The following is a 56,790-nucleotide window of genomic DNA, read 5'->3' on the forward strand; positions in this document are numbered from 1 at the left end:
AAAAAAGCAGAGTTGATCTCTGCTTTTTTTCATGTGTAAAGACATATGATATGATGATTCAAACGTTTGAACGAAGGTGAATCATGAAGAAAATTGACATTGCAGCAGAGCTTTATCAAAAAAACGCTGGACTTTTCCGTTGTCCAATTTGTCTTGAAGCCGTTGAGGTTATTGAAAGAAGCTTAGTGTGTTCTAAGCAACATTCCTTTGATCTTGCCAAGAAAGGCTATGTTCATTTGCTAAAAAAAGCCAATGGATAGTGACTATACGAAAGAGATGTTTCAATCAAGGCGTGCCATCTATAACTTAGGGTTATTCCAGCAAGTGTTAGCTGAGATGGAGCGCTCATCACTACACATGTAGGAGATGAAGAGCTAAGTATTCTTGATATTGGATGTGGAGAAGGAAGCCATTTAAGAAGGATTGTTGAGAAATTCCATACGAGCGTCGGGGTAGGCCTTGATTCTTCAAAAGAGGGAATCGCACTCGCAACAAGTCAAATGGACCGTCTGTTATGGACGGTTGCGAATGTAGAAGAATTACCAATCGCAACCGATTCCATCGACGTCGTTCTTAATATATTTTCACCGCTTAATAGTCGGGAATTTACAAGAGTACTAAAGCCTGGCGGGGTAATTATTAAGGCAATTCCTGGTAAGCGGTATTTACAAGAACTTCGAGATGAACTGTACGGTGAAAAAGGGCGTTCCCTTGATACGACGGATGCGATTGCAAATTATGCGAAACGCTTTGAAGTGTTGGAGCAACGCTCCGTTTATCAACAGCTTGAAGTGAAACGTGAGCATATTCCCGCTTTAATTGATATGACACCTGCATCCTGGGATGCGACCGCTGAACAAAAACAAGTGTTACAAAGCTTTGAACAATTAAACGTAACGGTAGATGTGGAACTATTCATCGCGAAAATAAATTGACATTGAGAATCATTTTCAATATGATAAGTGTACGGGGTGAATACTTAATTGTATTGATATGATTGCCTAAACGTTTAGCATGGTTTTGGAGCTCATATGCTTCAAATAATGGCTATTCATAACGTGCAATGTGATGACTTGAATGAACACAGTACATCTTTGTGTGATGACTGTATACGTAATGAAAGTTCCTGCCGATCATCGGTTGGGGCTTTCTTTTTTTTGTAAATGTTGTTAAGAACAACTAAACATTGAATCATTTAATATATCTGTTAAAGAAGATCAGATACAATAGAAGGTGACGGAGGGTGATAAAGATGAAACAAAGAATAGCCTTTGATATGGATGAGGTCATGGCAGATCTCATTTCTGAACTTCTTGAGCGTTACAATGAGCGTTTTGAAGACACGTTGACCGTTCAAGATTTAAAAGCACAAAAACTTCGAGCAGTGCGTCCGCATCATACGAAAGAAATTTATGAAATTCTACAAGAACCAGGTTTCTTCGCATCGCTTGATGTGATGCCAGATGCCGTTGAAGTTATGAAAGAGCTACATGATCATTACGAAATCTTTATTGCGACAGCAGCAATGGAAGTTCCGACTTCGTTTTCAGAGAAATTTTACTGGTTGCGCGAACATTTCCCATTTTTAAATCCACAAAATTTCGTCTTCTGTGGTGATAAGAGCATTATTCACGCCGATTATCTCGTTGACGACCACCCTGATAAACTCGAGTCGTTCTCGGGGGAAAGCATTATGTACACGGCGTTTCATAATGTCAACGATTCAAGGTTTAAGCGCGTAGACAATTGGCAAGAGTTACGTGCGTTCTTTTTACCTGCAACGGTTAAGAGCTAAGAGGTTTCAATTAGATGACCAATTCGATCTAATGGTAGGCATAGCACGTCATGAGCTATGCCTTATTTTTCGTTATCGATTGCGACAGTCGCGTGTATTCAGTTAACTCATCAAAAAACTCCGTCCAACGTGTAGAGGACGGAGCATCGTAAGGTTCTAATTATACGATTTGTAAGCTTTTCGGGTATTGTGTAAGAACGAGCGGGCCGTTATTCGTAACAATAAGATCGTCTTCTATACGTACGCCAATATTTTCGAGTAGATAAATACCGGGTTCGACGGTTAATGCCATACCTTCTTGGAGAAGTTGGCTGTTCTTACCGTGCATTGAAGGTTCCTCGTGTACTTCAATGCCGAGCCCGTGGCCGAGTCGATGAGTGAAGTACTCTCCATAACCTGCTTGTGTAATGAGGGAGCGAGCAGCGTCATCAGTGTCTTGGATCGGTGCATCGACAACACACGCGTTAATCCCAGCAACGTTTGCAGCAAGAACGGTTTCGTAGACTTCTTGATGTTCTTTCGATGGTTCACCGAAGAAGACCGTGCGTGTAATGTCAGAAGCGTACCCTTCATAATAAACACCGAGGTCCATTAAGACAGCGTCGCCACGTTTTAATGGGGTTGTACCTGGGCTGCCATGTGGGTCTGCTGCGTTTTTGCCGAATAAGACGACAGGATCAAAGCTCATTTTCGAGATGCCTTCTTGCTTTAATCCAGATTCAATGGCTTGAATAATCTCTAGTTCTGTTACGCCTTCTTTAAGGGCGGCAACACCAAGTTCTACTGCTCTGTCAGCATAATGAGCAGCTTTTTGTAGCAACTCAATTTCTTCTTCGGTCTTCTGGAGGCGCATGCCAAGCAATTCGTTGTCAATCGACGTCGTTTCGATGTTGCGATGCGTATTGGTAAGTTTACGTAAGCGAGCAACTGTGACGTGTTCCTCTTCAATGGCTAAAGAAGTCATTGACGGAAATTTATCAAAGGGGTTTTCGGTATCATCATACCCGTTAATATCATGTGCCCAGCCTGCTGCTCTTGCTAAGTTCATTTCCATGTTTGGACAAATGATCATTGGCTTTCGACCGTCAGAGAACAAAAGTAACCCTAAGAAACGTTCTTTCGGATCGCAGTAAAAGCCAGTTAAATAAAAGACATTTGCTGTTGATGTGACGAGGATAGCGTCTAAGTTTTGTTGTTGTGCAAAGGTTTCAAGTTGTTGTAGTCGAGTTTGCAAAATCTGTCACCTTCTCTTTTAATTTCTTTAAGCGTACTAAAAACGTGAACTTTCAGCAAGTTCATGCTTGCTTAAAAGATTGAAAAGTTAGATAATAAAGAGGGGTGTTCACACTGCGCAGAATTGGCGAACGACTGTATATGTCTGGCATGGGTCTCGGTGCAGTAGCAGTAGGTATCGCATTTTTTTTCTATGCTTGAGGCTCCCGGGACACAAGCGCATTGGAGTTTAGTCATTATCATTCTTATTGCTGCTGGTGTAAGTTTTAGTGGATTGATTTTACAGAATAACTTCAAGGATGAAGCTTAAGCACTACCTTTAAACGGGTAGTGTATTTTTATATACAATAACTACATTTTAAAAAGAGGGATCGTTAATGAAGACACAAGACATCGTAACAAAAGAATGGTTACATGAACATTTGTATGACAGTCAGATCGTCATTGTAGATGTGAGGTTCGATTTAATGGATGAATCGAAGGGACGCGCAGAGTATGCGATTGATCATATTCCAGGAGCGATTCATTTCGATTTGAAAAAAGACTTATCCGACGCGACGAAACCTAAGCAAGAAGGTGGCAGGCATCCATTACCGGATGTTTTATCATTTGTTAAACTCCTCGAGCGCTCTGGTATTAACGAGGAGAAACATGTCATCGTTTATGATGATCAAAACGGTTCAATGGCAGGAAGGCTATGGTGGCTCCTTCAGTACGTAGGACAACAACGTGTATCAATCCTCGATGAGAATTATACGGCTTGGAAAGATCAAGGCTACCCTGTGACGGATGCCAAACCTAAGCTTGAAGCTGTCTCGTTCACTCCGTCAATTCAAGCCGATCTTGTGGCGACGATGGAAGAAGTGAAACAGAAAAAAAGACTTAGAAGACGTCTGTCTTGTTGATGCAAGAGCATTCGAGCGTTATGCAGGTCAAGTGGAGCCATTAGACCAACAAGCGGGCCACATCCCTGGTGCGTTGAATCTTTTCTGGAAGGAAAACATAAACGATTCAGGAACATGGAAAACGAAAGAACAGCTGCAAGACATGTATAAACCGTTGAAAGAGAAGAAGGAAGTCATCGTCTATTGTGGTTCTGGGGTGTCTGCTACGGCGAATGTAATTGGTATGCGACAAGCAGGCATTAACAACGTGAAGTTATACCCTGGTAGTTGGAGTGAATGGTCCTCGTTTGAAGAAAATCCAGTAGGGACAAAAGACGAAGACTAATGCCTTTTTCTTTCTAATACGTTGTGAATGGGTGTGGATTTCTCTCTTTATGTACTGAAGGGAGATGATCAAATGGTTCGAATTTTTATTGATCCTGGTCACGGTGGGAATGATCCTGGAGCGGTTGCAAACGGTTTAGAAGAGAAGAACATTACGCTAGATTTGGCTTTACGACTTCAAGCATTGCTCGAAGCCGATGAAAATGTAGAGCTGCAGTTGTCAAGAAGTGATGACAGTGATGTTGGCTTATCGGCACGAGCCCAGCTTGCAAATGACTTTGGTGCGGATTATTTTGTGTCCATACACGTGAATGCAGGTGGAGGAACAGGATTTGAATCGTTTATTTACACGTCAGCGCCAACGGAGACAGCCACGTATCAAACGACGGTTCACCAAGCAATTATGCAAGAAATAGACGTCACCGATCGCGGTGAGAAAACGGCAAACTTTGCTGTTTTAAGAGAAACAATTATGCCAGCAATTCTTACTGAGAACATGTTTATCGATACAGCTAGTGATGCGGAACGGTTAACTGATGATGCGTTTTTACAATCGGTTGCACTCGGACATGCGCGAGGCATAGCAGAAATCTTCGGATTAACGATTTAATACGAGAAAACTCCTCTCAAAGTAGGCACATATACTTTGAGAGGAGTTTTTTAATGAGAAGGCATATGAGGCATCAACCAAGTCTTTCTAGCTATTTCTTCTTGGCTAACTGCTCTTAAAATGTTTTCGATTAATTTCTCTTATTTCTTTATATATGAGTAGAGTCATTGTAACGATTATGCTAAGTAAAATGATAGAAATAGCTTCTACACTAAGCCCAAACAAAAAAAGTATAAAGTGAGAAAAAGATCGTCGTAATCGTTCCGAAAATTAATTTAAGAATAAATTTAAAATCCATATGTAAAACTCCTTCTGAATTAGTCCATCAGAAATTTATCATCATTGCGAATCGAATACAAGAAAATCTTGGTAGAAAGGTGCTCCAGAATAAATAACTTCTATTTTCCTTAGCCACCGAGACCGTGCAATTGTTAAAAGGAAATCCAGCGTTTTTCTAGAACATGTACACAACAACTCTTTCTCTAAAAAGGACGTGAAGCTGGATGGTTGAATTAATTGAGCGAACACTCGGTCAGATTCTTACAGACACAGCAAGCGAACAACCGAATCGAGAAGCACTTGTATATAGCGATCGAGGATTACGCTATACGTATTCACAATTTGAAGAACATTGTAGAACTGTGGCAAAGGGGCTTATGAGTCTTGGGATCGAGAAAGGGGAACATTTATCCATTTGGGCTTCCAACATTCCAGAGTGGGTGAGTACACAATTTGCGTCCGCTAAAGTAGGCGCTGTATTAGTAACGGTTAATACGAATTATCGTTCTGCGGAACTACGTTATTTGTTAGAGCAATCGGATACAACAACGTTACTCTTAATGGATGAATACAAAGGGACGTCCTACATTGATACGTTGTATGAAATTGTTCCTGAATTAAAGACATCTGTTCCAGGTGAGTTGTATTCTGAAGCGTTGCCACATTTAAGACGGGTGATCTACCTTGGTGTAGAGCGATATCCAGGAATGTATAACTGGACAGATCTACTGGAGCAAGCAGTTACAGTAAGTAACGATGCGCTCCAACGACGAATGGATACATTACAACCTGATGAAGTGATCAACATGCAATACACGTCTGGAACGACAGGATTTCCCAAAGGCGTCATGTTGACGCATCGTAATATCGTTAACAACGGGTATAACGTTGCGAACCGAATGCAGTTAGGCGTTGAAGACCGCCTTTGCATCCCAGTGCCATTTTTCCACTGCTTTGGGTGTGTGATGAGTACAATCGCATGTGTAACAACGGGAGCGACGATGGTGCCAATTCAAGAGTTCGACCCTAAAGTAGTCTTAAGAACGGTAGAGAAGGAGAAATGTACAGCGTTACATGGCGTACCGACGATGTTCATTGCAGAAATGAATGTAGAAGGGTTTGAGACGTATGATTTGAGTACGCTGCGCACAGGAATTATGGCAGGATCTAATTGTCCGATTGAAGTCATGAAAGGTGTCGTAGACAAAATGGGACTTAAGGAAATGACGATTGCTTATGGACAGACGGAAGCGTCTCCTGTTTGTACGCAAACGCAAGTCGATGATCCTTTGCAATTACGCGTTGAGACGGTTGGGCGTGCGTTAGCAAATGTTGAAGTGAAGATTGTCCAACCTGGGACAGAGGAAGAAGTGCCGCGTGGAGAACAAGGTGAATTTTGTACTCGTGGCTATCATGTGATGAGCGGGTATTACAACAATCAAGAGGCAACAGACGCCGTTTTACAACCAGATGGGTGGCTTCATACTGGGGACTTGGCCGTGATGGATGATGACGGGTATTGTAAAATCACCGGCCGCCTCAAAGATATGATTATTCGTGGTGGAGAAAATATCTACCCGCGAGAGATCGAAGAGTTTCTGTACACACATCCTGCAATCCAAGACGTTCAAGTCGTGGGAGTTCCTGATGAGAAATACGGTGAAGCAGTATCGGCTTGGGTTCTTTTGAAACCGCATACATCACTTACTGAGGATGAGCTAAAACGCTATTGCTTTAACAAAATATCACGGTTCAAAGTGCCAAGAGATGTGTACTTTGTCGACGAGTATCCGATACTGCGTCAGGGAAAATCCAGAAATATAAGTTGCGTGAAGAAGCGATTGCCAAAAGTCAGGAACAAAAATAATAAGCCTCCTCTTTTAAAATGAATGATCATTCAGTACAATAGAGAAAGATGTACATTGTGAATAAGGGGAGTGGCAGATGGCAACAGAAGAGAAGATTCAACAATTAGCGAATCAAATGAATGAAAACCCTAAGCATATTGAAGATTTAGAAAGACGATATCATTTTGAATTAAAAACCGAAGGATTATACGGCATTGTATTCAAAGATGGTGTTGTTGAAGTTGAATCGAATCCGGTTCCGGGTGAAGCAGATTGTGTGCTTAAGATGAGCGATAAGAACTTTCATAAATTGCTCGATGGTGAATGGAATCCTACGACCGCTTACATGACAGGTCAACTTAAAGTTGAAGGCGAAATTAGCCATGCCTTAAAGCTTTACCATACGCTAAAGCAATATCAATAAAAACAAGAAGAGAACATCATGAATTTTTAGATGTTCTCTTCTTGTTTTTTGTTAAATAATTGTGATGAGCAGTATTTAATAACGTCTCTTCGTCGTACGATTCCGATAAAGTAACCAGAATCGTCCATAACAGGAATGAAGTTTTGGTCGGAAGATAACGCAATAAGGTCTTCCATTTCCGCATTAATGTATATGGGGATGTTTTTAACACGTTGTGGAATGTCTTTTAGTCGCAGGTTCATGATGGTGTCTAGTGGTTGCTCGCGATTATCCATAATGACCCAAAGTAAATCCCCTTCAGTGATCGTTCCTGCATACTTACCATCGCCATTAATAAGAGGAGCGGCAGTGTAACGATGATGACGCATTTTCTCTATAGCCTGTCTAATTGTGGCATCCGGGCTTAAGTATTTCACTTCTTGTTTTGGCAATAAAAAGAAACCAATATTCATGTTGATCACACGTCCTTTATTTGAAGAACTCACTTATATTGTAAGCGATTCATTGAATGCTGTTAAGTACCATTCGTATTCCAATAGAAAATACGACAATAAAGGTGAAAGGTTGCAAGACTTTGTATGTGAATGAAAAGTATGTAAAGATAGGAAAAGCAACGTGAATAATGAGGTGGAAGACGATGATCGAAGACGCTCGGCAATTCCTAAAAGAATATTACAATCAACAATCATCGAGGTACTTCGACGTTCGATTTCAAGAGGTGTCCGAACAAATCGAACAAACTGGTCGTTATGATTTAACGACGGATGAATTGACGTACGCGGCGAAAGTTGCTTGGCGCAATAGTAATCGTTGCATTGGTCGCTTGTTTTGGGACCGATTAACCGTTGTTGATGCGCGAGATGTTCAGTCAGAAGAAGACGTTTTTTTCATATTTGTTTCAACACATTCAATCTGCAACAAATGACGGTAGTATACGCTCGATGGTAACAATATTCCCTGAACAGGGGTCACTATACGAAGTTCGTGTTTGGAACCATCAGCTACTTCGCTATGCAGGATATGAACGTAAAGACGGAGTAGTAGGTGATCCGGATTCTGTTTCATTTACGAAGTTATGCGAGTCGCTCGGTTGGCAAGGAGAGGGAAGCGATTACGACATTTTACCACTTGTCATTCAAGTAGGAGATAACGAACCACACATTAAAGAGATTCCTGCAGATCTTATAAAAGAAGTAAGAATCGAACATCAACGTAATGAAGCGTTTAATGCGTTGCGTCTCAGATGGTACGCGGTTCCAATAATCTCAGATATGAAGCTCACGGCAGGCGGCATTGACTTCCCGGCGGCACCATTTAACGGTTGGTATATGGGCACTGAAATTGGAGCAAGGAACTTAGCGGACCCTTTTCGCTATAATAAGTTACCTGACATTGCTGATGCGTTTAGGTTTGAGCGTAATCACGATTCTACGCTTTGGAAAGACCGTGCTCTTGTAGAATTAAATGCGGCTGTACTCCAGTCATATAAAGATGCAGGAGTCACAATTGTTGACCATCATACAGCAGCAAAGCAATTTCGCCATTTTGAACAATTGGAAGAGAAATCAGGACGTGATGTGTCGGGGGACTGGACGTGGCTCATTCCACCTTTGTCACCGGCAGCGACTCACGTTTTCCATAAATCCTATGAAGATGTACAACGAGTTCCAAACTACGTATATCAACAAGCACCGTACAAAAAAAGACTAAGCCACTTCGGCTTAGTCTTCTCCAATGATTTTCACTTCAGTATGCAAATCAACGTTGAACTTATTACGTACTGTATCTTGGATGTGTTTAATTAAAGACACATAGTCAGTCGCAGTAGCATTTCCTCGGTTAACGATAAATCCAGCATGCTTTTCTGAGACTTCAGCGTCTCCTACTCGAGTTTGTTGCAAACCACTGTCTTGAATTAACTTACCAGCAAAGTGATTAGGAGGACGTTTGAAGACACTACCACATGATGGGTATTCGAGCGGTTGCTTCGATTCTCTTAAATACGTTAATTCATCCATCTTCGCTTTAATGGCCTCGTAGTCGCCTGTCTCAAGCTTAAACGAAGCTTCTAAGACGATTAGTTGTTCTTTAGAGATAATGCTGCTTCGGTAGGCGAGTTCAAGCTCTTCATTCGTAAGGGTAATTAACGTCCCTTCTCGAGTAAGAAGCTTTGCGTAATCAAGCACGTAGGAAATCTCTCCACCGTAAGCACCTGCGTTCATGACAAGCGCTCCGCCAACAGAACCAGGAATACCACAAGCAAACTCCATGCCCGTTAACTTCTCATCGAGTGCACGACGAGAGACGCCAATAATGGGTGCGCCCGTTTGTGCAGTCACTCTCGTACCATCAGCCTCAATTGCGGTTAAATGACTAAAGTGTAGAACAATTCCGCGGATGCCACCGTCACGTACAATTAGGTTTGAGCCGTTGCCGAGCAATGTAAGTGGGATTTGTTCTTGATGTGCGATGCTGACGACAGCACTTGCTTGCTCATACGTTGATGGCAACACAAGATAGTCAGCAATGCCCCCTGTGCGAGTATGTGTATAGTGTTTTAAAGGTTCATCAACGAGTATGTTAGTTTCAGGTAATGCTTGTTGTAACGCGTTATAAACAGAAGTAGACGTCATGTCATTCACCCTTTTGTATTCAATGCCCTTTTAATGTTAGATTGTGGGCGTAAGCTATCTTACATAATAGCAAGGCTGAACCCTTTTTAAAAGAGAAAAGTAACCGCTCATTTAGTCTATGTAAATGGACGTATGGCGGTGCGTATGATCACAACCTTAGACGTTATTGTAGTCAGATTGGTCACATTTCAATCATAATAAAAGAGATATAATAACTGTAATTAGGAGGAGAAAGCATGTCAATTGCAATAATCGGCGGCGGTATTATTGGCACGAGCATTGCGTATCATCTCGCTCATCACGGTGAAAAGATTACAGTAATTGATGATCAACGATCAGGTAGAGCGACTGATGCTGGCGCGGGCATTGTTTGTCCTTGGGTAACAAAACGAAATAAAAACACGCCAGGATATGAGCTCTCAACCCGAGGAGCTACGTATTATGAAACATTACAACATCAGCTTGAAGCAGAAGGATTTGGCAATACAGGATATAAAAAAAGTCGGAACGCTTGCGGTTTCAACCGACGATAACTATCTTTCCCAATTAGAAGACGAGCTCTTAAAAGAGAAGGAACGAAACCCTGGAATCGGTACGTTGAAGCGTTTAGGTAAAGAACAAACGAAGGAGAGGTTCCCACCGTTACATGAACAATACGAGTCTTTGTTTGTTAGTGGAGGGGCGCGTGTGGACGGAAGAAAACTGCAGCTTGCGATGCAACAGTCGGCACAAAAGCTTGGTGTGAAATGGGTGAACGGCACAGCGAAGGTTCTGAGTACAAAAGGCGAAGCACCAAAACTCGAAGTGAATGGTGAGTGCGAGATGCCGAATAAAGTAATCGTTGCTTCTGGTGCATGGCTTGAAGAGCTTCAATTACCAGTAAGACCGAAACATAAGGTTCGTCCGCAACGTGGACAGATTGTTCATTTAAAAGCTCATGGTGAAGATACGAGTGATTGGCCAATTATCCAACCAGAGTCAAGTTATTACATTTTATCATTTGAGGATTCACGTATCGTTGTTGGAGCAACGAGAGAAGATGGGAAAGGATTTACTGAACAAGTAACCGCTGGTGGATTGCACGAAGTGCTGTCAGTCACTTCTGAGTTAATCCCTGGAGCCGATCATTATGAGTGGCTTGAAACACGAGTAGGATTTCGCCCCATTAGTGCGGATAATAAGCCTGTTCTTGGGCCGCTTGATGCGGAACATACATTTTATGTGGCAAACGGTTTTGGGGCGACAGGATTGACTATGGGGCCTTATGCGGGTAAATTACTTGCAGACTTTGTGCATTCAAATCAAGCCGAAATGGACCTTCGAACGTTTTACCCCGATGTATAGTTAGATCAAAAGAAAAACCAGGTCGACCGAAAAGGCGCCTGGTTTTTTCTATTCTTTCTTTAGAAAGTTTTCAGAAGGGATCACTTGATCATCGGTTACGTGAACTTCGATCATTTTGTTATCCTTCATAAACTTAAAGATTCCATTATTGAAGTCGGTACCGACCTCTTTGAAGAAGATGCCTTCATACGAGCATTTAACAGAGTGATTAAACGTGAGTTGGTAGCTATCTTCGCTCTCAGAGCGGATCAAGTACGCTCGCACCCCTTTTTCAAAGTGCTCTTCTTGATAATTCTTCAGTCCACGTGTAACTGCGATAATATGAAGATCAACAAATGGAAGTTCTTTCAGCAACGTGTTGATTAGAGAACCTTTCGTAATCTCTTCCCAACGACTTTTTGCCGTTTGACCAATAATCACTTGAGTAACTTGTTTTTCACGAGCTACTTCGGAAATGACTTTTGTTGTTGGTCGCTTTTCATTGTCTTTAATAATAAATTCCGAAGCGTTGACTTCCTTCGCTAGCTCTCTCCAATAATCAACATATTGGCTCTTTTCATGATCTAGCTCATTTAATGGGGAAGGGTCAACGGTTAGAATGTAAAATGGACAGTTTAACTTCTGTGCGATTTTAGCCCCTCTTCGAATTAAACGTTCGCCGTTAGGGCCATGATAAACGCAAACAAGCAAGCTTTCGTCCATTTTAGCCTGAATTGCTTGATCCATCTTTATTCACCTCTACGAATGGGGCAAAAGGCCGCACCATAATTCATGCATAGTATAGCTTACTCCTGTTTGTTTTAAGATGTCAATTGGTCTCTCACATATTTTTAAAATTTCCTAGTCAAAGAAAGAAAATCCCTGAAATTAATGGTAATTTTATGCGTTTTATATATGATTCAATTGTTACAATTCATCAACAAACTACCTATATAAAAGCAACTTGCGTGCATTGATGTTATTTTTATTATATACTCTGTATGACATATGCATAGGAAAACAATCTGTTTAGTTGTTCGACGAGCAGATGTTTTGCATTGATACTATTGTTATGAGTACAATTGCTATCGAGTGAATTGAAGTAGAGTGAAGAAGTCGAATGGCTTTCGGCTTTTTAGAATGCATTTCGTAACCCGTGTCTTTGTGTGAGAAAATTCTGACACATCTAAGGGCTTTATCCCTTAATCCCATAATCCACCCGGAATTACCCCCGTTCGTTATTCATTTCCAGCTAATAATTTCGAGAGTTGTTGTTCTCGTAATAAGCGTTTTTAAATTCGGGAAAGTTAAATTCATCGAGAGTTTTTGAGCGTTTACATGAATGAAAGTTACAAGGAGGTTTTAGTTCATTGTCTTGGGTACATTTAATGATCGTTTTACCTTTATTATTTGCTGTATTCATACCTCTATTATATAAAGCTTTTCCGAGGATACATACAGGGTGGTTTGTTTTAGTCGTTCCTGTCGTGATTTTTGGATACTTGGCAACTTATTTGCCGATGCTTGCAAACGGTGAAACAGCGATGTATGAAATACCTTGGATCCCGTACCTCGATATTAACTTTGCAGTATTCGTGGACGGTTTAGGATTGATTTTTGCACTAATTATCTCGGGGATCGGTGCATTAGTCGTTATCTACTCAATTTATTATTTATCTAAAGCACGTGAGGCGTTACACAATTTCTATGTGTATCTTATGATGTTTATGGGAGCGATGCTAGGGGTCGTCCTTTCTGACAACATGATTGTCCTTTACTTGTTCTGGGAACTTACGAGTATTTCGTCATTCTTACTCATTGCATATTGGTATCAAAGAAAGCAATCAAGGTTCGGTGCACAAAAGGCGATGTTGATCACTGTACTTGGTGGTTTTGCAATGCTTGCGTCCATTATTATGATTCACAATATCACTGGGACATTTAGCATTCGAGAAGTCATCGCTCAAAGTGATTTGCTCGTACAACACGACTTATTCTTGCCTGCAATGTTGCTTCTATTGCTTGGAGCATTTACGAAGTCTGCACAATTTCCGTTTCACATTTGGTTGCCAGATGCGATGGAAGCACCAACACCAATTAGTGCTTACTTGCACTCTGCAACGATGGTTAAAGCGGGGATTTATCTTGTTGCACGGTTTACACCTGCGTTTGGTGGGACGCCAGAATGGTTCTGGATCGTCACTTTTGTCGGTCTATTCACCTAATCTGGGGATCACTTAATGCTGTTAAGCAACGCGACTTAAAAGCATTACTTGCTTTCTCAACGATAAGTCAACTCGGTTTAATTATGTCATTGCTCGGTATGGGGTCAGCTGCGCTTTACTTCAATCCGGGTGATCAAGGTGTACAGTTACACGCGTATGCCGTACTTGCAGCTGTGTTTCACCTGATTAACCATTCAACGTTTAAAGGTAGCTTGTTTATGGTTGTCGGGATTGTTGACCATGAGACGGGAACGCGCGATATGCGTAAGCTCGGTGGCTTATGACCATTATGCCGGTTTCATTTACACTAGCTGTTATCGGAAGCTTATCAATGGCCGGACTACCGCCATTTAATGGATTTATTAGTAAGGAAATGTTCTTTACTGGAACGTTAAATGCTGCGAACTTAGATATCTTCAATATGGCAACATATGGTGCCATCATTCCAATAGTTGCTTGGATTGCAAGCGTATTTACGTTTATTTACAGCATTATTCTCGTCTATAAGACGTTTCTTGGGAAATACCAGCCAGAGCGCCTTGAGAAGAAAGCGCACGAAGCACCACTTGGAATGCTTATACCGCCTTCAATTTTAGGATTTCTCGTTTTGGCGATCTTCTTCTTCCCGAATGTCATTGGTGACTATGCGTTAAAGCCGATGGTCGCATCAATCATTCCATCAGCAGCTGGGGTCTTTGATGATTATACAATTTCGTGGTGGCATGGATTTGTACCAGAGTTATTTATGACGATGGCAGTTGTTGCATTAGGTTTAATCCTCTTTGCGACGTTAAACCGCTGGATCGGGCTTTATAACCATATGCCGCAATGGATGCACTTGAACAATTGGTTCAAGCATGGTCTTAGTGGAATGGAACGCGGCTCACATAAAGTGATTGATTGGCACATGACGGGTTATATTCGCGATTATCTGATGTACATCTTTATTACGATTATCTTAATCGTTGGTGGAAGTTACTTCATGTTGACGGATTTCACACTGTACACAGACAACTTAGCGTCCATTAACTTGTTTGAAATTGTACTAGCCCTCGTCTTGCTTGGGTCGACAGTGTTAGTGATGGCGACGCGTTCAAGATTGACAGCTGTTGTGTCTGTCGGGGTGTTAGGTTATGTTGTCGCGTTGTTCTTCATCATTCTACGTGCACCAGACTTAGCTTTGACGCAGCTCGCGATTGAGACGGTATCTGTTGCACTTTACTTGTTATGCTTCTATCACTTACCGAAACTGAAAAGTCGTAGTGAAGAAGAGGGCGAGAAGTTCAAAGTGAGCAATTTTATTGTCGCACTTGGCGTTGGTTCACTCGTTACGTTACTTGCACTAAGTGTAAATGGGTACAACTTGTTTGAACCGATCTCTACCTATTATGGTGATAGTTATGATCTTGCTGGTGCAGCGAATATGGTTAACGCAATTCTCGCTGACTTCCGTGGATTTGACACGTTCCTTGAAATTGTCGTTGTCGCCATTGCAGGTCTTGGAGTGTATGCACTCGTGCGATTACGATTAGAGAAAAGGAGGGGAACGGATGAAAGTCAATGATGTAATCTTGCAGACGGTAACGAAGATTGTTGTTTTCATCATCTTCACGTTCGCCTTTTACCTCTTTTTTTGCAGGGCATCACGACACAGGCGGAGGATTTATCGGAGGCTTATGGCTGCATCAGCTCGTCCTCCTCTACTTGTCTTATGATATTGATACGATTTCTAAAGCAATCCCGATTAACTATCGCACATTAATAGGAGTTGGGGTTTCTGTATCAATGCTTACCGGGTTAGGGTCGATATTACTCGGATTCCCTTTCCTAAGTCATACGTTTGAGTACGTTGACTTCCCGTTTTTGGGGAGATTGAGCTTGCCACATCTGTACTCTTTGAGTTTGGTGTGTTGTTTACAGTTGTTGGTGGGACACTCACAATCATTTTAAGTATTAGTGAGGATGTATAACTATGGAAATACTAATGTCTATTCTAATAGGTGTCCTCGTAACTGCTGGTACGTATTTGGTCATGTCAAGAAGCTTACTCAGAATTATTTTAGGAACGGCAGTCATCGGTCACGGTGCATTATTGCTACTGCTTACGACCGCTGGCCTAAAAGAAGGAGCGCCGCCAATTACAAACATTGAAGCGCTCGCCTACGCCGATCCTCTTCCGCAAGCGTTGATCTTAACTGCAATCGTGATTAACTTTGCAACGACAGGTTTCTTCTTGGTACTTGCGTATCGAGCGTATAAAGAACTAGGAACAGACGATATGGATAAACTAAGGGGTATTGACGATGAATAATATCATTATTTTATTATTGCTAATTCCACTCCTTACGGGCGTCCTACTTATCTTCCTTAGAAATCGCATCTCTGCCCAGCGTTGGTTAAGCATTCTTTCTTTGTTGGCTGTAGGGGTCGTCGCAGCGATTATCATTCAACGTGTCTTGAATGAAGGCACGATGACGTTAAATCTAGGGGGCTGGGAGCCGCCTTACGGGATTGTCCTTGTTGCTGACATGTTCGCAATGTTACTCGTGTTTACAACAGTTATCGTTGGGATTTGTTGTTTGTTATACGGGTTTCGTACAATTGGAGAAGAGCGTGAACGGTATTATTTCTATACGTTCATCCAATTTTTACTTGTCGGTGTTATGGGATCATTTTTAACAGGAGATTTATTTAACCTGTTCGTATTCTTCGAAGTGATGTTGCTATCTTCGTACGTGTTAATCGCTCTTGGAGGTAAGAAAGTTCAGCTTCGTGAATCGATTAAATACGTACTCGTGAATATCGTGTCTTCAATGATGTTCCTCATTGCGATTGCGTATTTATACGGAATGCTAGGAACGTTGAATTTTGCACATATGGCGATTCGTGTATCAGAGGCAGGACAGGATGGTCTATTAACGACGGTTGCGATCTTTCTAATGCTCGTATTTGCGTTAAAGGCTGCCTTACTGATGTACTTCTGGTTACCAGGTTCATACGGTGCACCACCGATGGCCGTTGCGGCATTGTTTGCAGCGCTTCTAACAAAAGTCGGGATTTATTCGATTTTCCGTATGTTTTCTGTTGTATTTCCACATCAACCGGAGATTACGCATCAACTGCTCGCTTGGCTCGGGATATTGACGATGATTATCGGAGCGATTGGGGCAGTTGCACACTGGAGTCTCAGAAAAATACTGGCATACAATGTTGTCGTCGCAGTAGGATTTATGATTGCCGGTTTTGCAGTCTTTACGACAACAGCGATCGCAGGCTCGGTATTCTACTTGATTCATGATATGTTCGTAAAAGCTCTCCTGTTTATACTCGGTGGAATTATGATTGGGTTGACGGGTACAGATAAGCTTCGTGAAATGAGTGGGATGATTCGAAACCACGCTTCACTCGGTTGGATGTTCTTTATTGCAGCACTTGCCTTGCAGGGGTACCACCGTTAAGTGGCTTCATCGGAAAGCTTCTCGTTTTACAAGAGGCGATTGGTGAAGGGTTCTATATCATTGCTGCTGTAGGTTTAATTACGAGCCTTATGGTTCTTTACTCCGTCATCAAAATCTTTATTAATGGATTTTGGGGTGAGAACCAACTGACCGTTGAAGATGAAAAGATGTCAACGAAAGGAACACTTCTTCCTAGTGCAATTCTTACAGTCATTGTAATCGGAATGGGGCTTGGAGCGGAGTTCGTGAACGTCTATATTATGGAAGCTGCTGAAGTCATTAACAATCCTTCCTTGTATATCGACGCAGTTATGCCTAACGGGGAATAAGAGAGGTGAGAGCATGCCCGTACAAATACTATTAAATTTATTTATCGCAGCGCTTTGGATGTTTTTGCAAGATGATTGGAGTATAAGTACGTTTACACTAGGTTATTTGCTCGGCCTCTTACTCATCTGGATGACACGTAGGTTCTTTAATGAACCGTTCTACCTGAGAAGGATTTGGGCGCTCATTGCGTTGTTAGTGTTATTTATCCGTGAGTTAATTTCTTCGAGCATCTTAATTACTAGACAAATCTTGCGTCCGAAATTAAATATCACTCCAGGGATCTTTACATTAGAAACGACACTAGAAACCGATTTAGAGATTACAGTGTTAGCGTTACTTTTAATGCTTACTCCTGGTTCAGTCGTTATAGAAGTTTCTGAAGATGGTAAGACTTTTTATATGCATGCCATGGACATTCCAGATTCAAGTGACATGGCGTTACGTTCGAAAGATAAGTTTGAAAAAGCGATTATGGGGGTTACAAGATAATGTTTGATCTTATTTTATTGATCTCGTTGTTGTTAATCTCCTTCGCCATCTTGGTTGCTTTGTATAGAGTATATAAAGGGCCATCAATGCCAGATCGAATTATTGCTCTTGATTCAATCGGGATTAACTTAATTGCCTTGATTGCAGTGTTCTCTATATATATGAGATCCACGGCATACCTTGAGGCAATCCTTATACTCGGTATACTCGCCTTTATCGGAACGATAGCATTTTCGAAGTTTATTGAGAGGGGTGTAGCAATTGAACGAAAGCATGATTGAAATCATTGTTGCCATTCTAGTGCTTATAGGTGTTGCATTAGCACTAATTAGCGCTTTTGGTTTAATCCGCTTACCAGATGTGTACACCCGTTCACATGCAGCGACAAAAAGTGCTACTCTCGGTGTTCTCGTAACGATCATTGGGGCATTTCTCTTCTTTGGATTATCCGAAGGGGTATATAGTGTACGGTTAATCTTAGGAATTATTTTCGTGTTCCTTACTGCGCCTGTTGCAGGACATCTCATATGTCGAGCGGCTTATCGTTCAGGTGTATCATTATCAAAAGAAAGTGTCCAAGATGATCTTGAACCAATTCTTGGTAATGAAGAAGAGCGTCGTGCAAAAAAATAAAGAACGACACCATCGTTCATCTTAGTAAGGATTTTAGACCCGCATTCAATGTATAGAATGTGGGTCTTTCTTATAGAATTGTAAGTTTTACTTAGTATTCTTGTTAAACTTCTTGCACGACTCTTGTCGCATTTGCTCAGTTTGCTACGATGAAAGTAATTCTATAGGAGGTGGGTAACATGAAGAAGTTCTGGTTAGCAGCCTTGCTTACAGTACCGATGTTAAGCATTCCACAACTTGCTGAAGGTTCAGAAGTAAAACGAGGGGAATTCCTCAAAAAAAATGATGGACGAAATGGACATTGAAGTCGAGCATTATGACACATCAACGCTCGCTTTTGAAGATGTAAGTGAAGAATATGCACCGTATGTAACTGCAGCAGTGGAACTTGGAATTACAACAGGACGTACGGACACTCGTTTTGGTACAGAAGATCCTGTAACGAGGGCACATGCATCGTTATTTATGACCCGTGCAATGAACTTAGAAGCAGATGATTTATCAACGCTTTTGCAATTCGAAGATGTTTCAGAGACGAGCTTTGCGAGTGAGGCACTGGCGACTGTGCACAGTATGGCATTATGACTGGCTATACAAATGGTTACATGCGACCGAATCAAAACATTGCCCCTCACCAAGTTGATGCGATTCTAGAACGTCAAGACAACTACTTTACAAAACGCTCAATCGTACATACAAATGATATGCACGGAAGAGTGATGCAATACGATGATGAAGGTGTCATGGGTCTTGCAAAAGTACATACAATCTATGATCTCATTAAACAACAAAGCGAAGACGTGCTCCTCGTCGATGGCGGAGATACTTTCCATGGTACAAATCACGTGCATTATACAGAGGGACAAGCAATGGTTGAGCTTATGAACCAGATTGGCTATGATGCGATGGCTGCTGGGAATCATGAATTTAATTATGGGTATAATCGTTTATTAGAATTAAGTGATCTAGCAGATTTTCCGATCCTTGCTAGCAATGTGATCGTCGATGAAACTGGGGAGCCATTAGTGGAGCGTTATTCAATTGCAGAACTCGGTGACAAAAAAATCGGCTTTGTTGGTATTACAACAGAAGATACACCCATTCGAACACACCCGAGTAATGTTGAAGGAATTACATTTTATAATGATGTAGAAATTGCCAAGCGTGAAGTCGAGGCTATTGAAGACAAAGTGGATCAAGTCGTTTTGTTAACACACTCAGGTCATTCAGTAGACCAAACTTTAGCAGAAGAAATTGAAGGTGTCGATTTAATCATCGGTGGACATAGTCATACAGCGGTTGAACAACCGTTTTATCATGATCGTACATTCATTGCTCAAGCTCATGAGCATACGAAAGCAGTAGGCGTTGTGAATCTTTATTATTATGAAGATGAGCTTGCATCGATGAACGGTCAATTAATTCGTGACGTGAATGAGCGTTTTGAACCACATCCAGAAACTGATAAGCTCGTACAACAGTATGTGACTAAAGTTGATGAAGCATTAAGTGAAGTGATCGGCTCTATCGATACACGTCTTGAAGGGGATCGAGAGGTCGTCAGACGTGAGGAATCGAACTTAGGCAACTTAATTACAGACGCGATGCGTCAACGAACCGATGCAGATGTGGCTATTATGAATGGTGGAGGAATTCGAGACAGTATCGAAGCGGGTGACGTGACGATCCATGATGTGATGAATGCTTTTCCTTTTATTAACCTCGTAGAAGCTCAAGAAATGACAGGAGATGTGCTTGTTGAAGCGTTAGAGGAATCATTAAGCGTTTATCCTGAAAGTAACGGTGGGTTTTTACACGTTTCAGGGATGAACGTACAATATGATCCAGAGGCAGCTCCATATGAGCGTATAACATCTGTTGAGATCGATGGCGAACCATTAGATACGACAAAAACGTATCTCGTTGGAACAAACGATTTCCTAGCAGCTGGTGGAGATGGGTATGCGATGTTTGAAGACCAAGAAATTGTGTTATCAACGGGCGAGTTGTTAAGTGAAATTCTGATTGATTATATTCGCTCAGGCGAAGAAATTCCTGATGTTGAAGGAAGAATTGTACAGCAATAATCTAAAAAACCGATGAGGCACTCCTCATCGGTTTTTTTAGATCGTTTTGTTTCGGCTAGCGAACAAACCTACAATCAGTAAGACGATCGTAAGAATAAGGCAGAGCATATACGTAAGCTCTGGTAGTTGAACGGATTGCAATAAAAGCCCAAAACCAATCGGACCAATCGTTGCAAACAAATAGCCGACCGCTTGCGACATGCCAGAAAGTGATGCCGCGTCTTGGGCGGTTTGTGTTCGCAGTGATAACAACAGAAAGGATAAACTAACTGCGCCACCTTGGGCAATGCCAACAAGTGCGATAAAAAAATCCGGTTGTAAACAAAGAACCGTTAAAGAAAACTAGGCCAAGAAAACCAGTTGCATAGAGTACGCCTAATATGAGTACGATCTTTCGTTGATCGTAAAGACGAGCACCGATAATTGGAACGATAAACGTTGCCGGGATGCCGAAGATTTGCATCCAAGCTAAAAAGAACCCGGCTTCAGTTGCGTTAAAACCGTTAAGCATTAATAATTCAGGTAACCACGTAATTAAGCTATAGAAAAGAATCGATTGTAAACCCATAAAGGCGGTCACTTGCCATGCAAGCTTTGAGTGCCAAAGCTTTGTGGCGGTTGGCACGGTCTTTATTTGGTTTTTCGTTTTATATTGCAGTTGTGGTAACCAAAGGATGAGTGCTAAAAAGGCAGGAACAATCCAAATAAATAAACTTACATTCCAACCAAGACCAAGGTTTAGCGCAAGTGGAACGCTCATTCCTGAAGCGATTGTTGCAAACACAGCCATAGATGTCATATACAAACTCGTGAATAATCCGATCCTTAATGGAAAGGTTTTTTTTACAAAACCAGGAATTAACACATTACATAAAGCGATTCCAATGCCGACTAATACGGTACCAACAAAAAGAAGCGCATTCACTGGCATGAAACGAACGATCATTCCTAAAATTAAGAGAATAAGTCCAACAAAAATCATTCGCTCAAGACCAAACGATCTTGAAAGTTTTGGGGCAAAAAGAGATAAAAGTGAAAATGAAAGTAAAGGCAGCGCGTCATGAAGCTAATTTGGACATGTGATAAGTGAAGGTCATCACGAATCATCGTAAGTAAAGGTCCCACACTCGTTATGGCAGGTCGTAAATTGAGTGCAACGATCAAGATTGCAATGACTGCCAAAACATATGGAGTGCGTTTGTTTGGAGTTGTATTAAGCATGTTACCCTCATCATGTTTTTTTCCTCATTGTAACATGAAACCGCCTACTCAAACGTAGAGTAGGCGGTCTAGATTAGAAGGTCTTATTAAACCAATTAATCGCTTCACTTAATTCGGATTGAGTGAGCTGATGCCCACCGTTTTCCCAATGTAAGGTCACATCTGCCCGGCTTCTTGTAGCAAGTTGTTTAGTTCTTCTGTTTCTTCGGGACGACAAATTGGGTCTTGCTTTCCAGCTCCGATAAAGATCGGCGTATCGTTAAGAGCAGGAAGAGTCACACCTCTTCTTGGCACCATCGGATGATGGAGGCTAGCTCCTTTTAGTGAGTTTTCATAATGGAACAATAGACTCGCTGCAATATTGGCTCCATTTGAATATCCGACAGCGACGATGTTGGAGCGATCGAAGTTGTATTCTGAAGCGGCTTGAGCGAGAAATTCATGTAGCTCTTTTGTACGGAAGATCAAATCTTCTTCATCAAATACGCCTTCTTGTAAGCGACGGAAAAACCGCGGCATCCCATTTTCTGATACGTTTCCACGAACACTTAATACCGACGAGTCAGGTGCAATCATTTTCGCTAATGGAAGCAAGTCGTTTTCGTCGCCACCCGTACCGTGTAAGAGGAGTAAAACAGGTGCTTGTTCGTTAGAGCCTTTTTGAAAGATGTGTTTCATTGGTATCACTCCTTTAACTGGAATTGTTGTTAGTGTGCGCATTCAAAACCATCATGATGAGTTTAATCTGATGATGAATCACTTTTATGAAGTCGTGTGAGTAAACGTAATAACTCTTTTTGTTCATCGGTTGATAAGCTGGCAAATTGGTTCATTTGAAACTCTTCTTGCATAGGTACAACCTGCTGATACAACGCTAATCCTTCTTTTGTTAGCGATAAATATTTTGTTTTCCATTCTTGTTTGCGTGTGATCAGCTCACGGGTCTCCATCTTCTTAACAAGGTGTGTAATGTTACCTTTCGTGACAATAAGCTTTTCTGCTAAGTCTTGTTGTGTAATGGGCTGATGAGCACCGACTTGCACGAGTAAATCGAATTGTGCGGTGGAAAGGTCATAATCATCTAGGTTCTTGTTCGTTTGACGGATGTTGTGATTGTAAAAGCGCGCGAGCCGGAACCATAGCAATAACGCAAGGCGGCGATCTGTCTGCTCCATACACATGTCTCCTTCAGTTGTTATCAGTATAATCATAAACTGATTGACATACACAATCAAGAATTTTGCTTGGTACGATGAGTTAGACTTGTTTTACTGCGATAAGAAATGTATGATTTACAACGATTTCGGGTACAGGATGAATAAGAAACTATTGTTGGAGGGATGACTTTGAATCGACGTACGCTAGGAAAGTCAGAGATTGAACTTAGTGAGATTTCATTAGGCACAATGAGTTTACCTAACGACTCTACACAATCGAAACGAATTATTGAGACGGCTATTGAAAAAGGGATCAATTACTATGATACTGCTGATCTCTACGCTTTTGGTGAGAATGAGCGAATGGTTGGAGAATTAATTAAAGAAAGAAGAAGTGACCTAGTCCTTGGAACAAAAGGTGGGAATCACTTTGAAGAAGGAAAAGATGGATGGTTTTGGGATCCGTCAAAAGCCTACTTAAAAGAAGCTTGCAAAAATAGTTTAAAGCGTTTAGGTACAGATTACATTGATTTGTATCAACTTCATGGTGGAACAATCGATGACCCGATCGATGAATCCATTGAAGCATTGCAAGAATTAAAGCAAGAAGGTACATCCGCGAATTTGGAATTTCTTCAATACGACCGAATGTTATTCGAGAGTACCTTCATTCTGGGATGGCGAGTGTGATGATGCAATATAGTTTGCTCGACCGAAGACCAGAAGAGGAACTTTTAGAGTTACTTCGCCAGAACGGAATTGGTGTGCTCGTAAGAGGCGCAGTTGCTAAAGGATTGCTAACAGACCGAGTGGAAGAAAAAGTCAGTGATGACGGATTTCTTGGACATAGTAAGGAACGCATTCTATTTGCGACCGATGCTCTACGTGCCATTAGTGATGTAGCAACACCATCACAAGAAGCGATTCGATATGTACTCCGTCACCCTGCGGTCACTTCGGTTGTAGCTGGTGCAAGCACTGCGGAACAAGTACTAGAAAACAGTGTTACATCAGAACTAGGTCCCCTCTCGGATGAAAATTATGATAAATTAAAGAAAAGTGCTGAAATGATTTATTACGAACAGCACCGTTAATGCTGAGGAGTGGAACAATGGAACGATGGTTAGATGAATTAGAACCGAAACTGATTACGTGGAGGCGACATTTTCATAAATATCCTGAAGTCGGTTGGACTGAATACGTTACGACAGCAAAAATTGTAGAAGAGCTTGAACGTCTTGGATTTACGTTATATATAGGGAAAGATGCCGTAGATTCTTCTGCTAGAAGTGGCGTTCCAAACGCTGAACAATTAGAAGAAGCTGAGTTGCGTGCAAAAGAACACAACGTTCCTAAAGCGCTCATTGAGAAAATGAGTGGGGGCCATACTGGAGTCGTTGCACGCTTGGATACTGGAAGAAAAGGACCGCATACTGCTTTACGTTTCGATATTGACGCTTTGCCGATTTTTGAAGCTGCTGATGACCATGTACCAAAAGCCGAAGGGTTTCAGTCGCTTCATGATGGGTTTATGCATGCATGTGGACACGACGGACATACGAGCATTGGTTTAGGTGTTGCGCACTATTTGTATCGTCACCAAGATGAGTTGTCTGGAGAGTTTACACTGTTATTTCAACCTGCAGAAGAAGGCAGTCGAGGTGCGAAGGCGATGGTTGAGAAAGGGTGGTTATCGAATGTTGATCACTTTCTTTCCGGACATATTGGCATCTCGGATGAGGAAGTTGGGTTAGTTGCTGCTACTTCTGAAGGATTTTTAGCGACGACGAAATTCGATATTACCTTTAAAGGAAAAGCGTCTCATGCAGGCGCCAAACCTGAAGAGGGAAAGAATGCATTACTATCTGCTGCGAATTTCTCTCAACATGCCTATGCAATTCCAAGGCATAGTGCTGGAGATACTCGGGTAAATATCGGCACATTGGAAGCGGGATCAGGTCGTAACGTGACAGCCGACCATGCGTTTTTACGTGGCGAATCTCGTGGGGAAACAGAAGAGTTAGATCGCTATATGTTTGAACAAATTAAGCAAATCGCACAAGCTTCGGCAGATCTTTATGGAACGACAGTTGAGATTGAAGAAGTTGGACAAGGGACAACTGCCGAGTGTGATCACGTATGGATTGATCGCTTAGAAGATGTTGCAAAAAAGTACAATACAATCAATAAGGTACTTCCTAAACTTTCGATAGGTGCTTCTGAAGATGTGACTCATATGATGCGAGCAGTGAAAGAAGACGGTGGTGAAGTGACGTATATGATTTTCGGCACACCACTTAAAGAAGGACATCATCATCCCCAGTTTGATTATGATGAAAACGTATTACGAGTAGGGGTTTTGGCTGTAACCGGTTTACTTGAAGGGTTGCATTGTAAAGATTGAGTAACCACGTGAGCAAAGTATTGTTTGATCTGACAAATTTATGCTAAGATATGTAAGCAATCTATGCGATTTTTGAGGAGGAAACAAAGGAATGAAGAAATTCTTAATTATGATGGCTGGTTCTGCTATGTTACTTGCTGCATGTGGTGGCGGAGACGACGCTGGTGAAGAAGGCGAAGAAACAGCTGGCGGTACATACGATGCAGAAGCAGCTGCAAGCCTATATGAATCAAACTGTTTATCTTGCCATGGTGACCAAGGTTCAGGTGCATCAGGTCCTGAAATCGCTGGTATGGATGTTGACTCTGTACTTGCAGCGATCGAAGAAGGTCCTGGAGGAATGCCAGCTGATATCGTGACTGGTGAAGAAGCAGAGAACGTAGCTCAATACGTTTCAGAACAATAATGTACGTAACCTTCTATTTAAGATAGAAGGTTTTTTATTTGGGAAAAATGATGTACTGGAATAGTATTCTTACAGAAAATGGGTACGCTAGGGACAAGGAGGTGATGGACATGAGTCCATTTAATGTTGGGATTCCTAGTTTGATTTTAATTTTGTTGCTTGCCATCTTGATCTTTGGACCCAAGAAATTGCCGGAGATTGGTGGGGCATTTGGGAAGACGATTACCGAGTTTAAACGGTCAACGAGTCAACTCATGGATGATGAACCATCTTCTACACCGGCACAACCGACTAAAATTGAATCGAACCCTACAGATGATTCTAAAGCTTAACCGATGGCTAAGATCATAATGCGGACAAAAAGGTGAGTAGCAACAAGCCTTGCTCACCTTTTTGCGTCAAATACGGAAGCATTCTTATTATCTACATATTGGTAGTGCTACTTCTGTCACGATCTATAAAATCCTGTATTTAAATTTTCTATATATATTGACAATTATAATGAGAAGTAATAACCTATTGAATAATCACCACCTCACTTTTAGTCGTTTGTACTGTTTCGAATCGAAACAGTATTCTTTTTATCCATTAAACCGACTATTCAAGTGAGTATTATATGGATAGGGGTGCCTGACATGACCGAACAAAGAAAAAGAATGTACTTAAATGCGTTTGATATGAACTGTGCAAGCCATCAATCCCCTGGATTATGGGCTCATCCAGATGATCAAAAATCGGTTTCTTATAAGACGGCTGATTATTGGATTGAGTTAGCGAAAACGTTAGAGCGGGGATTTTTTGATGGAATTTTCTTAGCGGACGTGTTGGGGACATACGACGTATACAAAGGAACTAGAGATACAGCGATCGAACATGGAGTGCAAGCGCCTGTAAACGATCCGAGTTATCTTGTACCTCTTATGGCTTCAGCCACGAAGCACTTAGGGTTTGGGTTAACGGTATCGACAACGCATGAGAATCCATATATCTTTGCGAGGCGCATGTCTACGCTTGATCATTTAACGAACGGGAGAATCGGTTGGAACATCGTGACAAGTTACTTAGAAAGTGCGTCAAGGAACATTGGACTAAAACAAGTGAAGCATGACGAACGTTATGAGATTGCTGAAGAATATTTAGAAGTGGTCTACAAGTTATGGGAAGGCAGCTGGGAAGACGATGCGGTGCAAAACGATAAAGAAAATCGAAGGTTTGCTGATCCCAACAAAGTTCATGACATCAATCATTATGGCAAACATTATGAAGTGCCAGGGGCACACTTATGTGAGCCTTCACCACAACGGACTCCTGTCTTGTTTCAAGCGGGAGCATCGAAACGAGGAAAGCAATTTGCGTCGAAGCACGCTGAGTTAGTATTTATTAGTGTTCCAGAAGATTATCTTGCAAAACGCTATGTTGATGAGCTAAATGAGGAATTAAACCTTGCAGGAAGAGATCGTAGTGAAGTGAAAGTTCTGTCCTTATTGACGCCAATCATCGGCAAAACGAAAGAAGAAGCCGAAGCCAAGCGCGAGGCATACAGAAAGTTTGTGAGTCATGAAGGAAGTCTTGCGCTGATTGGAGGCTGGACCGGTATTGATTTTAGTGGATATGAGAAAGAAGATAAAGTGGAATACATTGAAAATGAAGCGATGCGCTCTTCCATTGCAAGCTTTACAAATCAAAATGCTGACGAGTGGACAGTCGGAGAATTTTCGGAGTTCGTGAGTATCGGTGGTCGTGGGAAAGTGATTGTAGGTACAGCAGAAGAAGTGGCAGACCAAATGCAAGAGTGGATGGAGACGACGGGTGTGGACGGTTTCAACATCGCCTATAGCGTTTCACCTGGAACATTTGAAGATTTCGTTGATAATGTGGTTCCAATATTGCAAGAGCGTGGGCTTGTAAGAACGTCTTATGAAGAAGGAACGTATCGAAACAACCTCTTCGGCTATGATCAACTTCCTGAGCACCATGTTGGGCGTACGTACCGGCAGTTGAGTGCTGAGATTAAACAATGATGGAGCAAGTGACGTTAATAGACCTCGTCTTTGATTTTGGTTTGTTATCGTTGTTACTACTGATTGGTGTATGGCTAAGATCGAAAGTAAAAGTCTTGCAAAAGATGTTTTTACCAGCTGGACTTATTGCGGGAGCGCTCGCACTTGCATTTGGGCCAAACGGATTTGGGATTTTGCCGTTTTCTGATGCGATTGCAAGTTATCCTGCGATTTTCTTAGCACTCGTGTTTGCAGCGATTCCACTTGGAGCAGCCAGAGTATCATTCAAAAAAGCTTCCAAGCGTATTCGCAACATGTGGATCTACTGTGCTTTTACGTTCTTAGCGGTATATGGAGTGGGTCTATTGTTTGCTGACGTTCTATTGCGACCGCTCTTCTCAACACCTGAAGGGTTTGGCTTTATGCTCGGTGTCGGGTTTATTGGTGGTCATGGAGGTGCTGCTGCGCTAGGGCACTCTTTCCAAGAGCTCGGTTGGGCAGATGCGACGTCATTAGGTTATGCATCTGCAACTGTCGGCATGTTAGTTGCGATTATCGGTGGCATGATGATTATTAAGCGAGGGACTGAGCAGCGTCACGGTACGTTCGTTACCGATTATAAAAGTTTGCCAAATGAATTGCGAACGGGACTGATTGAACGGGACAATCGTAAATCACTAGGAGAAATTACATTTTCTCCGAATTCGGTTGATCCATTGCTCGTTCACATTGCTTTTTTTAGGTGGCATTTTACTCATTTCTTATGTTCTTCAACAGTTCGTCACAGCTATATTTCCGACAGTTTCGATTCAACTGTTTATTTTCACGCTACTCGTCGGGTTACTCGTTCAAGTATTTCTACGTAAATCGAACGCAGACCAGTATGTCGATAAGCGAACTGTTGATCGAATTAGTGGGACGAGTGCAGATTTAATTGTCATCTTCGGCATTGCTTCCATTAACTTAGCGGTCGTAGGTGCTTATGCAATTCCGCTCGCAATTCTATTAATTTTCGGCATTGCATTTATGTACTTTTGTTACCGGTTGTTAGCGCCTCGCGCTTTCGAGGATCATTGGTTTGAGAATGCGGTGTTCAACTGGGGTTGGACGACGGGAACAACAGGTCTTGGCATTACGTTGCTACGAATTGTTGACCCTGAAGTGAAGACGACAACATTACAAGATTACGGGATTGCTTATCTTGGGATCATTCCGTTTGAGATTCTAACGATTGCCATCGCTCCAGTGTTTATCGTCATGGGATATGGCTGGGTGTACATTATTGGCGCTTTAGCCTTTAGTTCGGTGCTTATGTTTATGGCATTTTCACGAGGATGGTTTTACAGAGAATCAAAGCAGCCGATTCTATCAAAAGGATAAAAACCCGAACCGCAACGTTGCGGTTCGGGTTTTTTATTAGTTTTGGTACAAGGGAACAAATCGTTCTTCCATTACTTTCAAGTAAGCGGAGAGGTCGTCTTGTTTACGTAATGCTTGTGGAGAGAACGAACCATCTACGTTGTAGGCGTTGTTTTGTAACCAAGACTTAACGTCTTCGTTTTGCCAGCTCTTCGTCTCTTGGCTTAGCTTTTGGTACATGCTTGCTGCATTCATATAACTGAGTAGCTCAAAACCGGGTGCCCCGAAGCTACCAGTAGCAAAGTTGTCTTCTTGTAAGATGCCGCCTAAATCGTGAGGGGTTAACAAGCTTAGGTGTTCCCCGGATTTTTCAGCCCAAATGTTCTGCAGTTCTTTAGTCGCTACTTCACCGTTAATGACGGCTTTTTCAATTTCATAGCGCATGAGCAGGTGAAGTGGTTGCATAACTTCACTTGCTTCAGATTTAACAATTGTAAAATCAACCGCATTAATTGCCTCATAAAACTGTTCATACGATACGTGGTCTAATGTTGGAGAGAGACGTTTTTGAATGTCGGCATAATTCAGTTGCCAGAAGCCTTCACTCTTCCCGATGAACTTTTCGAATAACAAGCGATGAGCAAGTTTTGTTGATGGGTCTGTTTCTCCTTGAAGAAGCGTTTCGTAGTTTTGTGAAAAGCTTGCTTCGCCCGCTTCACTGAACAGTTTCGGGAATACATTCCTGAGTTCTGATGTTGCGTAAGGAAAAGCAATTCGAACATCATCGGGTTGTATGGCAACGGTCAAGGAAGTATGACCAGTATCCATTCGACCTGCTTCAAAATCAAACCCTAATCGCTTTAGACCATCATTGAGAAGTGATTGATGTGTGGACTCATCAATATCGTCATAAAGGAAGCCTGTCTTAATTTTCTTGTCAGAGCTTTTGGCATATTGTACGAGTGGTGTTAACTCTTTTTTTGATGCGTTCAAACCATTGGTCGAGTTTTGACGTCGTTAATCCTTCTTGACGAAGTTCAAGAATGGCGTCATAACGGTTCGTCGTATACCCAAGTTCATCAGCAAGGTCCATCTGCCAGATCACGAAGCGATCGAAGAGTGGTCTGAAGTGGGAGAAGTCATTTTTTTTGTCTCGCTTCTTGCCACAGTGCAGGCGCTTTGGCCGCCATTTTCTCATAAGAAGTGTACAGTTTTCTCGGGATTTTATTAAGTCTTGTACTTTCTTTTTGCAAATAGTGAACAGTTGGACGCATTGCTTCTGGAACTTCTTCAATGACGACTTCCTGAAGAAGTGTTGCGTTTGTTTGGCCGGTCATTAGTGTATGTGTACGCTCTGCAAGTTGGCCCATCACGTTTGCACGTGTATGTAGCCCTTTTTTTGGAACCGTGAGTATAATGGTCCCATTTTAATAAAGAAGCACTATGTTCAAGAGTCATTAATTCACTGACGAGGTTGAGCAATTGTTGATGCTCCATTTTTGTTGCTGTCATAGGTTGTAACATCCTTCCAATAGTTGAGTTCAATTCCAGTTTTTACGTAAATGAGGATAACTATTCCTCATTTCGTATGTCAATAAAGAGAGATGGGTAAGTTATGAGGAGACTGATTGAACGTTTGGAGGAATTGAACAATGTCTCAAACAGAATCACTTGAAAAACAACCGGCGTTAGAACACATCACGGTGTTAAGAGGAGCGGTACTTCGCTCACTGTTCGTGTATGCATTTATCTTTATTGTGCTGTTTTTCGCATTGAGGCTTTATATGGATCTCTTAATAGGAGATCGAGAGCTTGTGATGCTTGGCCCATTAGATGCCATCAAATTGTACTTTACACTTGCAGGAGTATTAGGGTTAGGTTTTTGTGCACCGTATTTAGCATTCGAAGCTTGGCGTTTCGTAAAGCCTGCTCTTAGCACAAAAGAAGCAAGTATTTTGTTCCAATACATACCGGCGATTTTTGTTTGTTTTATCATTGGGCTTTGCTTTGGGTTTTTTTTGTTATCCATCCGTTAGCATTTGCGTTCTTAACTGAACTTGGAGAACTTCATTTTGACATGATGATTACGGCTTCGGAATATTTCTCCTTTGTATTAATGGCAACTCTTCCAGCGGGCTTTTTGTTTGAGCTTCCTTTAATTATTATGGCACTCACATCATTTGGCTTGCTCAACCCATACTCACTAGGAAAAGTGCGAAAGTATGCTTACTTTGCTTTGCTATGTATTTCTGTACTCATTACGCCACCTGACTTTTTAACAGATATTCTTGTTGTGATTCCATTCATTTTACTATATGAACTTGGAATTGTCTTAGCAAAGGTCGTACACAAACGAAAAGCACAAGTGCAGGCTGTATAGAGAAGGCGATCTGTGGACAAAACAGAAAATGGCCCAGTTGTTCAACTTGTAAGTGAACGACTGGGCCATTTCTTTATGCATGGATTTGGTCTAATGACCGTGTAACTTAATCGCTCTTCTTTGGTTTTAACACAGACGTGCCGATAATTCCTGCGATTAAAATGATGATTGACGGGACAGAGAATTGATCAAAAAGCTCATCCCCAGGAAATGATGGAAAGGCATCGAGCTGGGAGACTAGGCGAAATACGGTAAGAATAATGCCGATGATTAATAGAACGTTAAAGAACTTATACATCGTTATGCGCCTCGCTTTTTCTTATCTTTTTTTTGGAAAACGTACGTAGCAGAGACAATCGTATCGACGACGAGTATAATGCCCCAAATCATTGAAACGGAATGGAAGGTTTGATTATCGTACGGTGTTGCTTCGTAGCTTTCGCTACCTAACCAATCCAAATCAGTTAAATAATTTGCAGAGTCGTGAATGTCTAACCCACTTAATCCGAAGAACAGGACTTGTACACTTAGAAAGACAGCCACATGTGTCATCCATGTCACGAGGTAATGCTTTGCTTGTACAGTCGGGTCTTTTTGCCTTGCCATTACTTCGTAGTCTTTTGTTGTTAAGAGACGATCAGCATCAATCTTCTTTCGCATCCAACGGTCTAACCGTTTAAAATCGTGAAATCCAAATGTTAGTGCATAGAGTACGAACAAGGAAACGATGATTTGAAAAGCAGCAATTTCACCTGTACGTGCAAATACATACCATGCAAGCACAGCCTCAAATCCGGTTAATGCAATAAAAGCGATAATAAACCCTATTGATAATTGTGTTTTTTTTAGTTTGTATCGACTATATCCGAATAACAATAAGCATAAAAAAACTGATGATTTCGATCGCGATAAAAATTTCCCACTGGTAATGAACCAGGATGTCATTCATAACAGCGTCCCCTTTTTTTTAATTCAATTGAGTTAAATAAAAGATAACACGCCGTGCGTGCATAAAGCAATTTTTTTAATTCGGTTGAATTAAAAAGATGATATACTAAGTACATGCCAAAAATTGTAGACCACGAAAAACGAAAACAAATTATTGCAGAAACGACTTGGAAGTTGATTAGTAAGTACGGAATTCAGCATGCAACATCGAGGAATATTGCAAAAGAAGCGGGGTTATCACAGGCGCTTTGCGGCACTATTTTTCGAAACAAGAAGGTCTGTACGTGTTCGCATTAAATCTCGTGAAAGAGCGATTTATCTCACGATTAGAGAGGGTGAATGAAAAGGGATTAGCACCGATTGAAAAAGCGGTTGCTTATTTACTAGAGTTTGTACCGACAAATGAAGAAACTCGACTTGAAATGGAAGTGTGGTTCGCATTTGTAGCTTATGGAAAAACGCAAGAAGACTTTGATCTAGATCATGTCGGACTTGAAAAAGGTGTAAAAGATGTGATTGTCTTTCTTCGAAAAGAAGGTTACGTATTGAATCACGATCCAACACTTGAAGAAGAAAGCTTATATGCCTTTATTAACGGAATGGCATTAAACTTGTATCTCGAACCAAGCAAAATCAATCGAGATCAAAGTAAAAAGATGATCACTCATTATGTTCAACGAATGATTCATGCAAATTAGAAACGCACACTCTTTTTAAAAAAAGAGTGTGCGTTTCTTCTTAGATTTTCAATTTAATTAAGATAATCCAGTTTTGCTTAGTTTCTCATAGTAGTTGCAAATTGCACGCAATCCTTGATCGAAGTTTTCTAAATGAAAATGCTCATTTGGAGCATGGAAGTTCTCTGACGGAAGGCCAAAGCCATAAGTACGATCGGTAAATCTAGAATTTCACTAAATGTCTCAGCAATTGGAAGGGAACCACCCATACGTGTGTATGCGGTTTTCTCTCCATATACTTCTTCTAGCGCTTCGCCTGCACGTTGAATAGCAGGGTGATCGTATGGCGTTACAAATGGTTTGCCTTTATCAAAAGGTGTAGTCGTAAATGTGACCCCTTTTGGCATATGTTTCTCTATATGGGCGTCCAAACGTTCAACAATGTCATCAGGATCTTGTCCTGGTACGAGGCGGCAACTAATTTTCGCGGAAGCTTCGGCTGGAAGAACGGTTTTAATCCCCTCGCCTTGGAATCCACCGAACATACCATTGATTTCAAGAGTAGGTCGAACCCATGTGCGTTCTAGAAACGAATAGCCTTCTTCCCCGAATAACTCCGGAACTTTCAACTCTTCGATGAGAGCAGATTCATCGTAATTAAGCGCATCATATGCCGCTTTTTCTTCATCCGTTAGTGGGATCACGTTATCGTAAAAGCCTTCCACAGTTACTCGACCTTTATCATCGTGCATACTAGAAAGCAAAGAAGCTAGTGCGTGTAGAGGGTTTTGTACGCCTCCGCCGTAGAGACCAGAGTGAAGGTCGCCCTTTGCGCCTTTAAGGTCAACTTGCAATCCAGCTAATCCTCGTAATCCATAACAAACGGTTGGCTTACCTTTTTCAATCATTGTCGTATCGGAAATGACAAGTACGTCTGCTTTTAGTTTTTCTTTATATTGCTCAACAAAGGCATCCAGGTTCGGACTTCCAATTTCCTCTTCGCCTTCAATCATGACTTTCACATTGATCGGAAGCTCGCCGTGCACAGCTTTGAGTGTTTCAAGAGCTTTGATGTGCATGAACGTTTGACCTTTATCATCGGTGGCTCCACGAGCGTAAATTTTATTGTCACGAATGTCAGGCTCAAAAGGAGGTGTATCCCATAGTTCAATTGGGTCAACGGGTTGTACGTCATAGTGACCGTAAATTAATACGGTCGGCTTATCATCGTGTTGAAGGTACTCACCGTAAACGACAGGATGTCCTTTCGTAGGCATAATTTCAACGTTCTCAAGTCCAATTGTTGTTAGTTGGTCTGCCGTCCATTGTGCCGTTCTTGTCATATCTTCTTTATGCTCAGATAGCGCACTCACACTTGGAATCGATAACCAGTCGCTTAACTCTTTTAAGTGTTGCTCGCGCTTTGCTGCTAATGTTTGTTCAATCGTAGTCATAATCGCCCTCCGTTATGAAAATAAGTCCTATCTTCTATTTTGCCACCAGATGAAACGAAGGGCAAATGTCTGATTGACTCAAACGTTCGTTCGCCTGTATGATTATGCTCATATAAGAGTGAAAAGGGAAGGGTTTGAGTAATGAGGGTAATACAATTGATGTTTAGTTTGTTACTGATCACCGTGTTGACAGCCTGTGACAATGAGTTGAATCAATCAACTACTGAAGAAGCACAGTCAATATCAATGTCAGGTGCAGAAGTCGTTTTTTTATGACGTCGGTCAAGGGGACAGTACGTTACTTCGAGATCAAGAAACGACGATTTTAATTGATACAGGCAGGCATGACGACCCGGCCGTTTTAGAGTATTTAGAGGCTGATGGGGTACAGGATATTGATCTACTCATTCTAACCCATCCTCATGCCGACCACATCGGGCAAGCGGATGTAATCTTAGAGAATTATCAAGTCGAAGAAGTGTGGATGAACGGTCAAGAACATACATCTGCAACGTATGAACGTGTGATTGATGCAGTTCTTGAAAGTGAAGCTGCATATGAAGAACCAAGTCCTGGTGATGTGGCGACGATCGTTGGATTTGAATTTGAGGTTTTAAACCTTATGAGCTAACGAGTAACCTTAACGATGGATCACTTGCAATGCGTGTGACGTATGACGGGGTATCCGTTCTTTTCACAGGGGATGCTGAGCGTGAAGCGGAAGAGAACATGATGCAACAACCAGAATTGTTAGATGCAGATGTTTTCCACGTCGGTCATCACGGCTCTAGCACGTCAAATGGTGAAGCCTTTTTACAAGCGGTTGATCCTGAAGTGGCCATTTATTCAGCGGGCGTTGATAATGAATATGGTCATCCACATGATGAAGTTGTAGAACGCTTTGAAGATCTGGGGATTGAGTTATTCGGAACGGCTGAACATGGTGAAGTGTATGTGATCATTCAAGATGGCGAATGGGAGTTATTCTCAGAACGGTAAAATGCAGGATTATTCCTGCATTTTATTTGGATTAGTAAATATGCTAAAATACATGCTTGTCTGAATAAAGAGAAAAAGCTACAATAGTCATGATCACTTTGTGGGAAAGTTACTAGGAGGGTTAAAAGTGAAAAAATTCAAAAAGCGTTTCGCTAGCGGGGTTGTAGCACTAACGATTGTTGGCGCACTAGCAGCATGTTCAAGCGATGAGTCGGTCGATGAAGACGCGGTAGAACCGGATACAGATGCTGGTGGAGAAGAAACAGACGATGATGTAGAAGGTGACACTAGTACTGCGACTGAAGGCGGGGACCTTCGACTTGCAATGATGAGTGATGCAGTAGACCTTGATCCACACGGATCGAACGACACGAGCTCTTCTCACGTGCGGACGAACATTTACGAAAGATTAGTGAATCATGATGAGAATATGGAATTAATACCGGAGCTAGCAGAAAGCTTCGAGCAAACTGATGAATTAACGTGGGAGTTCGTTCTTAGAGAAGATGTGACATTTACAGACGGCGAACCATTTAATGGTGAAGCAGTTAAGCGGACACTCGAACGAGTTATTGATCCTGATGTTGCTTCTCCAAAAGCTTTTATGTATGAAATGATTGAGAACATTGAAGTGATCGATGATTACACCGTTGAAATTACGACAGAATATCCATTTGCACCACTCGCTGCTAACCTTGCACATGATGGTGGTGGAATGATTAGTCCAAAAGCAATTGAAGAAGAAGAAAATGGTGAGCGTAACCTAGACCTTGAGCCTGTAGGTACAGGACCTTTTCAATTAGAGAACTGGAATCAAGGTACTGAAATTTTGTTAACGAGAAACGAAGATTATTGGGGTGACTTACCAGCAATCGATACGGCATCGTATTTAGTTGTTCCAGAGCAACTCACTCGAATTGGTCAACTTGATACAGGGGAAGTTCACGTAGCAGAGAATATTGAACCAGTTAATATGAGTCAAATTGAAAACATGGAAGGAGCAGACGTGTTATCGGTTGAAAGTCTGCGCCTAGACTATATCGGATTTAACAATGAGTCTGAACCATTTGATGATGTGAATGTGCGTGTGGCAGTTGCAAAGGCCATTGATAAATCTTCAATTGTAGAAGCGATTTATGAAGGGTACGGGTCTGAGGCAATTGGACCATTAAACCCGCTCGTATTTGGCTATAGCGATGGATTAGAGCCCCTAGAATACAATCCAGAAGAGGCACAAGAGTTGTTAGATGAAGCTGGACATGAAGATGGGTTTGACGTATCAGTAATGGTGCGTGAAGAGAATGAATTAAGTGTTCAACTCGCAGAGATCATTCAAGATCAATTGAGTGAATTCAATATTAATGTGACGATTGACCAACGTGAGTGGAGTTCTTTGCTCGATGCATCTGCAAATGGTGAGCATGACATGGTCATTTTAGGATGGACAACAGTAACGGGTGATGCAGACTACGGTATGTACTCTCTGTATCATACAGAAGAACATGGGGCATCAGGTAACAGAACGTTCTATAGCAATTCAGAGGTTGACGAGCTTTTAGAAGCTGCTCGCTCTGAAGTAGACGAAGACGCTCGTGTTGAGTTGTATGCAGAAGCACAACAAATCATTATTAATGAAGCTCCAAAAATCTTCACCGTTCATGATGACTTCCGAATTGGTATTGCTGACAATGTGGAAGGGTTCCTCCAACTATCAACTGGTGTGTTTGATATTTCTGGAGTAACGATTACTGAAGAAGAAGCTGGTTACTAAAAGGTACCCAGTAGTTTATCAACATATTTCAATCAAAAGAGCTTTGCATGGAACAGTCCCATGCAAAGCTCTTTTTGTTTATTAATCATCGATTTCTTGTTCAAGTAGCGTTCCGCTTTCTGCATCCACCACTAGCTCATAACGAACGTTATCTGCTATAATTTCTATTTCGTACATAAATTTTCCATTTTCACGGTCGAGATCAAGATCTTTAATTGTTAAATCTTCACCGAATTGTTCAACGAGAATAGATTCTAATTCGGATCGAGGCATTAGATTGGCATCTTTGAACGCATCAGCTCCTTTTGTTGCAATGGAAGTGTCCATAGAATAGACGTCTCCGCTATTCGCGTCGATGACGATGTCTGTATCATCATCAATTGAGAGCATTTCAATATCGTATACATAGGATTGGTTTTTCATTTCGAGTTCAATTTGGGCGATGTCGGCTAAACCAGTTTGGTTACGGGCAATGTCTTCAGCTTCTTCTTTTGAGATGCTAACGTCTACTGTGTTTTCAGCTTCTAATAAATTCCCGTCAATGTTCAGAATGTCTCCAGTCGCTACGTCAATATCTACGTCGAAATCTTCTTGACCGCTATAGAGCTCAACTTCATAGACGGTTACGCCATCTTCAACATCACGATCAACCTTTTCAATTGTACCGCCGAGTAAATCAGTGGCAATTTGACTTGCTTGTTCTGTGCTGATTTCAGAACTTGTTGACGATGATTGACTTTCATCTTTACTTGAGTCACTCGAGTCATCTCCAACGTTAATAGCAGTTTGGCGGTCGACGGATGATTGATTATTTTCTAATGCTTGTCCTGTTGAGCATGCCGCAATGAGCAATGAACTAGCGAGGATGCTAAAAGCAAATGTTTGTTTTCTCATGGATCATCTCTCCTTTGAGGTTGTAGTTATACAGTACCCAAAGGAGATGAAGATGACCTGAGTTGTTCATTAAAATTTGATGAGAATTCATTTACTGGTTTCGTGATAATACGTTTTCGGGTAAGAAGAAGCATTAGTATAAAACGGTTACGATTCTTGATCGGTTAATATACGTAGACCTTGATCCGTAATGGCGACAGTGTGCTCGAATTGAGCAGAATTAAGACCGTCAAGCGTGCGAGCGGACCACCCGTCTTCGTCAATGAAGAAAAGGGAGTTCCCTCATTAATCATCGGTTCAACGGTAAGCACCATCCCAGGTGTAAGCTCCGTACCTGTACCTGGTTGACCGACATGAGGATAGAATGGCTCTTCATGAATCTCACGACCGATCCCATGTGAAAGGAGGTCTTCGACGACCCCGTATCCGAATGATTCGGCATACGTTTGAATGGCGTATGCGATGTCGCCGGTATAGTTACCAGGTTTTACTTGTTCTAACCCTTTTAATAAGCATTGCTTTGCTACATACACTAAGTGATCAGTTTGTGGCGTTGTACGACCAATACAGTACGTCCAAGCAGAATCACCTTTCCAGCCAGCGACATCGAAAACCGTATCAATCGTAACGACATCACCATCTTTTAATGGTGAATGATCGGGAAATCCATGCGCAATACAATCGTTGACGGAACTACACGTCGCATACGGATAATCTAAATAACCGATTTGTGCGCACTGGGCACCGGACCGTTCTGCGAACTTTTTTTACGAAATGTTCGACATCCATTGTCGTAACCCCAGGTTTTAAGAATTGTCCAAGCTCGCGATGCATCTTTGCGACAAGTTGACTAGGGATGAGCATTTTATCAATTTCTTCAGAAGTTTATATTGAAATCATCATCGTTCCTCCCTACACCGTTTTTGTATCGTATGTAAGTAAGTGAACAGATGCTCTTTGACTTTTATTTGCTCATAGGAAAGAAGAGTTGTGGAAAGAATAAGAAGAGCATTCAACTAGAAGAGAGGCAAAAAATGAATCGATTGAAACGAATCGACAGCGTATTTATTATTTCTGGAATCATTATCTTAGTACTCGTACTGATTGGTTCAATAATTCCTGATCAGTTAGAAGAATGGACGGCTACAGCGCAGACTTTTATTAGCAATACGTTTGGCTGGTATTATCTTATTCTCGTTACACTGTTTTTAATTGTCACATTGTACTTAATGTTTGGTCCGATGGCGAAGATGAAGCTCGGTAAACCAGATGAGAAGCCAGAATTTAGTCGAGTTTCTTGGCTTGCGATGTTGTTTAGTGCAGGGATGGGAGTAGGACTTGTATTCTTCGGAGCTGCTGAACCGATGAGTCATTATGCTATTCATGCACCAATTGGAGATGTAGGAACTGGAACAGACGAAGCAGTTAGCAATGCAATCTTGTTTACAGTCTTTCACTGGGGCTTACATGGTTGGGCAGTGTACTGTATTTTGGCGTTATCACTCGCTTACTTTAACTTCCGCCACGACCGTCCAGGGTTAATTAGCTCAACATTACACCCGATCTTCGGTGATAAAATTTACGGACCGATTGGAAAAGCAACAGATATTATTGCTGTTTTAGCAACGGTAACTGGTGTAGCAACAACGATTGGTCTTGGAGCCACTCAAATTAACGGTGGTTTAGCGTACGTCTTTGATTGGGATATGAACTTTTGGCTTCAAGTTGGAATTGTTGCCATTGTAACTGTCTTGTTTTTGATTTCAGCTTGGTCTGGTCTTGACAAAGGCATTAAGCTACTTAGTAATCTCAACATGAGTGTTATCGGTGTTGTGTTTATTTTGTTACTTGCTGCGGGTCCGACGATGTATGTACTTAACCTTTTTACGAATACAATCGGGATGTATTTACAAAACTTACCGCAACTAAGTTTTCGAATTGCACCGAACAATGTTGAAGACCGCCAGTGGGTAAATGATTGGACGTTGTTCTATTGGGCATGGTGGATCGCTTGGGCACCATTTGTTGGTATCTTTATCGCTCGAGTTTCAAGGGGACGAACGATTCGTGAATTTGTTACCGCAGTTCTGCTCGTTCCGACTGTGATTGTATTTATTTGGTTCTCAGTGTTTGGTGGAGCGGCAATTGCTCTTGAACACGAAGGAACAGCGGTAATTTCTGACTACATTACAGAACAGATGTTGTTTGCCACCTTTGATAATTATGGGCTAGGTATGCTGATGTCTATTTTGGTTATCTTTGCTCTCGTTGTGTTCTTAGTAACTTCAGCAGACTCTGCGACTTTTGTTCTTGGAATGCTGACAACGAATGGTTCCAACAATCCTCCAAACCGCTTGAAGATTATCTGGGGTGTATTGTTATCGGCAACCGCACTCGTACTTTTGTATTCCGGGGGCTTACAAGCCTTACAGAATACATTAATTGTCGCCGCTTGCCATTCTCAGTGATTATGCTTTTAATGATGATTGGCTTAATAATGGTAATGACGAAAGAAGCGAAAAAAATTGCGTAAGACGAAATCGTAATAAAAAGAAGACGTTCAAGTATATGAACGTCTTCTTTCATTATATGACCATGAACTTAAGACACAATTCGAAGACCGATAACTGCAACAACAACGATTCCGATGAAAACGATCCGCAGTCGATCTTTGGATTCATTGTAGAACATCATTCCAACTAATGCACTTCCAACCGTGCCAATCCCGGTCCAAACAGCATAAGCGACACCGAGAGGGATTTCTTCCATCGCCATTCCGAGTAACGAAAAGCTAATGGCAAAACCGAGAATAAGAACGAGGAACCCTTTTTTGCGTTCGCCTTTTGTAATCATTTGAATGCCGGTAACACCAACCACTTCAAACAACCCGGCTATAATCAAGAAGGTCCAACTCATCGTTTTACCTCCTCTTCTTCGTCAATAGTTCCTGTTACAACCTTTAAACCAATAACACCAACGAGTAATAAAGCAATAAAGACGAGCATCCAAAGATTAAACGGAGCGCTAAAAAAAACAGCAAATCAACAGCAACCGTTCCGACAGTTCCTAAGGCAACAAAGATTGCGTATACTGTACTTGTCGGTAATGACGTTGCTGCGCGTACAAGTAACCAAAAACTAATGACAATTGCAATGACGGTTAATGACCACGTACCGAAGCTGTCTGCGTATTTTAAGCCAGTTGCCCAACCAACTTCAAAGAATGCAGCAATAATTACGAGCCACCATTTGTTCATCGTGTTCACCTCAAAGCGTAGAACTTACCATATATTTACTAACTAACGATAGTTAGTTTATCATCTCAATTAATGAAATTCAATGGAAAGGCCTGGTGTATATGTCAACGAAAGAGCGAATTGTATATGAGGCGATGCGGGCGTTTGCTTCTAAAGGTTATGAAGGGACGACGCTTGCAGAAATTGCAGCAAACGTAGGAATTAAGAAACCGTCTCTTTATAATCATTTTAAGAATAAAGACGAATTGTATTTAGTTGTTGCTGAAAAAGTGATGAACGAGTTAATTGAAGAATTACGTAAAAGCATTGAGACATATACTCATCAAGACCTAGAACAGCACATCCGACAATCACTAGAGCAAAGTTGTGAGTTTATTATTAAAAAACATGAGGGGATGATGTATAAACGGTTTATGATTTTTCCTCCGGTCGCCATTCACAAAGAAGTGAAGGCAATTGTTCGTGATGGTGATGAGCGCATGAATGCACAATTAGTGACATTGTATAACCGGGGTATTGAGGAGAATCAGTTTCATCACCTATCAAAAGAGCAATTTATTGCAAGCTACTTTTGCCTTCTTGATGGTTTGTTTACAGAGAGTTTTATTTATGAGGAAAGAGATTTCAAGCAACGGTTTAATCATGCCTGGGATGTTTTTTGGCGGGGAGTTTGTTATTAGGCACAAGCACAGGTTTGTTGTTTTTACATAGGATGCCACAAATACCTTTCTTTTTGGGAGGAGTGGCACGAAGATGGCTGAGATTAGTTTATGTTTAATCGTAAAAGATGAAGAAGAGGTTCTTGATGGTTGCTTATCGTCTGTGAAAGATTACATGGATGAAATTATTATTGTAGACACAGGATCAACAGATCGTACGAAAGAGATTGCAAAAAAGTATACAGACAAGATTTATGACTTCGAATGGGTGAATCATTTTGCAAAAGCCAGGAACTACGCATTCGACCAAGCAACAAAACCATTTATTATGTGGTTAGATGCCGATGATATGCTCAGTAAAGACGAGCAAAAAAAGCTAAAAAAACTAAAAAGTGAGCTTAACGAGTCGATTGATGCAGTATCAATGAAATACCATTTATCATTTGATTCAAACGGCGAACCGATGTTTACGTACCGTCGCCATCGAATTGTGAAAAAAGCTTGTGGGTTTAAATGGGAAGGCGCTGTTCACGAGTTTTTACAAGTAGGTGGAAACATCCTCACCTCTGATGTCGCAGTGTTTCATCGTAAAGAAGTCAAAACGAAACCGACGAATTCAAATCGTAACTTAGAGATCTATGAACAAATGTTGCTAATGAAGAGCCGTTTACGCCGAGGGATACATTTTATTATGCCAATGAACTTAGAGAAAAAGGAAGGCATCAAGATGCGATTGAACGGTATGAGCAGTTTTTACAAACGAAACAAGGTTGGGTAGAAGATGAGATTCGTGCTTGCCAAGCGATGACTCATTCTTATTTGGCGTTAGGAGAATCAGAAAAGGCGTTGGAACAGTCTCTTAGAACGTTGAAATATAAAGAGCCTAGGCCAGAAAGCTGTTGCATGATTGGCAATTACTTTCAAGAAAAACAAGACTTTGAAACATCGCTATTTTGGTATCAGCTCGCGGTACAATCACGAGAAGGTGACCAGTTAAATTTCGTAAACCATGCGTATTCAACATGGTATCCACATTTGCAATTGTGCGTTTGTTATTTCCGACTCGGAGATCTAGAAAAGTCCAAAATTGCTAACGAAAAAGCAGCAGAAACGATGCCAGATCACGAGAGTGTGCTGTATAACCGCAAAATATTTAATGAACTAGAACAATCGGAACAACAAGGATGACCCAAGTCGAACATAAATAGGTATATGAGGGTACCGGCTTGCCTCCATTTGAATAGGATGAATCGAGATCGCATCTTACTCAATGGAGGTGGAATCATGACTTTTGGAAATCCATTTAATAATAGAGGTTTTCGCGGAATTAGAATTAACAACAACTTAATTAACGGACCTGGATTTGTTGGTGGAGGCACAATCCCGACATTCCCAACGTTTCCAACATCGCCAACATTCCCGACATCACCAACGCAACCAACACAGCCAACACAGCCAACATTCCCGACAGGTATTACAGGTATCACAGGCATCACTGGTGTAACAGGTGTTACCGGCCCAACAGGTCCAATTGGTCCAACTGGAGCAACAGGAGAACCTGGTCCAACAGGAGCAACGGGTGAAGTTGGTCCAACCGGAGCAACAGGGGACATCGGTCCAACTGGAGCGACAGGGGACGCAGGTCCGACCGGAGCAACAGGGAGACATTGGTCCAACCGGAGCAACAGGAGACATCGGTCCAACGGAGTGACAGGAGACATTGGTCCAACTGGAGCGACAGGGGTAACAGGAGACATTGGTCCAACAGGTCCAACAGGTGGAGTAGCACCTACTGAAACCTTTGGTTTTGCTGCGAATACAGCAGCTCCTACGATCGCTGTTATTCTTGGAGGTACAGATGTTCCATTACCTGACGGTCAAAGTCTGAGCAATGTTACAGTTAGTGGTGACAATGAGACGTTTACAATTACTGAGACGGGTAACTATTTAGTTAGTTACAGCTTACGTTATACAGTTGGATTGCTGTTAAGCTCTCAAATTACCGTTAACGGTACAGGTGTTCCTCAATCCGCAGTTGAACCAACAGTTGCACTTACAGAAGCAGCTGCAGATGTAATTATTCCTTTAGCTGCAGGAGATACAGTATCATTGCAATTGTTTGGTTTAGTTGGAGCAGCAGTACTACAAGGTGGTCAAGGTGCAAGTCTGACCATTGTCCGCTTAAGTTAAGTGAAATCCCCTTGTTCATCATGAACAAGGGGATTTTTTTATCAAGATAATTTTTGAAGTGCTTGGCGAAGATCCTTCCATATATCAGCATAATGTTCAAGTCCAACAGAAAGACGGAGCAGCGAATCGGTAATCCCCATGCGATTACGATCTTTCAGTGCGATACTTGCGTGCGTCGTGGAAGCTGGGTGTGAAATGAGTGTCTCAGCATCACCAAGACTGACAGCGAGTGGATCATGGTAAGTTCATTTAAAAACGCAAAAACATCATCTTTAGTGCCATCGATATGGAAGCTAATCATACCACCACTGTTCTTCATCTGGGTGCGGGCTAACTCATAATCGGAAAAAGAGGGGTCACCTGGAAATAACACGGTTTTTACCTTTGGGTGTTCCGCTAATCGCCTTGCAATTTTCTTAGCGTTGGCACAGTGACGATCCATACGAATGGCAAGGGTTTTCATACCGCGAAGAAGCAACCACGCATCAAATGGGCTGAGTACAGCTCCAATATTTTTTTTGTGCGTACGAGCGAATATCCTTCACTAATTCATGAGAACCAGCAACAACACCTGCTATGACATCACCGTGACCACCAATGTATTTCGTTGCACTATGAATAACAAGGTCGGCACCCAACGTCAACGGTTGCTGAAGATAAGGGGTAGCGAAGGTATTATCAACTGCGAGTAATAAATCATGTTTTTTTTGCAAAAGCTGAAACAGCCGTAATGCTGGACATTTTCATCGTAGGGTTAATCGGTGTTTCAAGTAACACTAATGTTGTTTTCTTTTTTTAGTTTAGTTTCAACGTGTTCGAGATCGTTAAAGTCTACATACGTAAACGAAATCTTATACCGTTCTTTCATTTGTTTTAATAAGCTGTACGTCGCCCCATAGATGCCGTCAGAAGCAAGAATATGCTCCCCGGATTTTACGTGAGTAAAAAGTACAGCAGAAATTGCAGCCATGCCTGATGAGAATGCTAAGGCGCACTCTGCTTGTTCAGCAATGGCAATTCGTTCTTCAAATTGTGTGACTGTTGGGTTTCCCATTCGCGTATACACATATCCTGAATCAAGACCTGCGAAACGGCTTCGCCAATTTCAGCTTGATCAAAGGAGAACGTACTCGTTTGATAAAGAGGCGAGGTCAAGCTTCCGAAAGGGTCATGATTTTGATCGCGACCACCATGAATATACGAAGTTTCTTTTCGATCATTCAAAAGATAACCTCCTAAAATAAATGAAAGAATTAGCTCCTCGATGTATAAATGACAGTTTAGGTTGTAAAACTAAGAATACATTGGAAAAAAATTGAGGAGGCAGGAAAATGAATAAAGCTGATTTGATTCGTGTTGTAGCAGAAAAAAAGTGAGTTAACGAAAAAGCAAAGTGAAACGGCCGTGAATGCTATTTTTGAGACGATTACGGAAAACTTACAAAATGGAGAACGTGTACAGTTAATTGGCTTTGGACAATTTGAAACTCGGAAACGTGATGCAAGAAAGGTACGCAACCCTCGCACTGGTGAAGAGATTGAAGTGAAAGCGAGCATGTCTCCTGCTTTTAAACCAGGGAAGCGACTAAAACAAGCTGTAAATGTATGAGGTAATACAATAGCCTACGCAACCCAGCCTTGCATTGTTCTTCAATTTCGTGTTTGATTTTCCAACTTCTAGGGTATAGATAACTAACCCAATACGCCCTCAAGTCCATAGAGAATATATACGGAAAGGGTCGAACACGAATGACACAGTTTGATCAAGGAATGAACAAAGACTTCCTTATGAAGGAATTGTTAGAGTTGGAAGTGTATAAGGTTGATGGGAAGCAACTTTACGAGCTAACAACGGAACAATTAGATGCTGCATATAAACAACATTTAAGTATATAAAAGCTTGAAGACGAACTACGGTCTTCAAGCTTTTTTTCGTTGAAAAAAAGTTCTACATATGTACAACTTGTCACTACATACGCTAAAGATGGTAAGCATTTGCACAAAAGTGTGGCGAGGAGGCGTGAGTGGTGAGTGATTTTTATAATCAAAAAGACGAAACGTATTATCAGTCTTACAATACAGTGCTTGTAAATTTAATTCCTGAACAGGCAAAACGAATTGTTGATATTGGATGTTCATCAGGTAGGTTAGGGGAAGTGTTAAAAGAACGGAATGGCGCCTATGTTACAGGAATCGAGGCATTTAAGGAAGCCGCTACGAAAGCAAAAAAAGTACTTGATCGTGTTCATTATGGAAACATCGAAGATGAAGCGTGGCCGTATCCAGATGAAACCTTTGATGTCGTTGTTTTTGGCGATGTTCTTGAACATTTAGTCGACCCATGGGCTGTGTTACGTAAAGTTCATCCTTTTTTTAGAAGAAGGTGGAGTCGTATGTGCAAGTATTCCTAACATTAATCACGTCTCCATTATTGAAGAATTGTTAAGGGGAAACTTTACGTATACGAAAATGGGGTTAATGGATCAAACCCATATGCGTTTCTTTACTGTAAATGAGATTCATAAAATGTTTGTTGAGAATGGCTTTGAATTTGAAGCTTTTCAATACATTCCTCTCGTTCAAGGGAATCAAGTTCAATTGTTAGAACGTTTAAAAGCAGTCGGTTCAGAGTTTGGAATCGACACAACAACGCTCGTTGAACGGGGAAGTGCATACCAATATGTTATGCGTGCGAGAAAAATATAATGTAGATGGTTTCACGTTCATGGGCACCTCACATAAGAATAACAAACGGAGGTGTTTAAATGATTACGAGCATTGTTGTGCTTACGTACAATGAACTTGATAAAACGAAGCAATGCATTGATAGTCTTTATAAACATACGAAGCGAGACGATTATGAATTGATCATCGTAGATAACGGTTCGAGCGATGGAACAAAAGCATACATTCAATCGTTGTCGGACGTTATTTTTATTGATAATGAGAAGAACCAAGGGTTTGCAAAAGGGTGCAATCAAGGGTTGAATGTCGCCACTGGGGCCGATGTTTTGTTTTTGAACAATGATACGGTGTTAACTCCGAACTGGTTAGAGCCGTTGCGAAAAGCCTTGCATGAGACAGATCAAGTAGCATGGTAGGACCGATGAGCAATTATGTGTCTGGGGCACAGTGGACCAGTGTTGATTATGAATCGATTGATGAACTGGATGAATTTTCGATCAGACATTGCAACCAATACAAAGGAGAGACGAAGCGTGTTCTCCGGCTCGTTGGCTTCTGTTTGCTCGTTAAAAAGCAACTGCTTGACGAAATTGGAGGATTTGATGAGCGTTATACGATGGGTCATTTGAAGATGATGATTTATCCACGCAAATGTTTACGAAAGGATATGAATTAAAGATTGTTCAAGACTCGTTCGTACATCACCACGGTCATGCGACGTTTCAAGCGAATCAAGATATTGATATTTATGATTTGTATATTCGAAACAAACAAACGTTTATCGATAAATGGGGAGCGGATATTACGACGTTCATGTTCCCAAGAATTGAACTCGTTAATTTGATTGCACCAAACAGTCGCAAGGTGCTTGAAATCGGTTGTGGTGCAGGCGCAACAGGGCTTGATTATCGCAACCGTAATCATGATGTTGTGATTCATGGAATAGAAGAACGTGAAATGATCGGTAAGATGGCACAAAGCCATTTCGATTATGTGCAACTTCCAGACAGTTACGACCAAATTGACTTTACACAACTATCTTCTGAATATGATTCTGTTGTGTTGCATAACGTCCTTGAAAAAAATTGTTGATCCGTGGACATTTATTGACCAGGTCAGTCAGATTCTAAAGCCTGGTGGTGTACTTGTTTGTAGCGTACCAAATGTATGCCACGGGGAAGTTATGATGCAAATGTTACAAGGCCAATGGACGTATGCACAGTCAGGAGTACTTGATGCACAGCATGTGCGATTTTTTTACTCCATACAGCGTAGATCAATTGTTTGCTGATAAGCCATTTCAATTGCAGCTAAAGACGTATACACAACTCGACCAAGATGAGCGAACGAACTTGTTTTTACAAGACGTCGAAGAAGCGGGTAGAAAGCATGGGTTTCAGCTCGGCCAGTTAACTTCATTTGCAAAAATGCATCAAGTCATTTTCCAACTTAAACGAACAGGGGGAGAGTGAGGCGATGAAGGGAATTATTTTAGCTGGGGGAGACGGTACACGACTTTATCCACTTACCCGTGTTGTTTCGAAACAATTGCTGCCTGTTTACGATAAGCCGATGATTTATTATCCGTTGTCGGTGTTCATGCTCGCAGATATTCGTGAAATCTTAATTATAAGTACTCCACAAGATACACCAAGGTTTGAACAGATGCTTGGGGACGGTTCTTCAATTGGATTAAACATTACGTACAAAGTGCAAGAAGCACCAAAAGGAATTGCTGAGGCGCTCATTTTAGGAGAGTCATTTATTGATGGTGATTCTGTAGCGTTAATTCTTGGAGATAACATCTTTTATGGAAGTCAGTTTTCTAGTGTTGTTCAACGCGCATCTAAGTTAAAGGAAGGTGCGATTGTTTTTGGCTATCCAGTAAAACGACCAGAGCGCTTTGGGGTAGTCGAAATCGACCAGATGGGCAAAGCGGTTTCGCTTGAAGAGAAGCCTGAACAACCAAAATCTTCGATTGCCGTCACAGGGTTGTATTTTTACGATCAACAGGCCGTTCAATATGCAAAAGACATTACTCCATCTGCACGTGGTGAATTAGAGATTACAGCAGTGAATCAGCGATATCTAGATGAGGGCAAGTTGCATGTTGAACAATTAGGGCGAGGGTTTGCTTGGTTGGACACAGGAACACACCAATCGCTGCTGGATGCATCGTCTTTCATTGAAACGATTGAAGAACGACAAAGTCTTAAGGTTGCATGTATTGAAGAGATTGCTTATCGAAAATCGTTCATTTCCAAAGAACAATTAAGGCGACTGGCAGAACCGTTAAAGAAAAACGCGTATGGTCAGTATTTGCTCTCAATTATTGATAACGAACGAGGAGGGTGAGTATGAACGTTCTAGTTACTGGTGGAGCGGGTTTTATCGGCAGTCACTTTATTCTTCATGCTTTAGAAGAAGACCCTTCAATTACGATCGTGAATGTGGATCGGCTAACGTATGCTGCAGACCTCTCTTACCTTCAAGAAGTAGAGAAAGAAGGTCGATATCTGTTCGTTCAAGCGGACATTTGTGATCATGACACGATGCTTCAGCTGGTTTACGATCATCACATTGAAGCGATCGTGAACTTCGCTGCAGAATCACACGTTGACAGAAGTATCCAAGATAGTGCTCCGTTTTTACGTACGAACATTGCAGGTACCCATTCATTGCTCGAAGTGGCAAGAAAATGTGGCGGCATCCGCTATGTGCAAATATCAACAGATGAAGTGTACGGATCACTATCTTTTGATGATTTGAAGCTGTTTACTGAACAATCCGTGTTGCAACCGAACAATCCTTATTCGGCAAGTAAGGCAGGAGCTGATTTACTCGTACGGTCGTATTATGAGACGCACGGATTACCGGTGAATATTACACGTTGTTCGAACAATTATGGTCCTCATCAACACGGAGAGAAATTGTTGCCAACGTTAATCGAGCGTTCGAACAGACAACTGTCGTTACCGATTTATGGGGACGGTAAAAACATACGTGATTGGTTATACGTAAAAGATCATGTTCGAGCCATTTTACTCGTTCTTCAAAAAGGGACGATTGGGGACGTGTACAATATTGGCGGTACGAATGAATGGACGAATAATGAAGTGGCAAAACATGTTCTAGACTATTTTGGCTTGCCTCATTCGAACATCTCTTATGTGTCAGATCGGCCTGGTCATGATCAAAGGTATGCAATTGATGCATCTAAGATTCAACAACAGTTAGGGTGGCAACCTCAGACAACGTTTGCGCAAGGTCTCATTGAAACCATTGAATGGTACCTTGAAAGAGGGGATAAATCGTGAGTATCCATAAAGTACTCGTGACCGGTGCTGGAGGTCAACTAGGGAACGCACTCGTCAAGCAATTGTTGATTGCAGGCTATAATGTTGTGCCGATGGATCGTAAGCGATGTGATGTTCGGATGCTTGAAGAAGTCTATCAGATCTTCACAAAAGAAAAACCCGACGTAGTCATTCATGCGGCAGCATATACAAACGTCGACGCCGCCGAAGAGAATATAGACGATGCTTATGCCGTGAATACGTATGGCACGAGAAATGTAGCCATTGCTGCAAAAGATGTTGGTGCACGTCTCGTTTACGTCAGTACGGACTTTGTATTTGAAGGGAATCAAACGAAGCCGTATTCAGAGTTTGATCAAACAAATCCACTTACAGTATACGGGCAATCTAAACTCGCCGGTGAGTCAATGGTTGCCCATTTTCATCCTCGTTCTTATACGGTTCGTACGTCGTGGTTATATGGAGAAGATGGCCATCATTTTGTAAGTAAAATCATTCAACGAGCTCGCGAAGTAAATGAGTTGCAAGTCGTCAGTGATGAGATTGGTACGCCGACGTATACGTATGATCTCGCTCGTTTTATTCAACAACTTATGAACACAAAAGCGTACGGAACGTATCATTTTTCAAATCAAGGTAGCTGTTCACGATATGAATGGGCAAATGAAATTATTCAATACACAAAAACAGACGTTCCAGTGCGTCCAATTCAACGTAAAGAGCTTCATATGAAGGGTGTCCCAAGGCCATACTATTCTGTATTAGCTCACCGAGCACTACGTCTAAACGGATTCCCAAAGCCTAGACCGTGGCAAGAGGCGTTAGAGGAATACGTAAACAGGCAACACTCCTCCAATTCATGATACGATATGTGAGTGAAGGAGGAATGAACAACATGGATGGGAAAACGCGCTCAGACGTTACACCTGGTAAAGTTGTGGATATCGTATTGAAAGCTGATCAACGAACAGGCAAGACGACACAAGGGACAGTGAAAGAATTACTTACAAAGTCGAACCATCATCCGCACGGCATTAAAGTACGCTTAACTGATGGACAGGTTGGACGAGTAAAGAAAATTTACGAATGAAAAGAATAAGGCGTTCCTTGAATGAAAAGCTGTGACTAATACGAGGCACGCCTTTATGTATGATTCAACAGAAAGTGAAGGGCAGATTGTTTCAATAGGAGCAACGTATACATATAGATTTGAATGCCGAAATAAACAGTTGGCATCTAGCAGCATCTAAGCGAGGTGACATTCTATGAAAGACCTTCAATTACTCGTCGCGTTGGACGAATACCGCTCTATGCAAAAAGCTGCATCTCACTTGTTCATCTCACAACCTGCGATTAGTCAGCGGTTAAAGACGATCGAGAATGAATGGGGACAAGAGTTGTTTATTCGAACGAGTGCAGGTATTGTACCGACGCCATCGGGCGAGATTGTCATTGCACATGCGAAACTGCAACTTCAAGCGGTTCAAACAACGAAGGATCAACTAGCTATGGTTGATTATCACGTTGCAGGTTCCTTGAAAATAGGCGTCTCATCCGTTGTTGCTCAATATGTATTACCAACCGTACTTGCAGAGTATATGAAAACGTTCCCTGAAGTACGAATCGAAATGCAAACAGGGCTAAGTGAAGACTTATTAAAAGACGTCGTGCATCATCACGTTACGATTGTACGTGGCGATGAGCCTTTAATTGGAATGGCGGTACAACCGTGGTTTACGGAATCGTTAGCACTCGTTTATAAAGAAACGGGAATGTCAGCAACGGAAGTTCTTCAACAAAAGCCGTTCCTATCTTTTCAAACCGAACCAAGCTATCATGTGAATGTTAGAAAAGCAATCTTAAATCAATACAACGTATGGCCAGAGCGAATGCTCGAAGTGAACAACATTGGTACGTGTAAAGCATTAACGTTAGCTGGAGTTGGAGCTGCTGTTTTACCAGCATGTAGTGTGGAAGATTTAGATGAACGGTATCGGGTAGAGCTCATCCCTAACTCAGAGCGCAAGACGTGGGTTGTGTTTGAGAAAGAATATAGACAGTTACCACAAGTTGAAGCGTTCTTAACGATGTTAGAACAACAAAAAGCGAACGATTCTATATGACTCGTTTGCTTTTGTTTAGTCAATGATTTGTAGGTTTACGAACATTACAATCCAATCAGTTCAGAAGGAATGCCTTCATAACCACTATGAAGCAACAGCTCGCTTACAGTAACAAATTCAAAGCCTTCTTTTTCTAATTGATCGAGGATTTTATCGAGTGCTTTTACCGTTTCAGATCGGTTGCCACCTGCATCATGGAACAAGACGATGTCACCTGGATGAGAGCCAGGAGCAACGTTGTTAATGATGTTGGCTACACCTGGGCGTTTCCAATCTCTAGAGTCTTGATGCCATGACCAAATAATCGTCCGGTATCCTTCATCTGCAGCTAATGTGATGAGCCGGTCATCATAATAGCCACCGACTGAGCGGAAGAAAACAGGGCGAATTCCTGTAGCAGCGATAATGGCTTGTTCGGTTTTTTCGAGTTGTTGAAGAAATAGATCATCAGAAATCCCTTGCATACCGACATGCTCATACGTATGATTCCCAATTTCGTGTCCATCTTCGATTCCTCGTTGTAAAAGCTCTGGATACCTTTCTGCATGTTTACCGATTACGAAAAATGTTGCTTTTGCATGATGCTTTTTAAGTACATCCATAATTAACGGTGTGTACAAAGGGTGTGGGCCATCGTCGAATGTAATCGCAATTAATTTTCTTTCACTTGGAACATTCCAGACGATTTCACCAGAGTCTTGCCATTCTTCTTTTGACTTCGCTTGAACGTCATTGAAGCCACTCGTAAACAAAAGAAGCAAACTACACAATGCAAAAAGAATCCTTTTCATAAGCGACTCCTTTCTTTACATCTCAAGCTTATCTTGCCTGATCTTCCTTAAATCATGCGAAAAAAAAGCTACTCATCAACGATGAGTAGCGACAAAATTAAGAAGCAATTGGATTGTCTACTTTAGATGCAGGTAAGGCTTTCTTAAAGAAACTCGGTTGTGCTTTACTAATTAAGAAAATGACTCCAAATGTAATAAGTGTTGCTGGAATAATATAAGATGCGTTATATACGATCGAATAAATCCAAACGTTCCATCCTTCAGGTGTGTAAGCACCAAACCAAATCACCCCTGATATGATGTGCACGAATAGACGCAAGAAGCTTGCTACAAAAAGCCCAACGATTGCCCATTTAATCGCAAGTTCCCCTTTACGATTACGTAGTGTAAACAGTCCTGCAAGTCCAACGACTGCAAAGGCAACGGGGTAATCCAATAGCGCCTGTACAGGGTGGAGAATCGATGAGCGAGAACGAGCTTTAGCGTCCCGACAAGTAATCCGGTTGCTACACCGACTTTAACGCCTCGACGAAATGCCATAACAAAAATCGGTAACATCACAAGTGTTATCGATCCTCCCATTACCCATGGACCGCTAAATTCAATACGATCAAGTATAAGTGCTAATGCAGTCATCAGAGCAATTTCGACCATGATTAATGTTCTTGTTTGCACAAAAATATCCCCTTTCTGTTTTTGCCACAGGGGGATGTAGGTAGACAGGTCCCAATAAAACAAGTGATAAGAAGGACCGTTCCCACTTCCCTACGCTGGTATGATCCAGGTCAGGTTCGAAGAGTTAGGGCAATAAGAGCCCCTCTCAGTCTTGCGACACCTCTAGTGGTTTGATTTACAATTTTCATTTTTATTATAGACTAAAGATACAAAAAAAACCAATATCGTTTTGCTGTGTAGAGCTTTTATAAAGATGAATGATCTTTTTCGTAGAGCACATAATGAGAAGGGACTGTCTAAAATAAATGAACGTACACATTCGAGAAATTAAGCTAGAAGACGTAAAACAGGTCGCGCATGTCCATGTAAGTAGTTGGAAAACGACCTACCCAGGAATCGTGCCTACTTCTTTTCTTAATAGCTTACAAGTAGATGAGAGGGCAACACTATGGAAAGCAGAATTAACGCAGGGATGGAAATGACCTATGTTGCAAGTAATGATCAAAATAATATTATCGGATTCATTTCAATCGGAAGAAGTAAAAACGTTCAAGCACATGCACAAGTTTATGCTTTATACTTATTGGAAGGCGTACAGCGAAAAGGAATTGGTAAGGCATTGATGAAACGAGCGATGGAGGATTTTTATGCACAAGGTTATCAATCGTTTATCGTAGAAGCCTTGTTGAAAACCCATCGATGGCTTTTTATCGTGCATTACGACCGATGCATTATTCGTTATCGACGTTTGTTATTCATAAACGAGAGATTAAAGAATGGGTGATGACATTTTCTGTAGAGCAGGTACGTCAACAACTAGCAACGTAAAACAATTGAAGTTTATTCTATAGATTATGAGGAGGAATAGGAATGTATCAACGCCAGAAGCAAGAAGAGTGCCTTGTCGAGTTAAATCAAACAGCTAGAGGGGAAATGAAAGCAACGCTCGTCATTCAAAATGCAACACTTGTTAGTGTAACGACAGGTGAGCTACTTGAAGGGAGAGATGTTGCTGTTCATCAATCACGAATTGCCTATGTAGGAAAAGACGCTTCACATACGATCGGTGACGATACGCTCGTCATCGATGCGCAAGGAAAATACTTATCTCCAGGGTTTTTAGATGGACATTGTCATATTGAAAGCAGTCAGATTACACCTACGCAGTTTGCGCGTGCCGTCTTATCAAAAGGGACAACGGGTGGATTCTTTGATGCCCATGAGATTACGAATGTACTCGGACTTGAAGGATTAAAGTTAATGCTCGAAGAAGCAAGACAAACGCCAATGGCCGCATACATGCAAGTCGCTTCTTGCGTTCCATCAACAGGTCCGGAGTTTGAGACAAACGGTGCTGAGATTGGACCGAATGAAGTTGCCGAAGCGTTTACGTGGGGAGACGATATGGTTGCACTCGGTGAAGTGATGAACTTCCCAGGCGTTGTGTATGGTGACGAAAAGATGCTCGGTGAAATTCGTGAGACGTTGCGTGCAGGAAAAGTTGCTGACGGTCACTATACGTGGTCTGCAAGTGACGATGTGAAACTGTCCGCTTATGTGAGCACTGGCATTAGTGGTGATCATGAGTGTACCACCGCAGAAGATGTGATTGAACGGATTCGTCTCGGTCAATACGCGAAATTACGTCGAGGTTCTGCATGGCACGATGTGGCAGAAACGATTAAAGCATTCACAGAACATAATATCAATACGAGAAGAATGGTACTCGTCACAGACGACCGAAGTCCAGAATCACTTGTAGATGAAGGTCACATTGACTTTGTAATCCGTCATGCGATTATGCAAGGCGTTCCTCCAGTTATTGCCATTCAAATGGCAACGATTAATACTGCAGAACGATTTGGTTTATCAAATGATGTCGGTGTAATTGCTCCTGGTCGCTATGCTGATATGGTCTTACTCGAAGGCTCTTTAAATGAAATTAATGTTGAAACGACAATTGCAGCAGGTACTGTCGTTGCTAAGAACAATGAAATGGTCGTTGATTTACCAGCATTCGATTGGCCACAATCAGCAATTCAATCAGTAAAGCTTGAGCGCACGGTAGAAGCTAAAGATTTCGAAATTAACGCTCCAGTTAGCGATGGAACCGTGACAGTTCGAACGATTGGCGTACGTGAAAATCACGTAGATACGAAAGAACAGCATGTTGATTTAAACGTTCAAAAAAATAAACTCGTATTGTCCGATGAAGTGTGTAAGATGTCTGTCATTGAACGACATGGTAAAAACGGCAATCAAGGCTCGGGGTTCTGTCCGGTGTTGGATTTAAGCAACCAGTAGCGATGGCAATGACTGTTGCTCACGACTCGCACAACTTGATGGTCATTGGGAATGATGATGAGCTGATGGCAACCGTTGCAAATGAAGTGAGTGCGATGCAAGGAGGAATCGTTGTAAGAACGCATGAACAAGAAACGGTACTTCCTTTACCAGTGGCGGGGTTAATGTCTGATGCACCGTTTGAAGAAGTTGCAGCAAAATCAAAAGAGATTAGTGAACATTTAGCCCAAGCCGGTTGTACGATGAACTACGCATTTATGACATTGTCGCTATTAGCACTTGTCGTCATCCCAGATATTCGTCTTTCAGATAAAGGGCTTGTGCGAATTGGAGAACAAGGGTTTGAAAAAGTATCGTTATTTGTAACGGATTAAGTTTCCTACAATGACATGGGTAGCAATTGTCGTATGCTTGGAAAGATGTTACGTTTAAGGCAGTAATTGAGGTGATCACAATGACAATTGATGAAGCAAAACAGCAGTTACAAATGTTAAAAGCGGATTATGCCCGTGTGCAAGGCGATTTA

The 56,790-nt window shown here is 41.6% G+C and carries 60 protein-coding genes, 14 pseudogenes and 1 riboswitch (1 of these 75 only partly in view); of the genes and pseudogenes, 53 read left to right on the forward strand and 21 right to left on the reverse strand.

Translation table 11 applies throughout. From position 1 onward, the window contains the following. The first annotated feature begins 83 nt into the window (after positions 1–83). The 3 genes from JCM19055_RS27325 to JCM19055_RS10575 all read left to right on the forward strand — a co-directional run bounded on the left by JCM19055_RS27325 (position 84) and on the right by JCM19055_RS10575 (position 1,795). Positions 84–260: a putative RNA methyltransferase gene (locus JCM19055_RS27325; protein ID WP_193745389.1), complete on the forward strand. Its 177-nt coding sequence runs from the start codon at positions 84–86 to the stop codon at positions 258–260. 120 nt (positions 261–380) lie between these two features. Further along, the gene (locus JCM19055_RS23565) at positions 381–935 is read left to right on the forward strand and encodes a methyltransferase domain-containing protein (RefSeq protein ID WP_265182046.1); all 555 of its coding nucleotides are present in this window, start codon (positions 381–383) and stop codon (positions 933–935) included. Positions 936–1,252: 317 nt separating this feature from the next. Beyond that, positions 1,253–1,795 carry a 5'-3'-deoxyribonucleotidase gene (locus JCM19055_RS10575; RefSeq protein WP_042359801.1) on the forward strand — a complete coding sequence of 181 codons (543 nt, stop codon included), beginning with the start codon at positions 1,253–1,255 and terminating at the stop codon, positions 1,793–1,795. Positions 1,796–1,955: 160 nt separating this feature from the next. Here JCM19055_RS10575 and JCM19055_RS10580 read toward each other — a convergent pair whose 3' ends face one another. Further along, a complete protein-coding gene (locus tag JCM19055_RS10580) occupies positions 1,956–3,029 on the reverse strand; it encodes a Xaa-Pro peptidase family protein (protein WP_042359718.1) in 1,074 nt (357 codons plus the stop codon). Between the two features lie 376 nt (positions 3,030–3,405). On the opposite strand from JCM19055_RS10580, the gene JCM19055_RS29310 reads away from it, so the two are divergent. From JCM19055_RS29310 to JCM19055_RS10600, 5 genes and pseudogenes are all read left to right on the forward strand, one after another. Then, positions 3,406–3,933, forward strand: a complete 528-nt coding sequence (locus tag JCM19055_RS29310; RefSeq protein WP_052366198.1) for a sulfurtransferase — start codon at positions 3,406–3,408, stop codon at positions 3,931–3,933. 31 nt (positions 3,934–3,964) lie between these two features. Continuing rightward, complete coding sequence (locus tag JCM19055_RS29315; RefSeq protein WP_052366199.1) at positions 3,965–4,258, forward strand: sulfurtransferase; 294 nt, start codon at positions 3,965–3,967, stop codon at positions 4,256–4,258. A gap of 72 nt (positions 4,259–4,330) precedes the next feature. Beyond that, on the forward strand, positions 4,331–4,867 hold the full coding sequence (locus tag JCM19055_RS10590) for an N-acetylmuramoyl-L-alanine amidase (protein ID WP_042359802.1): 537 nt from the start codon (positions 4,331–4,333) through the stop codon (positions 4,865–4,867). Positions 4,868–5,370: 503 nt separating this feature from the next. Next, positions 5,371–7,013: pseudogene (locus JCM19055_RS10595) on the forward strand (AMP-binding protein). Positions 7,014–7,090: 77 nt separating this feature from the next. Next, complete coding sequence (locus JCM19055_RS10600) at positions 7,091–7,417, forward strand: SCP2 sterol-binding domain-containing protein (RefSeq protein WP_042359719.1); 327 nt, start codon at positions 7,091–7,093, stop codon at positions 7,415–7,417. A 26-nt stretch (positions 7,418–7,443) separates the two neighbouring features. Here the strand turns inward: JCM19055_RS10600 and JCM19055_RS10605 are convergent, their stop codons facing one another. After that, positions 7,444–7,869: a CBS domain-containing protein gene (locus tag JCM19055_RS10605; RefSeq protein ID WP_042359720.1), complete on the reverse strand. Its 426-nt coding sequence runs from the start codon at positions 7,867–7,869 to the stop codon at positions 7,444–7,446. Between the two features lie 170 nt (positions 7,870–8,039). Between JCM19055_RS10605 and JCM19055_RS10610 the strand changes: the two are divergent. Beyond that, a pseudogene (locus JCM19055_RS10610) lies at positions 8,040–9,114 on the forward strand (nitric oxide synthase oxygenase); the annotation flags it as partial. A 24-nt stretch (positions 9,115–9,138) separates the two neighbouring features. On the opposite strand, the gene murB reads toward JCM19055_RS10610, so the two are convergent. Next, positions 9,139–10,050, reverse strand: a complete 912-nt coding sequence (murB, locus tag JCM19055_RS10615) for a UDP-N-acetylmuramate dehydrogenase (RefSeq protein ID WP_081833613.1) — start codon at positions 10,048–10,050, stop codon at positions 9,139–9,141. Between the two features lie 236 nt (positions 10,051–10,286). On the opposite strand from murB, the gene JCM19055_RS25425 reads away from it, so the two are divergent. Beyond that, the gene (locus tag JCM19055_RS25425) at positions 10,287–10,583 is read left to right on the forward strand and encodes an FAD-dependent oxidoreductase (RefSeq protein ID WP_081833614.1); all 297 of its coding nucleotides are present in this window, start codon (positions 10,287–10,289) and stop codon (positions 10,581–10,583) included. Then, positions 10,528–11,394 (forward strand): FAD-binding oxidoreductase, encoded by an 867-nt coding sequence (locus tag JCM19055_RS10620; protein WP_193745390.1) that lies wholly within the window; start codon positions 10,528–10,530, stop codon positions 11,392–11,394. The genes JCM19055_RS25425 and JCM19055_RS10620 overlap by 56 nt, the downstream gene beginning before the upstream one ends. 48 nt (positions 11,395–11,442) lie before the next feature. Here JCM19055_RS10620 and JCM19055_RS10625 read toward each other — a convergent pair whose 3' ends face one another. Continuing rightward, positions 11,443–12,120 (reverse strand): universal stress protein, encoded by a 678-nt coding sequence (locus tag JCM19055_RS10625; protein WP_042359721.1) that lies wholly within the window; start codon positions 12,118–12,120, stop codon positions 11,443–11,445. Positions 12,121–12,743: 623 nt separating this feature from the next. Here JCM19055_RS10625 and JCM19055_RS10630 point away from each other — a divergent pair. From JCM19055_RS10630 to JCM19055_RS10670, 11 genes and pseudogenes are all read left to right on the forward strand, one after another. After that, positions 12,744–15,162: pseudogene (locus JCM19055_RS10630) on the forward strand (Na+/H+ antiporter subunit A). Continuing rightward, positions 15,149–15,568, forward strand: a pseudogene (locus JCM19055_RS10635) (Na(+)/H(+) antiporter subunit B). The pseudogenes JCM19055_RS10630 and JCM19055_RS10635 overlap by 14 nt, the downstream one beginning before the upstream one ends. Positions 15,569–15,570: 2 nt before the next feature. Next, positions 15,571–15,909, forward strand: a complete 339-nt coding sequence (locus tag JCM19055_RS10640) for a Na(+)/H(+) antiporter subunit C (RefSeq protein WP_042359722.1) — start codon at positions 15,571–15,573, stop codon at positions 15,907–15,909. After that, positions 15,902–17,056: a proton-conducting transporter membrane subunit gene (locus tag JCM19055_RS10645; protein ID WP_370543079.1), complete on the forward strand. Its 1,155-nt coding sequence runs from the start codon at positions 15,902–15,904 to the stop codon at positions 17,054–17,056. Before JCM19055_RS10640 ends, JCM19055_RS10645 begins: the two co-directional genes overlap by 8 nt. Then, positions 17,008–17,385 (forward strand): hypothetical protein, encoded by a 378-nt coding sequence (locus JCM19055_RS31630; RefSeq protein ID WP_370543080.1) that lies wholly within the window; start codon positions 17,008–17,010, stop codon positions 17,383–17,385. Before JCM19055_RS10645 ends, JCM19055_RS31630 begins: the two co-directional genes overlap by 49 nt. Positions 17,386–17,398: 13 nt before the next feature. After that, complete coding sequence (locus JCM19055_RS10650) at positions 17,399–17,875, forward strand: Na+/H+ antiporter subunit E (protein ID WP_042359723.1); 477 nt, start codon at positions 17,399–17,401, stop codon at positions 17,873–17,875. Next, positions 17,875–18,156 carry a Na(+)/H(+) antiporter subunit F1 gene (locus JCM19055_RS10655; RefSeq protein ID WP_042359724.1) on the forward strand — a complete coding sequence of 94 codons (282 nt, stop codon included), beginning with the start codon at positions 17,875–17,877 and terminating at the stop codon, positions 18,154–18,156. Before JCM19055_RS10650 ends, JCM19055_RS10655 begins: the two co-directional genes overlap by 1 nt. Then, on the forward strand, positions 18,149–18,508 hold the full coding sequence (locus JCM19055_RS10660) for a Na+/H+ antiporter subunit G (protein ID WP_152549845.1): 360 nt from the start codon (positions 18,149–18,151) through the stop codon (positions 18,506–18,508). Before JCM19055_RS10655 ends, JCM19055_RS10660 begins: the two co-directional genes overlap by 8 nt. 179 nt (positions 18,509–18,687) lie before the next feature. Then, entirely contained in the window at positions 18,688–18,813 is a 126-nt protein-coding gene (locus JCM19055_RS29320; RefSeq protein WP_265182027.1) for a hypothetical protein, read from the forward strand. Further along, positions 18,791–19,093 (forward strand): S-layer homology domain-containing protein, encoded by a 303-nt coding sequence (locus JCM19055_RS10665; protein ID WP_081833616.1) that lies wholly within the window; start codon positions 18,791–18,793, stop codon positions 19,091–19,093. The genes JCM19055_RS29320 and JCM19055_RS10665 overlap by 23 nt, the downstream gene beginning before the upstream one ends. Continuing rightward, the gene (locus JCM19055_RS10670) at positions 19,090–20,595 is read left to right on the forward strand and encodes a bifunctional UDP-sugar hydrolase/5'-nucleotidase (RefSeq protein WP_052366200.1); all 1,506 of its coding nucleotides are present in this window, start codon (positions 19,090–19,092) and stop codon (positions 20,593–20,595) included. Before JCM19055_RS10665 ends, JCM19055_RS10670 begins: the two co-directional genes overlap by 4 nt. Before the next feature lie 36 nt (positions 20,596–20,631). Here the strand turns inward: JCM19055_RS10670 and JCM19055_RS23580 are convergent, their stop codons facing one another. From JCM19055_RS23580 to JCM19055_RS10685, 4 genes and pseudogenes are all read right to left on the reverse strand, one after another. Then, entirely contained in the window at positions 20,632–20,847 is a 216-nt protein-coding gene (locus tag JCM19055_RS23580) for a hypothetical protein (RefSeq protein WP_052366201.1), read from the reverse strand. Positions 20,848–20,860: 13 nt separating this feature from the next. Beyond that, positions 20,861–21,649, reverse strand: coding sequence for an MFS transporter (locus tag JCM19055_RS23585; RefSeq protein ID WP_081833617.1), 789 nt, complete (start codon positions 21,647–21,649; stop codon positions 20,861–20,863). A 240-nt stretch (positions 21,650–21,889) separates the two neighbouring features. Further along, positions 21,890–22,494, reverse strand: a pseudogene (locus JCM19055_RS10680) (alpha/beta hydrolase). Positions 22,495–22,556: 62 nt separating this feature from the next. Continuing rightward, a complete protein-coding gene (locus JCM19055_RS10685; protein ID WP_042359727.1) occupies positions 22,557–22,991 on the reverse strand; it encodes a MarR family winged helix-turn-helix transcriptional regulator in 435 nt (144 codons plus the stop codon). A 171-nt stretch (positions 22,992–23,162) separates the two neighbouring features. On the opposite strand from JCM19055_RS10685, the pseudogene JCM19055_RS10690 reads away from it, so the two are divergent. The 6 genes and pseudogenes from JCM19055_RS10690 (at position 23,163) to JCM19055_RS23595 (ending at position 28,649) form a co-directional block, all read left to right on the forward strand. Further along, a pseudogene (locus JCM19055_RS10690) lies at positions 23,163–24,067 on the forward strand (aldo/keto reductase). A 17-nt stretch (positions 24,068–24,084) separates the two neighbouring features. Next, a complete protein-coding gene (locus tag JCM19055_RS10695; protein ID WP_042359728.1) occupies positions 24,085–25,377 on the forward strand; it encodes an amidohydrolase in 1,293 nt (430 codons plus the stop codon). Positions 25,378–25,468: 91 nt separating this feature from the next. Next, entirely contained in the window at positions 25,469–25,783 is a 315-nt protein-coding gene (locus JCM19055_RS10700) for a cytochrome c (RefSeq protein WP_042359729.1), read from the forward strand. A gap of 110 nt (positions 25,784–25,893) precedes the next feature. Next, positions 25,894–26,115, forward strand: coding sequence for a twin-arginine translocase TatA/TatE family subunit (tatA, locus tag JCM19055_RS10705; protein WP_042359730.1), 222 nt, complete (start codon positions 25,894–25,896; stop codon positions 26,113–26,115). Between the two features lie 303 nt (positions 26,116–26,418). Continuing rightward, a complete protein-coding gene (locus JCM19055_RS10710; RefSeq protein ID WP_042359731.1) occupies positions 26,419–27,804 on the forward strand; it encodes an LLM class flavin-dependent oxidoreductase in 1,386 nt (461 codons plus the stop codon). Further along, positions 27,801–28,649, forward strand: a complete 849-nt coding sequence (locus tag JCM19055_RS23595) for a sodium/glutamate symporter (RefSeq protein ID WP_081833618.1) — start codon at positions 27,801–27,803, stop codon at positions 28,647–28,649. The genes JCM19055_RS10710 and JCM19055_RS23595 overlap by 4 nt, the downstream gene beginning before the upstream one ends. A 550-nt stretch (positions 28,650–29,199) precedes the next feature. Here the strand turns inward: JCM19055_RS23595 and JCM19055_RS10720 are convergent. From JCM19055_RS10720 to JCM19055_RS10725, 3 genes are read right to left on the reverse strand one after another with little or no spacing between them, the layout of a single operon-like run. Continuing rightward, positions 29,200–30,135, reverse strand: a complete 936-nt coding sequence (locus JCM19055_RS10720) for a hypothetical protein (protein ID WP_042359732.1) — start codon at positions 30,133–30,135, stop codon at positions 29,200–29,202. After that, entirely contained in the window at positions 30,080–30,247 is a 168-nt protein-coding gene (locus JCM19055_RS29325; protein ID WP_265182028.1) for a hypothetical protein, read from the reverse strand. The genes JCM19055_RS10720 and JCM19055_RS29325 overlap by 56 nt, the downstream gene beginning before the upstream one ends. A 34-nt stretch (positions 30,248–30,281) precedes the next feature. Further along, complete coding sequence (locus JCM19055_RS10725) at positions 30,282–30,560, reverse strand: hypothetical protein (protein ID WP_370543087.1); 279 nt, start codon at positions 30,558–30,560, stop codon at positions 30,282–30,284. Between the two features lie 234 nt (positions 30,561–30,794). Here JCM19055_RS10725 and JCM19055_RS29330 point away from each other — a divergent pair. Beyond that, a pseudogene (locus tag JCM19055_RS29330) lies at positions 30,795–31,522 on the forward strand (twin-arginine translocase subunit TatC). A 106-nt stretch (positions 31,523–31,628) separates the two neighbouring features. On the opposite strand, the gene JCM19055_RS10735 reads toward JCM19055_RS29330, so the two are convergent. Then, positions 31,629–31,820 (reverse strand): hypothetical protein, encoded by a 192-nt coding sequence (locus JCM19055_RS10735; RefSeq protein ID WP_042359734.1) that lies wholly within the window; start codon positions 31,818–31,820, stop codon positions 31,629–31,631. 2 nt (positions 31,821–31,822) lie between these two features. After that, positions 31,823–32,398, reverse strand: a complete 576-nt coding sequence (locus JCM19055_RS10740; RefSeq protein WP_265182029.1) for a hypothetical protein — start codon at positions 32,396–32,398, stop codon at positions 31,823–31,825. Between the two features lie 356 nt (positions 32,399–32,754). Here JCM19055_RS10740 and JCM19055_RS10745 point away from each other — a divergent pair, with 356 nt between their 5' ends. Continuing rightward, entirely contained in the window at positions 32,755–33,168 is a 414-nt protein-coding gene (locus JCM19055_RS10745) for a TetR family transcriptional regulator C-terminal domain-containing protein (protein ID WP_052366208.1), read from the forward strand. Between the two features lie 57 nt (positions 33,169–33,225). Here the strand turns inward: JCM19055_RS10745 and JCM19055_RS10750 are convergent. After that, a pseudogene (locus JCM19055_RS10750) lies at positions 33,226–34,601 on the reverse strand (dipeptidase). Between the two features lie 253 nt (positions 34,602–34,854). Between JCM19055_RS10750 and JCM19055_RS23610 the strand changes: the two are divergent. From JCM19055_RS23610 to JCM19055_RS10760, 3 genes are all read left to right on the forward strand, one after another. Beyond that, positions 34,855–35,232 carry an MBL fold metallo-hydrolase gene (locus tag JCM19055_RS23610; protein ID WP_052366209.1) on the forward strand — a complete coding sequence of 126 codons (378 nt, stop codon included), beginning with the start codon at positions 34,855–34,857 and terminating at the stop codon, positions 35,230–35,232. A gap of 29 nt (positions 35,233–35,261) precedes the next feature. Then, positions 35,262–35,600, forward strand: coding sequence for a ComEC/Rec2 family competence protein (locus JCM19055_RS23615; protein ID WP_052366210.1), 339 nt, complete (start codon positions 35,262–35,264; stop codon positions 35,598–35,600). A 127-nt stretch (positions 35,601–35,727) separates the two neighbouring features. Then, complete coding sequence (locus JCM19055_RS10760) at positions 35,728–37,371, forward strand: glutathione ABC transporter substrate-binding protein (protein ID WP_042359735.1); 1,644 nt, start codon at positions 35,728–35,730, stop codon at positions 37,369–37,371. An 81-nt stretch (positions 37,372–37,452) separates the two neighbouring features. Here the strand turns inward: JCM19055_RS10760 and JCM19055_RS10765 are convergent, their stop codons facing one another. Then, positions 37,453–38,265, reverse strand: a complete 813-nt coding sequence (locus JCM19055_RS10765) for a PepSY domain-containing protein (RefSeq protein WP_042359736.1) — start codon at positions 38,263–38,265, stop codon at positions 37,453–37,455. Positions 38,266–38,429: 164 nt separating this feature from the next. Then, on the reverse strand, positions 38,430–38,993 hold the full coding sequence (locus JCM19055_RS10770) for a type I methionyl aminopeptidase (protein WP_370543088.1): 564 nt from the start codon (positions 38,991–38,993) through the stop codon (positions 38,430–38,432). Between the two features lie 315 nt (positions 38,994–39,308). On the opposite strand from JCM19055_RS10770, the pseudogene JCM19055_RS10775 reads away from it, so the two are divergent. Continuing rightward, positions 39,309–40,798: pseudogene (locus JCM19055_RS10775) on the forward strand (BCCT family transporter). A 68-nt stretch (positions 40,799–40,866) separates the two neighbouring features. Here JCM19055_RS10775 and JCM19055_RS10780 read toward each other — a convergent pair. Further along, a complete protein-coding gene (locus JCM19055_RS10780) occupies positions 40,867–41,181 on the reverse strand; it encodes a multidrug efflux SMR transporter (RefSeq protein WP_042359737.1) in 315 nt (104 codons plus the stop codon). Beyond that, positions 41,178–41,521 (reverse strand): annotated as a pseudogene (locus tag JCM19055_RS10785) (multidrug efflux SMR transporter). The gene JCM19055_RS10780 and the pseudogene JCM19055_RS10785 overlap by 4 nt, the downstream one beginning before the upstream one ends. A 101-nt stretch (positions 41,522–41,622) precedes the next feature. On the opposite strand from JCM19055_RS10785, the gene JCM19055_RS10790 reads away from it, so the two are divergent. From JCM19055_RS10790 to JCM19055_RS30890, 3 genes and pseudogenes are all read left to right on the forward strand, one after another. Continuing rightward, entirely contained in the window at positions 41,623–42,201 is a 579-nt protein-coding gene (locus JCM19055_RS10790; protein WP_042359738.1) for a TetR/AcrR family transcriptional regulator, read from the forward strand. A 73-nt stretch (positions 42,202–42,274) separates the two neighbouring features. Next, positions 42,275–43,368 (forward strand): annotated as a pseudogene (locus JCM19055_RS10795) (glycosyltransferase). Positions 43,369–43,464: 96 nt separating this feature from the next. After that, positions 43,465–44,370 carry a collagen-like protein gene (locus JCM19055_RS30890; RefSeq protein ID WP_052366211.1) on the forward strand — a complete coding sequence of 302 codons (906 nt, stop codon included), beginning with the start codon at positions 43,465–43,467 and terminating at the stop codon, positions 44,368–44,370. Positions 44,371–44,411: 41 nt separating this feature from the next. On the opposite strand, the pseudogene JCM19055_RS10805 reads toward JCM19055_RS30890, so the two are convergent. Then, positions 44,412–45,594, reverse strand: a pseudogene (locus JCM19055_RS10805) (PLP-dependent aspartate aminotransferase family protein). Between the two features lie 180 nt (positions 45,595–45,774). Between JCM19055_RS10805 and JCM19055_RS10810 the strand changes: the two are divergent. The 13 genes from JCM19055_RS10810 (at position 45,775) to JCM19055_RS10845 (ending at position 52,494) form a co-directional block, all read left to right on the forward strand. Next, positions 45,775–45,978, forward strand: coding sequence for an HU family DNA-binding protein (locus JCM19055_RS10810; protein ID WP_370543081.1), 204 nt, complete (start codon positions 45,775–45,777; stop codon positions 45,976–45,978). 140 nt (positions 45,979–46,118) lie between these two features. After that, positions 46,119–46,265, forward strand: coding sequence for a Fur-regulated basic protein FbpA (locus tag JCM19055_RS25430; protein ID WP_081833621.1), 147 nt, complete (start codon positions 46,119–46,121; stop codon positions 46,263–46,265). A gap of 131 nt (positions 46,266–46,396) precedes the next feature. Continuing rightward, positions 46,397–46,780, forward strand: a complete 384-nt coding sequence (locus tag JCM19055_RS10815; protein WP_193745393.1) for a bifunctional 2-polyprenyl-6-hydroxyphenol methylase/3-demethylubiquinol 3-O-methyltransferase UbiG — start codon at positions 46,397–46,399, stop codon at positions 46,778–46,780. A gap of 115 nt (positions 46,781–46,895) precedes the next feature. Then, positions 46,896–47,075, forward strand: a complete 180-nt coding sequence (locus JCM19055_RS23620) for a hypothetical protein (protein WP_265182030.1) — start codon at positions 46,896–46,898, stop codon at positions 47,073–47,075. Positions 47,076–47,134: 59 nt separating this feature from the next. Then, positions 47,135–47,470 (forward strand): glycosyltransferase family 2 protein, encoded by a 336-nt coding sequence (locus JCM19055_RS23625; RefSeq protein WP_052366214.1) that lies wholly within the window; start codon positions 47,135–47,137, stop codon positions 47,468–47,470. Between the two features lie 5 nt (positions 47,471–47,475). Continuing rightward, the gene (locus JCM19055_RS23630; protein ID WP_152549841.1) at positions 47,476–47,730 is read left to right on the forward strand and encodes a glycosyltransferase family 2 protein; all 255 of its coding nucleotides are present in this window, start codon (positions 47,476–47,478) and stop codon (positions 47,728–47,730) included. Further along, on the forward strand, positions 47,706–48,146 hold the full coding sequence (locus tag JCM19055_RS23635; protein ID WP_052366216.1) for a class I SAM-dependent methyltransferase: 441 nt from the start codon (positions 47,706–47,708) through the stop codon (positions 48,144–48,146). Before JCM19055_RS23630 ends, JCM19055_RS23635 begins: the two co-directional genes overlap by 25 nt. Before the next feature lie 143 nt (positions 48,147–48,289). Further along, positions 48,290–48,526 (forward strand): hypothetical protein, encoded by a 237-nt coding sequence (locus JCM19055_RS23640; protein WP_052366217.1) that lies wholly within the window; start codon positions 48,290–48,292, stop codon positions 48,524–48,526. Positions 48,527–48,530: 4 nt separating this feature from the next. Then, complete coding sequence (gene rfbA, locus JCM19055_RS10825) at positions 48,531–49,409, forward strand: glucose-1-phosphate thymidylyltransferase RfbA (protein WP_042359739.1); 879 nt, start codon at positions 48,531–48,533, stop codon at positions 49,407–49,409. Between the two features lie 2 nt (positions 49,410–49,411). Then, the gene (gene rfbB / locus JCM19055_RS10830; protein WP_042359740.1) at positions 49,412–50,371 is read left to right on the forward strand and encodes a dTDP-glucose 4,6-dehydratase; all 960 of its coding nucleotides are present in this window, start codon (positions 49,412–49,414) and stop codon (positions 50,369–50,371) included. Continuing rightward, the gene (gene rfbD / locus JCM19055_RS10835) at positions 50,368–51,234 is read left to right on the forward strand and encodes a dTDP-4-dehydrorhamnose reductase (protein WP_042359741.1); all 867 of its coding nucleotides are present in this window, start codon (positions 50,368–50,370) and stop codon (positions 51,232–51,234) included. Before rfbB ends, rfbD begins: the two co-directional genes overlap by 4 nt. A 32-nt stretch (positions 51,235–51,266) precedes the next feature. Next, positions 51,267–51,461 carry a YwbE family protein gene (locus JCM19055_RS10840; protein ID WP_042359742.1) on the forward strand — a complete coding sequence of 65 codons (195 nt, stop codon included), beginning with the start codon at positions 51,267–51,269 and terminating at the stop codon, positions 51,459–51,461. Between the two features lie 175 nt (positions 51,462–51,636). After that, on the forward strand, positions 51,637–52,494 hold the full coding sequence (locus JCM19055_RS10845) for a LysR family transcriptional regulator (protein ID WP_042359743.1): 858 nt from the start codon (positions 51,637–51,639) through the stop codon (positions 52,492–52,494). A gap of 44 nt (positions 52,495–52,538) precedes the next feature. Here the strand turns inward: JCM19055_RS10845 and JCM19055_RS10850 are convergent, their stop codons facing one another. Both JCM19055_RS10850 and thiT read right to left on the reverse strand, forming a co-directional pair. Then, on the reverse strand, positions 52,539–53,285 hold the full coding sequence (locus JCM19055_RS10850; protein WP_042359744.1) for a polysaccharide deacetylase family protein: 747 nt from the start codon (positions 53,283–53,285) through the stop codon (positions 52,539–52,541). A 97-nt stretch (positions 53,286–53,382) separates the two neighbouring features. Further along, positions 53,383–53,939, reverse strand: a pseudogene (gene thiT / locus JCM19055_RS31635) (energy-coupled thiamine transporter ThiT). Positions 53,940–54,030: 91 nt separating this feature from the next. Next, a riboswitch (TPP riboswitch) is annotated at positions 54,031–54,134 on the reverse strand. Positions 54,135–54,408: 274 nt separating this feature from the next. Here thiT and JCM19055_RS23650 point away from each other — a divergent pair. The 3 genes and pseudogenes from JCM19055_RS23650 to JCM19055_RS10870 form a co-directional block, all read left to right on the forward strand. Continuing rightward, positions 54,409–54,744 (forward strand): GNAT family N-acetyltransferase, encoded by a 336-nt coding sequence (locus JCM19055_RS23650; protein ID WP_081833622.1) that lies wholly within the window; start codon positions 54,409–54,411, stop codon positions 54,742–54,744. An 86-nt stretch (positions 54,745–54,830) separates the two neighbouring features. Next, positions 54,831–56,638: pseudogene (ade, locus tag JCM19055_RS10865) on the forward strand (adenine deaminase). A 26-nt stretch (positions 56,639–56,664) separates the two neighbouring features. After that, a protein-coding gene (locus JCM19055_RS10870) for an SE1832 family protein (RefSeq protein WP_265182032.1) crosses the window boundary here: on the forward strand, positions 56,665–56,790 show its 5' portion. It continues 111 nt past the right edge of the window; only the first 126 of its 237 coding nucleotides appear in the window; it begins with the start codon at positions 56,665–56,667; its stop codon lies off the right edge, out of view.

It is taken from the genome of Geomicrobium sp. JCM 19055 (genome assembly GCF_000698185.1).
Taxonomy (GTDB): Bacteria; Bacillota; Bacilli; order Bacillales; family Marinococcaceae; genus Geomicrobium_A; species Geomicrobium_A sediminis.

Excerpts from the sequence above, each read along its gene's own strand:
- JCM19055_RS27325 (WP_193745389.1), top strand. The coding sequence starts at position 84 with ATGAAGAAAATTGACATTGCAGCAGAGCTTTATCAAAAAAACGCTGGA.
- JCM19055_RS10575 (WP_042359801.1), top strand. The coding sequence starts at position 1,253 with ATGAAACAAAGAATAGCCTTTGATATGGATGAGGTCATGGCAGATCTC.
- JCM19055_RS29310 (WP_052366198.1), top strand. The coding sequence starts at position 3,406 with ATGAAGACACAAGACATCGTAACAAAAGAATGGTTACATGAACATTTG.
- JCM19055_RS10590 (WP_042359802.1), top strand. The coding sequence starts at position 4,331 with ATGGTTCGAATTTTTATTGATCCTGGTCACGGTGGGAATGATCCTGGA.
- JCM19055_RS10600 (WP_042359719.1), top strand. The coding sequence starts at position 7,091 with ATGGCAACAGAAGAGAAGATTCAACAATTAGCGAATCAAATGAATGAA.
- JCM19055_RS10605 (WP_042359720.1), bottom strand. The coding sequence starts at position 7,869 with ATGAATATTGGTTTCTTTTTATTGCCAAAACAAGAAGTGAAATACTTA.
- murB (WP_081833613.1), bottom strand. The coding sequence starts at position 10,050 with ATGACGTCTACTTCTGTTTATAACGCGTTACAACAAGCATTACCTGAA.
- JCM19055_RS25425 (WP_081833614.1), top strand. The coding sequence starts at position 10,287 with ATGTCAATTGCAATAATCGGCGGCGGTATTATTGGCACGAGCATTGCG.
- JCM19055_RS10625 (WP_042359721.1), bottom strand. The coding sequence starts at position 12,120 with ATGGATCAAGCAATTCAGGCTAAAATGGACGAAAGCTTGCTTGTTTGC.
- JCM19055_RS10640 (WP_042359722.1), top strand. The coding sequence starts at position 15,571 with ATGGAAATACTAATGTCTATTCTAATAGGTGTCCTCGTAACTGCTGGT.
- JCM19055_RS10645 (WP_370543079.1), top strand. The coding sequence starts at position 15,902 with ATGAATAATATCATTATTTTATTATTGCTAATTCCACTCCTTACGGGC.
- JCM19055_RS10650 (WP_042359723.1), top strand. The coding sequence starts at position 17,399 with ATGCCCGTACAAATACTATTAAATTTATTTATCGCAGCGCTTTGGATG.
- JCM19055_RS10655 (WP_042359724.1), top strand. The coding sequence starts at position 17,875 with ATGTTTGATCTTATTTTATTGATCTCGTTGTTGTTAATCTCCTTCGCC.
- JCM19055_RS10660 (WP_152549845.1), top strand. The coding sequence starts at position 18,149 with ATGATTGAAATCATTGTTGCCATTCTAGTGCTTATAGGTGTTGCATTA.
- JCM19055_RS29320 (WP_265182027.1), top strand. The coding sequence starts at position 18,688 with ATGAAGAAGTTCTGGTTAGCAGCCTTGCTTACAGTACCGATGTTAAGC.
- JCM19055_RS10665 (WP_081833616.1), top strand. The coding sequence starts at position 18,791 with ATGATGGACGAAATGGACATTGAAGTCGAGCATTATGACACATCAACG.
- JCM19055_RS10670 (WP_052366200.1), top strand. The coding sequence starts at position 19,090 with ATGACTGGCTATACAAATGGTTACATGCGACCGAATCAAAACATTGCC.
- JCM19055_RS10685 (WP_042359727.1), bottom strand. The coding sequence starts at position 22,991 with ATGGAGCAGACAGATCGCCGCCTTGCGTTATTGCTATGGTTCCGGCTC.
- JCM19055_RS10695 (WP_042359728.1), top strand. The coding sequence starts at position 24,085 with ATGGAACGATGGTTAGATGAATTAGAACCGAAACTGATTACGTGGAGG.
- JCM19055_RS10700 (WP_042359729.1), top strand. The coding sequence starts at position 25,469 with ATGAAGAAATTCTTAATTATGATGGCTGGTTCTGCTATGTTACTTGCT.
- tatA (WP_042359730.1), top strand. The coding sequence starts at position 25,894 with ATGAGTCCATTTAATGTTGGGATTCCTAGTTTGATTTTAATTTTGTTG.
- JCM19055_RS10710 (WP_042359731.1), top strand. The coding sequence starts at position 26,419 with ATGACCGAACAAAGAAAAAGAATGTACTTAAATGCGTTTGATATGAAC.
- JCM19055_RS23595 (WP_081833618.1), top strand. The coding sequence starts at position 27,801 with ATGATGGAGCAAGTGACGTTAATAGACCTCGTCTTTGATTTTGGTTTG.
- JCM19055_RS10735 (WP_042359734.1), bottom strand. The coding sequence starts at position 31,820 with ATGTATAAGTTCTTTAACGTTCTATTAATCATCGGCATTATTCTTACC.
- JCM19055_RS23615 (WP_052366210.1), top strand. The coding sequence starts at position 35,262 with ATGCGTGTGACGTATGACGGGGTATCCGTTCTTTTCACAGGGGATGCT.
- JCM19055_RS10765 (WP_042359736.1), bottom strand. The coding sequence starts at position 38,265 with ATGAGAAAACAAACATTTGCTTTTAGCATCCTCGCTAGTTCATTGCTC.
- JCM19055_RS10780 (WP_042359737.1), bottom strand. The coding sequence starts at position 41,181 with ATGAGTTGGACCTTCTTGATTATAGCCGGGTTGTTTGAAGTGGTTGGT.
- JCM19055_RS10790 (WP_042359738.1), top strand. The coding sequence starts at position 41,623 with ATGTCAACGAAAGAGCGAATTGTATATGAGGCGATGCGGGCGTTTGCT.
- JCM19055_RS30890 (WP_052366211.1), top strand. The coding sequence starts at position 43,465 with ATGACTTTTGGAAATCCATTTAATAATAGAGGTTTTCGCGGAATTAGA.
- JCM19055_RS25430 (WP_081833621.1), top strand. The coding sequence starts at position 46,119 with ATGACACAGTTTGATCAAGGAATGAACAAAGACTTCCTTATGAAGGAA.
- JCM19055_RS23620 (WP_265182030.1), top strand. The coding sequence starts at position 46,896 with ATGTTTGTTGAGAATGGCTTTGAATTTGAAGCTTTTCAATACATTCCT.
- JCM19055_RS23625 (WP_052366214.1), top strand. The coding sequence starts at position 47,135 with ATGATTACGAGCATTGTTGTGCTTACGTACAATGAACTTGATAAAACG.
- JCM19055_RS23630 (WP_152549841.1), top strand. The coding sequence starts at position 47,476 with ATGAGCAATTATGTGTCTGGGGCACAGTGGACCAGTGTTGATTATGAA.
- JCM19055_RS23635 (WP_052366216.1), top strand. The coding sequence starts at position 47,706 with ATGTTTACGAAAGGATATGAATTAAAGATTGTTCAAGACTCGTTCGTA.
- JCM19055_RS23640 (WP_052366217.1), top strand. The coding sequence starts at position 48,290 with ATGCACAGCATGTGCGATTTTTTTACTCCATACAGCGTAGATCAATTG.
- rfbA (WP_042359739.1), top strand. The coding sequence starts at position 48,531 with ATGAAGGGAATTATTTTAGCTGGGGGAGACGGTACACGACTTTATCCA.
- rfbB (WP_042359740.1), top strand. The coding sequence starts at position 49,412 with ATGAACGTTCTAGTTACTGGTGGAGCGGGTTTTATCGGCAGTCACTTT.
- JCM19055_RS10840 (WP_042359742.1), top strand. The coding sequence starts at position 51,267 with ATGGATGGGAAAACGCGCTCAGACGTTACACCTGGTAAAGTTGTGGAT.
- JCM19055_RS10845 (WP_042359743.1), top strand. The coding sequence starts at position 51,637 with ATGAAAGACCTTCAATTACTCGTCGCGTTGGACGAATACCGCTCTATG.
- JCM19055_RS10850 (WP_042359744.1), bottom strand. The coding sequence starts at position 53,285 with ATGAAAAGGATTCTTTTTGCATTGTGTAGTTTGCTTCTTTTGTTTACG.
- JCM19055_RS23650 (WP_081833622.1), top strand. The coding sequence starts at position 54,409 with ATGGAAAGCAGAATTAACGCAGGGATGGAAATGACCTATGTTGCAAGT.